Below are 57,671 nucleotides of genomic sequence, written 5' to 3' on the forward strand. Positions count from 1 at the left end.
CAGAATGGTTGGAAATCATTCGTAGAGTGTAAAGGCAGAAGGGAGCTTGACTGCGAGACCTACAAGTCGAGCAGGGACGAAAGTCGGGCTTAGTGATCCGGTGGTTCCGCATGGAAGGGCCATCGCTCAACGGATAAAAGCTACCCTGGGGATAACAGGCTTATCTCCCCCAAGAGTTCACATCGACGGGGAGGTTTGGCACCTCGATGTCGGCTCATCGCATCCTGGGGCTGTAGTCGGTCCCAAGGGTTGGGCTGTTCGCCCATTAAAGCGGTACGCGAGCTGGGTTCAGAACGTCGTGAGACAGTTCGGTCCCTATCCGTCGCGGGCGTTGGAAATTTGAGAGGAGCTGTCCTTAGTACGAGAGGACCGGGATGGACACACCGCTGGTGTACCAGTTGTTCTGCCAAGAGCATCGCTGGGTAGCTATGTGTGGAAGGGATAAACGCTGAAAGCATCTAAGCGTGAAGCCCCCCTCAAGATGAGATTTCCCATCACTTTAAGTGAGTAAGACCCCTGAGAGATGATCAGGTAGATAGGTTGGGAGTGGAAGTACAGCGATGTATGGAGCGGACCAATACTAATCGGTCGAGGACTTAACCAATTTTTAAAAAGAAGAAAACTCAAGCGGTGTTTTCGGAATCCCTTTACTTTTGTAGATTCAGTTTTGAGAGAACAATGTTCTCTAATTAAAAATGTGCGGTGACGATGGCAAGAAGGTCACACCTGTTCCCATCTCGAACACAGAAGTTAAGCTTCTTAGCGCCGATTGTAGTGAAGGGTTTCCCTTTGTGAGACTAGGACGTTGCCGCGCTTTTTAATTTTCCGCAATAGCTCAGTTGGTAGTAGCGCATGACTGTTAATCATGATGTCGTAGGTTCGAGTCCTACTTGCGGAGTTTTTCGGTTAAGTCTCATGCATTTGATATGAATTAGATTTTATCGGAACTTGGAGAGTTGTCCGAGCGGCCGAAGGAGCACGATTGGAAATCGTGTAGGCGGGTTAAACTGTCTCAAGGGTTCGAATCCCTTACTCTCCGTTTTTCCATTATAATAAATATCATGGTCCGTTGGTCAAGCGGTTAAGACACCGCCCTTTCACGGCGGTAACACGGGTTCGATTCCCGTACGGATCATTGTTCTGGCTGTTATACAAAAAGAACAAGTTGAGCCTAGGCTCATAATTTACAATCCCTGGAGGTTTAGCTCAGCTGGGAGAGCGTCTGCCTTACAAGCAGGATGTCGGCGGTTCGATCCCGTCAACCTCCATTGGTTCCGTGGTGTAGGGGTCAACATGCCTGCCTGTCACGCAGGAGATCGCGGGTTCAAATCCCGTCGGAGCCGTTTTTACAATTTTATTCTGGTCTGATAGCTCAGTTGGTAGAGCACTTGATTGAAGCTCAAGGTGTCGGCGGTTCGAATCCGTCTCGGACCATTTTTATATGATGGAGGGATAGCGAAGTGGCTAAACGCGGCGGACTGTAAATCCGCTCTTTCGGGTTCGGCAGTTCGAATCTGCCTCCCTCCATTTTTTTGGATTAAATTTTTAATATAGGGGTATAGTTTAAAGGTAGAACTACGGTCTCCAAAACCGTCAGTGTGGGTTCAATTCCTACTACCCCTGTTTTTAAATTAATATAATGGCGATCGTGGCGAAGTGGTTAACGCACCGGTTTGTGGATCCGGCATTCGTGGGTTCAATTCCCATCGGTCGCCCTCTTTATTGGGCTATCGCCAAGCGGTAAGGCAACAGACTTTGACTCTGTCATTCGTTGGTTCGAATCCAGCTAGCCCAGTTTTTAAATAGCAACATTTCGGCGGTATAGCCAAGTGGTAAGGCACAGGTCTGCAAAACCTCTATCACCGGTTCAAATCCGGTTACCGCCTTTCCGATAGGTGATCTATCGTAATAAACTTTTTATCATGCCGGCGTGGCGGAATTGGCAGACGCGCTGGACTCAAAATCCAGTGCCCGCGAGGGCGTGCCGGTTCGACCCCGGCCGCCGGTATCAGACAAATAATCTTGCGACGATGATTTCATCGTTGCAAGATTATTTTTTTGTATAGAGAATCGTAGTTTGGGTTATAATATAGCCAGTGAATTTATATCGAAAGTGGGTAGGTAGGTTGATGGCTATCGTTATCAGGAAATTTCGCGAAAATGATTTGGAGGCAATGGCAAGTATATGGAATCATATCGTAAATGAAGGCCAGTACTTCCCCCAAGAAAACAGTTTATCAGACAAGGAAGCAGCAGCCTTCTTCACGGAACAGACGTTTACCGGAGTGGCGGAAGAAGATGGCGCGATAGTTGGTTTGTATATTCTTCATCCCAACAATATTGGACGTTGCGGTCATATTGCGAATGCTTCTTATGCTGTCATAGCTGATCAAAGAGGGAAGCACATCGGCAAAAAACTTGTGGTGCATTCGCTGGAGATGGCTAAGCAGTCAGGATTCCGCATCATGCAGTTCAATGCTGTTGTTGCCAACAATAAGGGTGCGATCAGCCTTTATAAAAAGCTGGGTTTCAAAGAATTGGGGACTATTCCGGGTGGTTTTAAAATGGATGATGGCACCTTTGTGGATATCATTCCGTTTTATTTGGAACTTAGTTGATTCATTAGTTGTATGCGCTCAACTAGAGAAGGGAATGATTGAATTATGAATATATCTGAAGCAGCAAAAATTACTGGGCTCACAGCTGCAACGCTGCGTTATTATGAAAGCGAAGGGTTGATTCCTCCCGTCACCCGAAAAAATGGTGGAGTCCGTGATTACCAAAAAGACGATCTTGGTTGGATCGATTTCATTAAATGCATGCGCAGTGCCGGGATGTCGGTCGAGTCTCTGATCGAATATACGACCTTGTTCAGAAATGGTACGGAGTCGGACGAAGCGCGCAAAAACATTCTCATCAGAGAAAGAGAACAACTGCTTGTCAAACAAAAGGAAATTAATGAGACAATCGATAGATTGAATCATAAAATTCAGAGTTTTGGGAGTAAATTGAAAGAGTCCGAAAAGAGTCTGCCCCATTGAGTTGATTGTTAAGGTGGTTGTAGACCCGGTAACAGAAAAGATTAATTTCCGATAAATGAAAACCATCCAAGCGGGCAGTTCGTTGCCCGCTTGGATGGTTTTCTCATTATGTCAGTAAAATTATCCTACAACAATGTACCCAGAGCGCGAACTGATCACGGTGATGTCCTCATCGACTTTTTTGATTAGCTATGGTCCTGCTCATAGTTTTCAATCTTCTTGTTCAGTGTTTGCAACGTTTTTCCTAGTTCATTGTAACGTTCTTGCATTTTTTTCTGTTCTTCGATCAGGATTTCTTTCCTGGCGGTAACGGTTTCCTTGCCCTTTTCGAACAGCGTTGTGTATTCAATCAAGGATTCGATCGACAAACCGGCATTGCGCATGCACTTGATGAAATCGATCCAACCAAGATCAGATTGTTTATATAACCGGACACCACCGTTTCCTCTTGTAACCGGAGGGATCAAACCAATCCGTTCGTAATAGCACAGGGTTACAGCTGTTAGTCCTGATTTTTCTGCTGCTTCTAAAATATTCATTTTTCTCACCTCTGCTTAGCATAATTTAATTTTATAGGCCAAGCTTACAACTTAAAGTTAAGGTTAAGTCAAGAAAAATTTTCAGATGGATAAAAAGTAAATGGTTCTCAGCTCCGGTGAAGGGCTGCACACCGGAGTACGAGGGTAACTTTTAGCCGCAACTCCGGCGAAGGTCTCCTCATCGGAGTTGGCAACTCAGAATATTAGCTGAACTTCGGCGAAGCCGCTGTTCACCGGAGCTGGCGCAACAGCAGCGTCCGCCGTGCTGCACGCACCCGGAAAAGGACAAAGAAAACACGCACAGCCTATACCGGTGTGCGTGTTTTGGCATTCATAGAGTTTTTAAGCAGTTTGGGTTTCCATAGAGGCTGATTTTTCGTCGATCTTGAAATCTTGCTTCCGCAACTGTTTCCGTTTGATCGCGTAGAAAACGATGATTAGCAGATTGAAGGCAACTAGGATCCCCAACAGGATGAATAGATCCATGGAGATGCTGCCGCCGATGCCGAACAGCTGGCGGTAGGCATCGATCGAATACGTCATCGGCAGGTAGGGATGGATCGCCTCGAAGAAGCTGTTGGACAGCTGAATCGGATAAGTGCCGCCGGATCCTGATAGCTGCAGGATGAGGAAAATCAGCATCAGGAAGGAGCCGACTTTATCAAACAACAGATTGAAGAGCATGACGATCGATATCGAGACGAACGCAGTCAAAAGGGTGACCAACAGCGTCTTATCGATCGACGACGGCGCCAAACCGTTCACCTTCACCAGTAGTGTGACCATGATGAGGGATTGGCAGATGCCGACAGCAGAAAGGACTGAGATTTTGCTGGCCCACCAACTGCGGCCATTTTTCGGATAATTCCGAGGAGTGAAGATGTCGTACATTAAGTTCAGACTGATGGCGCCGACGAAGAGCGCAACGGACATCATATAGGGTGCCATCGCGGTGCCATTGTTGGCGACCGGAGCCGTTTCGATCTGGTTCGTGATGACCGGTTCAGCCATCATGGCATAGGTGCTTTCCGTGGCATCGACTTCATTCAGAGCAGCGCTGCCTTCCGACAGTTTGGCGCCGAGTTCATTCGTACCGCTGAGCAAACTGATCAGGCCGGTATTCAGCTGGCTTGATCCATCCGCCAATTGGCCGGAGCCGTCACTGATTTTTTCAGCGCCGGCTGCAAGTTGACTGATACCATCGGTCAGTAGACTGCCTTTTTCGACAAGCTCCGTCGTACCGTTGGCAAGTGCCTCTGTTCCGTCCTTGAGTTTTTCAGCGCCTGCTGCCAGGGGGCCGGTCTGCTCATTCAGAGTCTGCAAGCCTGCACTTACTTGGGTATTGCCTTCGCTCAGGCTCTTTCCACCTTGAGCCAATTGTTCGGAACCGTTGCTGAGTTGGGACAGGCCGTCAGCAAGTTTTTGGGAGCCGCTTTGAGCGCTTCCGATGGCAGCCTGGAGCGATTTGCCACCGGTAAGCAGGGCTTGGGTGGTTGCACCAATCTGGCCGTATCCGGAAACGAGGGTTGTCGCGCCGCCGTAAACAGTGGCATAGCCTGCCGACAGGCCGCTGATGTTGTTTTGGAGTGCTGTCACTTGTTGCGTGATCGCTGAAGCATCAATACCGTTCAAACTGGAAAGTGCGGAGAGATCATTTGTGATCGTCTGTATGGAACTGGATTGTTCATTCGCAATGATCGCCATTTGCGCTGAGACAGCTTGGTTGACAGCCGCTTCCTGCTCGGCTGTCAATTCGGTTCCGCTTTGGTCGATTGCAGCCATGATGGCAGCTGTGTTGCTGGCGGGATCCGCGGCAGCGATGATGGTGTTCAATTCTGATTGAGACGACGAAAGGGTGGTGCTGAGACCGTTCAGCTGGGACAATACGGCAGTCAAGTCCGCTGACAGGGCGGATTGCTGAAGCTGGCTGTCGAGTGTTTCGATGCCGGTTTTTATTTGGTCGAGTCCGCCCTGCAGCGCAGCAAGTTTGGCTTGTTGTTCAGCACTCGTGAGATTCGAGTTCAGTGCGGTCAAGCCGTCGGTCAAGGCGGCGCTGCCAGCTGCCAATTGGTTCATGCCGTTGTTCAAATTGTTCATGCCTGTCGATAATGTGAGGCTGTTTGTGGCCAAGCTGGAAAGACCGTTGCTCAGTGATGTGCTGCCGGCAGCCGCAGCAGCCGCGCCGGCATTCAGTCGGCTGACGCCGGCTTCCAGATCCGGCATAGCGGCAGTCAAGGTACCCACGCCTTCGTTCAATGCCAAGGCGCCCGCATCCAGTTGGCCGACACCATCGAGATAGGTCTGTAGGCCGACAGCCAATGTATCGACACCATCCCTGAAAGTTAGGGAACTGTCCGCAAGCACGTGGAGATTTTCGCTCAAACTTTCGTTGCCTTGCTTAATCTGGGTGGTGCCGTCACTGAGCTGTGCGCTACCATCCGCTGCCGTTTGCATGCCGTCTGCGACCGTCTGAAGTTTATCAAAGATGGTTTCCGCGTAGATGGCCGTCACCTCATCTGAGATGGTATCCTTGATTTCTTTGGCGGCAGAAGCCGTCAGTTTTGAAGCGATATAGCTTCTGCCTGCACTGGTCCGATAAGTTAATTCCATTTGTTTCGGCGATTCATCCAACAAGGTAGTCGCATTTTTAGAAAAATCATCCGGGATAGTGAGTACCATGTAGTAGCTGCCGTCAGCCAGTCCGGCTTCCGCTTCTTCCTGAGAGACGAAATCGAAATCCAAGGAATCGGATTCCTCTAAGCCGGCGACAAGCGAGTCGCCCACAGCCAATGTTTCTTCATTATAATTGACTGCCTTATCCTGGTTCACGACAGCGACCGGCAGTTCGGCCAGTTTACCGTAAGGATCCCACATGGAACTGAGGAAGAGTACGGTGTAAAGGGAAGGGATTAGGCTGATCCCGAACAGGATGATTAATATTTTTTTCGATTTTAAAACAGATTTCCATTCTTGCTTCAACAAGATCGTGCACTTCCTTCATTTAAATTTCTGCAGACAGGATGATGGCTTCCCAATCTACGTTTTCGACACTGTCCGATCCTTCGACCAAGAGGGAATCAAGTGTGTATTTCTGCAAGCGGGCTTTGAATTGCTGCTCTGCATCGAAGAATACTAAGAGGACTTCCTTCTTTTTGTTCTTGATTTTATCCGCTCGCAAGAACACCTTTTCGGCCAGATTGGTGGGGCGGACAAAGCTGTGGGTTCCTTCGATTGCTTCATAGATATGCAGCATTGTGATTTCTTCCGGCATCCGGTTCAATCGGAATCCGCCATCTTTGCCTGACTCTGAATCGACTAAGCCTGAAACGACAAGGGAGCGCATCACTTTCTTGAGATAGGAATCGGAAACTGACAGACGCCTGCTTAGGATAGCGCTCTTGATCGGGCGTCTATCGATTTGAGTCGCTAACATGATCAGTATGCAAATGGCTTGTTCCACGCCGCCTTTCATTTTCATTATTTTCGCCTTCTTTCGTAGATATATTTTATCCATGGATGTATTTTATCGCTCAATAAAGAATTGTTCAAGAAAAAGTTTATGATTGTGATGCAAAAAAATAACCGAGCAAGCCAAAAAGGCGGTTTGCTCGGTCTTTTCCTTAATTATCAGAATATTTCAATTTTGCGTTTAGTTGGAGGAGTAGGCTCTTTTTTAGGAAGCACCAAGTTCAAGACGCCCTCCGTCAAAGTAGCTGTAATATCTTCGTCGTTGATGCCTTTCAAATAAATTTCCCTGTGTACGGAACCCGAAGAACGTTCTTGGCGGATGATTTGCCCTTTATCGTCTTGTTCGACTTTTTCCGATTTGCGGACGGCTGAAATGGAGAGAATGTCGTTGTCATAATCCACAGTGATATCCTCTTTGGCGTAGCCCGGCAGATCGGCTGTCACTTGATAGTTGTCCTCGGTTTCATGTACGTCCAATTTTATTTCCTGGAAAAAACGATTTTGGAACATCGATCCGGTGTCCGACAGCAGGTCGAAGAAACTGTTGCTTTTGCGTAACTCATTTGACATTTGAAAAATCTCCTTTCTTTTAATTGAAGCTTTTATTCACCCTCAGTATAAACTTACGTGCATCGGAATTCCACTGAAATGATTCCGGTTCCAAACAGCGGAAATGAAGCAAAAGCTGATTCCAAACGGGTTCTATGGTAAACTGTTAAAGGAGTTTTGAGACAGTGAACGCCTCACACCGCGTGAACGGGAGAGGCCGAGAAAGGGTAGTATTTATGAAAAAAATTGAAGCGGGCAGTCTTTATCTGAAACAGCATCGGAATCTTTTCCAGTGTCCTATCTGCAAAGGGAAATTTGAGACGGTGGAGGGGCATAGCCTCGTCTGCGCAAATGGACATCATTTTGATGTATCAAAAAAGGGAACACTGCATCTGTTGATGAAGGGCGGCCAGAATGAATACGGCAAAGAGATGCTGTCGAGCCGGAAAAATTTGGCGGACACCGGCTTTTTCCATCCGTTGCTGGATGCCGTCTATGCCCATATCGACAAGCCGGAGACGGCGGCGGTTCTGGATGTCGGTTGCGGGGAAGGATCGCATCTGCATTATTTGACCGAAAAAGGCTTGAAGGGGACAAAAATTGGCTTTGATATTTCGAAGGATGCGATCCAGTTGGCGGCCAGCAACTTTTTCCCGGATGCCTTCTGGTGCGTGGCCGATCTGGCGCATTCACCTTTTGCAGAAAGTGCCTTTGATGTCATCTTGAACATCTTCTCACCATCGCAGTACCAGGAATTCGACCGTGTTTTGAAACCAGACGGTAAGGTCATCAAAGTTGTGCCGAATGCACAGTATTTGATCGAGTTGCGGGAGCAGTTGTATGCCTTGGATACGACAAAAAGAGAGTACGACAATCAACAAGTGGTTGACCGATTCTACGATATTTATCCGGATGCTGTCAGTGAAGAAGTCATCTATACCGTGGATCTTGATGCTAAAAGCTATGGCTGGTTGATGGAGATGACGCCACTATCATGGGGCGCATCTGAAGAATCACTAGCAAATGCATCGGCAAATCCGTTGAATTCTGTCACTGTGGCAGTCACACTTTTGGTCGCCAGCAAAGCTGTCTGATTTTGGCGTAACCGGAACATAGCCCAAGTTTCCGAAAAATATTGACACAGCGGTGTGATATGCTATAATACGTATATCATTTTGTAGCCATTATTATCGTTTTGTTCCACAAAATGACCTTGACCAACGTATCGCATTCGCCGTGCCTGACACCGAAACGATACGTTTTTTTGTGCGTATTTTCGCAATCTTTTTCGGACCGAACGAAGGCGCCGAACGGTAAAAAAATACTGACTGTCAGGAGCATGAAAAAATGAATTTTGCCGCATTGAAGGCTGAAATAATAGAAGAAAGCAAAAAGTTGGGTATCGATAAACTGGGTTTCACGACTGCCGAACCTTTTGAATATATGTTGGAAAGTCTGAAGGAACAACATTCAAAGGGCCACACTGTCGGTTTTGAGCACCCGGTTCTGGAGGAACGGATCTATCCGGACCGGATATTCGATAACCCGCAAGCAATCCTTTCGATTGCGCTGGCTTATCCGAGCAAAATGACCGAAAAGGCTGAGCGGGTGCGCGGAGAACGCCGCGGCAATTTCTCACGGGCTTCCTGGGGGACAGATTACCATGTCATCCTCCGCGATAGAATGGACCGATTGATTGCTTTCATCCAGGAAAAAATTCCGGATGCCCGCTTCAAGCCGATGGTGGACACGGGGGAGCTGATTGATACAGTGGTGGCGCAACGAGCCGGAATGGGCTTCATCGGCCGTAACGGGCTGTTGATCACGCGCGAATTCGGTTCCTATGTCTACTTGGGGGAAATCATCACCGACATTCCTTTCCCAGCGGATGAGCCGGGTGTCTTCGGTTGCGGGGAATGCACGCGCTGTGTGGACTTCTGTCCGACCGGAGCGATCCTCGGTAATGGCCAACTGAACCCGAACATTTGCCTTTCCTACCAGACGCAGACAAAAGGGTACATGCCGGAAGAATACCGCCAAAAAATTGGCCATGTCATTTACGGATGTGATATCTGCCAGCAAGTCTGCCCGTATAACCGCGGTATGGATCATCATTTACATCCCGAAATGGAGCCTGAACCAGCAAGCGTCACGCCCGTGTTGCAACCGATGTTGACGATTTCGAATCGGGAATTCAAGGAGCAGTTCGGTCATCTGGCAGGCTCATGGCGCGGCAAAAAACCGCTGCAGCGCAACGCTGTCATCGCCTTGGCGAATTACCGCGACCGGACGGCGATTCCGGAACTGCTGCGGATGATCGAGCAAGATCCCCGTCCAGTGCTGCGCGGAACGGCTGCTTGGGCTATCGCGGAGATTGTACGCGAGCCTAATCCGGAAATGTTGGCTTTTTTCTCCGAACGGCTTATAATCGAAACGGATGAAGAAACCAAAGCTGAAATGGAGAAAGCTTATCTGAAAATGCTTGAAATCCAGAAAACAGATTAATCTAACAGAATAAAGGAGTCTCATTTATGACCAACCATATCGTACTATTTGAACCGCAGATCCCTGCGAATACAGGCAATATCGCGCGCACTTGTGCTGCAACCAATACAACTTTACATCTGATCGAACCTTTGGGCTTTTCGACCGATGATAAGCAGCTGAAACGTGCCGGGCTTGATTATTGGCATGACGTGAACATCATCCATCATGCGGATCTGGCGGCTTTTCTCGACTATTTGGGCGATCGCCAGCTCTATCTGATCACCAAGTTCGCCGACCGCATCTACAGCGAGGCCGACTTCACGAAGGACGAGGACATCTTCTTCATCTTCGGCAAAGAGACGACGGGCCTACCTGAATCTTTCATGCAGGAAAACGCTGAAAAATGCCTGCGCATTCCGATGAACGATGAGCATGTACGCTCCCTGAACCTTTCGAACACAGCCTGCATGGTGGTCTACGAGGCGTTGCGTCAGCAAGGATTCCCGAATCTGGAATTGACTCACACGTATGAGAACGATAAATTGAAGGGCTAAAGCCTCACCCAGTTGATAATTTCACAAGTAGAATGGCCAAAAGCGAAAAAGCTTCGGCCGTTCTTTTTTTATTTCCAGTGAATAGGTATAATGGATGTAACGTAAAATTGAAAAGGGGATGGAATAATGGATAAAGCTGCATTATTGGCCTTACAGAATGGGTCGGATGTCCGCGGGATTGCGATTTCGACGGAAAAACATGAAGCGACGCTTACGGCGGACAAAGTGACGCGTATCGGATACGGTTTCGTGGAGTGGTTGCAAAAAGATAAAAATATCAATCTGAACAGCGAAAAGAAAGTCAAAATTGCGATCGGACAGGATAGCCGCTTATCCGGAGGAGACATCAAAACTGCACTGATGGCTGGGATGGCGCCTTTTGCCATCGAAATCGTCGATGTGGGCCTTTCCACTACACCGGCGATGTTCATGTCGACGCAGTACAAAGATTACGCGACGGATGCAGCGATCATGATCACCGCCAGCCATCTTCCTTTTGAATACAATGGACTGAAATTCTTCACTAAAACAGGTGGAGCGGAGCACGAGGACATCGAGGCAATTTTGGAATACGCCTACGAAACACCGGAAGCATTCGCTGAAGAAGAACAAACCGCAGTTGTGACCGAGATGGATCTACTTTCGACTTATGCAGCCGATCTCCAGGAAAAAATCCGCAAAGGCATCGCTTCAGCGGAAAATCCTGAGAAACCATTGACTGGACGCCACATCATCGTGGACGCCGGTAACGGAGCGGGCGGATTCTTTGTGGAACGGGTGCTGCAGCCTTTGGGGGCCGACACTTCCGGTAGCCAATTCCTGGATCCGGACGGCACTTTCCCGAATCACGTCCCGAATCCGGACAACAAAGCGGCAATGAAGAGCATCCAGGATGCAGTGATCGCAAACAAGGCCGATCTTGGGATCATCTTCGACACGGATGTGGACCGTTCCGCGATCGTCGACAGCGACGGAAAAGCGTTCAACCGCAACAATCTGATTGCGTTGATTTCGGCGGTGTTGTTGAATGCAGAGCCAAGTGCGACAATCGTAACAAATTCCGCGACTTCTTCCCATCTTGATACATTCATCACGGGACTTGGCGGGGTTCAGGACCGTTATCTGACCGGCTACCGGAATGTCATCAATCGCGGCATCGAATTGAATGAAGCGGGCATCAATGCAGTGTTGGCGATTGAAACGAGCGGACATGCGGCGCTGAAAGAAAATTATTTCCTGGATGACGGTGCCTACCTGATCGCAAAGCTGCTGATCGCAGATGCGCAGTTGTCAACGGAAGGAAAACGCTTGGGTGATTTGATCGCGACACTGGGTCAACCGGCGGAAACGATGGAGTATCGCTTTACGATCATCGAAGAACCGATTTTTGAAGTGGGTAATGCCATCATTAAGGATTTTGCGGCTTTCATCGCTGCGACCGAGGACATGGCATTGGTTGCAGATCATCTTGAGGGCGTGCGCGTGAATCTGAGTGGCCAGTACGGGGAAGGCTGGTTCATCCTGCGGTTGAGCCTTCATGAACCGTTGTTGGTATGGACAATCGAAAGCGATGCAGTCGGCAAACTGCCGTTGATCGCACAGACCGTGCTGCCTTTCTTCAAAGGGCGTCCGGAGTTGGATACAGGGCATCTTCATTAAGAAATCTCATCAAAAAAAACTTTGCGACAGGCGTTCAAAAGCCTGGTCACAAAGTTTTTTTTGCTTATTCGGTTACTTCGGGTTCTTCATTTTCTTCCGAATCTGCAGATTCGACTTGGTTCTTCATTTTCTTTGTCGTGAAAATATCGATGACGATGATTGAATTTTTTTCTTTTTGGATCGCCTTGAAGCGGTAGCCGTGGTATTCGATTTCTTCGCCTTCCTTGACGTCATACTTTTGGTCGAGCAACCAGCCGCCCATCGTATCCACGTTTTCGTTGTCGATGTCCAAGCCGAAGAGGTCGTTGACATCGTCGATCAACATGCGGGCGCTGATGCGATAATGGTTTTCGCCAAGCATGATGAATTCAGGTTGATCTTTCGTCTCGAAATCATCGCTGATGTCGCCGACAATTTCCTCCACGATGTCCTCCATCGAAACGAGGCCGCTTGTGCCGCCGTACTCGTCGATCAGAATGGCGACTTGGTTGTGTTCCTTCTGCATCTTCACCAAAAGTTCCTTGATCGGAATCGTTTCGATGACCGTGATGACCGGGCGAACGAAATCGGTGACGGTGAATTTGCTTTCGTCCTTGTTTTGGACTGCTTCGACAAAGGCGGCAAATACTTCTTTAGTGTTGATGACGCCTACGATCGAGTCTTTGTCCTCGCGCATGACCGGATAGCGGGTATACTTTTCCTGCTGGACGACATTTGCGATATCGCTCAGTGACATGTCGAAGTCGACCGCTACGATTTCTGTACGCGGAACCATGATTTCGCGCGCCATCCGCTCATCGAAGTTGAAAACATTTTCCACGAATTGATACTCTTCACGATTGATTTCACCGCTCTTCAAGCTTTGACTCATGATCAAGCGCAGTTCTTCTTCGGACACATTGTCGTCCGATTCGCCGATCGTTTTCATCCCGATCGCTTTGGAAATGCCGTTGGCCGTCTTGTTCAGCACAAAAATCAAGGGAAACATCAAGCGGTACCAAATATTCAACGGTCTTGCGATACGCAATCCCATTTTCTCCGTGCGGCTCAAGGCAACGTTTTTGGGAACGAGTTCACCGATGATGACTTGGATGGAAGTCAAAACAGCGAAGGAAACAACGAAGGACAGGATGGTCGCGATTGCATCGGGAATCGGCAAGTTACCGAAAAGCGTATCGAACAGGCGCTTAAAGGTAGGGTCCCCTAACCAACCAAGGGCAAGAGATGTAATCGTAACCCCCAGTTGCGTCGCTGAAAGATAGCTGTCGAGTTTAACGGTCATATTTTTTAATAATTTTGCTTGCGGATTTCCTTCTTCAACCAGGAAATCCAGCCGGGAAGGACGGATCCTCACGAGCACATATTCGGACACAACGAAAAAAGAAGCAATGAAAAGAATGAGGAAAAATAATAGTAAACCGGTTGTAATTGACATAATTGATTGCCTGCTTCCTTTATAGAGAGCAGACTTCACCTCCTGTGAAATAATGATCCTGAATAGGAAATTTCTTCACGAGATCTCTGGTTTCACGCTGAAACAAATGAAAGCGACCAAAAGAATCCCTGAAAATACGCGTTTTCGAAAATTCTTTTGGTCTACAGATGGTTGTCATCTGATGCGTTCTGTCCCACTGGTGCCACCTACCTTAATAATTATTTAAGCAAAATTCGGTTAATTCAAAACGATACTTATGCTAAAATTATAAATCAAAATAGAGAAATTGCAATACGGGAGCATTTCTGCGACTTAAGTCGGTTTCTTATTTGAGCGATTCCTGTTACTATGATACGGAATCTGTTATTGCAATGTGCTTTCATGTGAAAAGCTTAGGTTGTGTCTCCACTGCCACGCGCACCGCAAAGGCATTGCAGCAAGCTGGGGGATGTATTAAATGAAGAAGGATCAAAAAATGCAAAATAAACCATTTAAAGAAATCTTGAAAGCCGGATGGGCCCGTTTCAATGAGAAACGCAAGAACCTCTGGCGGAAATACCGGATCAACAAGTTTATCATCTTGTTTTTGTTGATCGGGACATTGATCAGCAGCACTTATCTAGTATTTTTGGCTAAGACCGCCAATGTCGAAAATCTCAAGGCAGGTCTGGAACAGACAACTGTCATCTACGATCGCTATGGCAATGAAGCCGGGGAACTCTATTCGCAGAAAGGGACATTCGTGACGATCGATCAGATTTCTCCGAATATCCAGACTGCCGTCGTTTCAACTGAGGATAAACGCTTCTATAAGCACACCGGTGTTGACCCGATCGGAATCGGCCGTGCCGCTGTAGGTTTCGTGCTGAACGGCGGAAATATTGTCGGTGGGGGTTCGACGCTTACCCAACAGTTGGCAAAAAATGCCTACTTGACATTGGATCAGACATTGATCCGCAAAGCCAAAGAGCTGTTTTTGGCATTCGAAATCGAAAGTAAATACACGAAGGATGAAATCCTTGAGATGTACCTGAATAACGCTTACTTTGGTTCCGGGGTGTGGGGTGTCGAGGATGCCTCGCAGAAATACTTCGGAAAACCGGCGAGCGAAGTCAGCTTGTCGGAAGCAGCGATTCTGGCTGGAATCCTGAAGTCGCCGAGTTACTACAATCCAATCGACAATAAAGAAGCGAGCATTGCTAGAAGGAACACGGTTCTGCAACTGTTGGCGGACAACGCGTTCATCGATCAAGCTACCGCTGATACGGCAATGGCTGAAGACATCAATGTGGTGGGTACCTATTACGCAAACAGCAGTTACAACTATCCCTACTATTTCGATGCGGTCATCGACGAGGCCGTCAATACCTACGGCTTGGATGAAGAGGATCTGCTGAACCGGGGCTACAAAATCTACACCGGTCTGGATCAGGATTATCAGATTCAGATGGATAATGCCTATGCGAATGCCTATCTGCCGACCGCGGAAGATGGGACTCTTGTACAGAGTGCCTCTGTGGCTATGGAACCGGCAACCGGGGATGTACTCGCGGTTGTCGGAGCGACAAAATATGAAGGTTTCCGGACCTATAACCGTGCAACGCAGATGCCAATGGCGCCTGGTTCGACCATCAAACCATTGTCCGTCTATACACCGGCTCTTGAGGCCGGATACGCAGTCGATGCGGAAGTGATGGACGATGATTCCTTGACTTACGGTGATGATGCTTATTCTGTTTCGAACTATGACCGGAACAGCTTGTATGACACTTTACCGATGTACCAGGCGATTGCCGAGAGCAAGAACACCTCTGCAGTATGGCTGTTGGATAAACTGGGTATCCAAAGAGGAATCTCCAAACTGGAAGATTTCGGAATCTCGATCGGCGAAGCGGATGAGAATTTGGGCGCTATTGCGCTCGGTGGGATGAGCAAGGGCGTGACACCGTTGCAACTGGCCAGTGCCTATACGACTTTCGTGAATGAAGGGGTGCGCACGCAAGCACGTTTCATCACGAAGATTGTCGATGCGACCGGAGCGGTGATCGTTGACAATACCAAGCCGAAGTCGAACCGGGTTACGACCGCCGCGGTTGCGGAAGAAATGACAAGCATGCTGATGGGCGTGTATGCAGATGGCGGTACTGGGGCATCGGCGCAACCATCGAACGGCATGGTGATCGCCGGCAAGACCGGAACGACGGAGCTTGATCGGGAAACAGGCTACATCAAGTCACAATGGATGGTAGGATACACACCGGATCTTGTTGTTACTACCTGGTTGGGATATGATAAAACCAATGAAATGTATAATCTTAACAATGCCGGCAAGACGATGGCAAATTTATACAGTGCCGAGATGGGGGCTTTGCTGTCGATCAGCCCGCAGACAGAATTTGCCGTCGCTGCTGCCGAAGAAACCTATGATAGTGGCATCATTAATGGGCTGAAAAATGGCTTGGATGAGTTCATGAATGACATGGGTTCGTTCGGTCAAAGCCTAGGTGAGGGTTCAAAAAAATTGTTCGATTGGGCCAACGAGGCTTTCGGGCAGTAAGAATTGATTTAAGGGGAAGACAGGCTGTGACGGCTTGTCTTTTTTTTACATGCTTGTTGAAAGAGAGTCCGATAATTGTAGGGAATCGGACAAGTGGAGAGCGAATGACCTGCGTGTTGTCCGACAAGGCGGAAGAATCGGACAAAGAGCGGTCGTTCTCGTAATAGTCCTCTTAGTGCTCGATTTCTATCCGGGATTCATCACGCTCTGCGAAAACGACTTTTCTCACGCTCTCCGTAAACGCGATCTGATTCGCAGATACCACTAAAGTTTCACACCCAGCTGTCGTCCACAAAAGAGGTGAACGGCAGCTGGATGCTCCAACGCACGGGTATCTAAGCGCGAATCATCACGCTCTATTTTCCGAACATATTTTCGTGTTTTTTGATGGCTTTATTGTTCGGATAATGTTATAGTTTATGTAATATGCGAATGGAAGGAATGAGATAATGAGTAATATTTATGATACAGCTTATGAGTTGGAAAAAAATCTGCGTGAGGCTTCTGTTTTTACGGAGTTGTCTGCAGCTTATACTGCAATGAGAGAAGATCAAGTTGCGTTTGAATTGTTTGAGGAGTTCCGTAATGTGCAAATAGGACTGCAACAAAAACAAATGACTGGCGAAGCGATCACTGATGACGATGTGGCTTCTGCTCAGACCATCGCTGAAAGAGCATCCGGCAACGAAGTTATCCAATCTTTGATGGCTAAAGAGCAACAGTTGAGCCAATTGATGGAAGAAATCAATGCTATCATCACAAAACCGTTGCAAGAACTATACGCGCCTGCACAAGATTAAGACTTAATTTTTGACGACAAGCTGTGACCATTTCCGAAAGAATGGCCGGATGATAGACAAGGACAGGATTCAACGCATTGCCGATCAATGCCATCCAACGTTCTTCATCCGCTATTTGGAAGAAATGGCGCAGCTTTTTTGATGCTTCTAGGATCATATAAAAATTTTTAGAATCAAAAGTGCGTCACCGTAGGTTTTTCACAGGATTGCAAAATATTTCATGCATCCAATATAGATGGCTAGCTTCACGGGTAAGCCCTTCGGAAATTAGATAAATCTGTCCTATTGCGCTCTTCGATGCTCAGTCGGACAGATTTCCTAAATTTCTTTCCGGGCTGAACGAACCCGTTCAGCTTTTCTTATTTCACAGATTTAGCATAGAATGCAGAGAGAAGGACAGCTTGTGATTACATTTATCCATACAGCGGATCTCCATCTGGATAGCCCTTTTAAAGGAATCAAACAGCTGGAACCGCAACTTTTTGATGCGATTTACCAGTCCACTTTTGCTTCTTTTCGGGAATTGGTGACGCAAGCCATCTCGGCAGAAGTCGATTTTTTCCTGATCAGCGGGGATATCTACGATGAGGAGAATCAGAGTGTGAAGGCGCAGGCTTTTCTGAGGGATGAATTGGGACGGCTGGATCGGGCGGGTATCCCGGTTTATTTGTCGCATGGGAACCACGATTACCTCGGAAGGGAGTCGCTTAAACTGCAGCTTCCCGGAAACGTAACTGTCTTCGAAAAAGAGGTCACCACCGAAATTTTGACTACGAAAGCAGGTGAGCGGGTGGCTATCACTGGCTTCAGTTACCCGTCCAGATGGGTTGAAGATCGGATGATTATCGATTATCCGAACCGGAATCATACAGTGGATTACCACATCGGGATGCTGCACGGCTACCTTGAAGGACTGAACTCTTCCGAAGGTGTCTATGCGCCGTTTTCTTTAGGCGAATTGAACGCGAAAAACTATGATTATTGGGCTTTGGGACATATCCACAAAAGACAGCAGCTTCAGGAGGCTCCTCCTGTCGTCTATTGCGGAAATACGCAAGGGCGTAATCCGAACGAGACAGAAGCAAAAGGTGCGTATTTGGTGACACTCCGGAAAGGAATGTTACCGACATTGACTTTTCTCCCAACGGCGCCGATTGTTTGGGAAAAAGAAATGATGTCGTTGCGTGGCTGTAAAACTTTGAATGATGTGCTTGCGCGCATTGAGGAACGTATGGAGCAGCATCGTGCTATGAGTGAATCGAGCGTACTGTTTTCGTTACAGTTTACAGACATCCAAGGGCTACATCCCGATGTTGTCAAAAAAATCGAGGACGAAGAAATACTGGACGGTGTCCGGCAAAGGTTGGAACAGCCTTTCATTTACCTGTACCAGTTGAAAATAGCAGTCGATACGGAAAAAGAACTGTTTTCGTTCGATCAGGTCATGAAGGAAAGTTTTTCGAAAAGTTGGACGGAAATCAGCGGAGATGACGTATTCTATCAACAGCTGGACAACTTTTTCCAGCATCCGCTCATCAGGACTACTTTCCCTGATTTAAAAAAAGACCGAAGCTTCAAAGAGGAAGCGTTGGCGGCTGCCAAAAAGAGGATCGTGCAGGCCGTCGCGTTTGAGGAGGAAGACAGTGAAGATACGGAAGATTGAAATATACGGCTACGGAAAATGGGTGAACCGAACCTTTGATGATGTGCAGGATCTGCAGGTCTTCCACGGCAAAAACGAAGCCGGCAAAAGTACCTTGTCATCCTTCATCAACAGTATCCTCTTCGGGTTCCCCAATGCCCGCAAGAAAGATCAGAATCTGTACGTTCCGAAGCAAGCGCAAGCATACGGTGGTCGCTTGTTTTTGGCGGACACGCGGTTCGGTGATGTCATCGTGGAGCGGGTGAAAGATCGCAATAAGGGGCAAGCAGTCGTTACGCTGGCAGATGGCGTGCAGCAGACGACAAAAAATCTCGGGCGGTTTTTATTGGGGATGGACAGGGAGACTTTCGAGTCCCTTTATACATTCAAAATAGACAGCTTGCTTTCCTTGAAAAAAACTCAAAAAGAAGATCTCAATCATTATCTGCTGAGCATCGGCACCAGTGGGAGTGAACGCTTGCTGCAATTAGCGAAAGAATACCGGGACGAAGCGGCGAAACGTTTCAAACCGACAGGCAGCGTCCCGCCATTGAACAAGAAAATACAGGCTGCTGAAAAACTGCAAAGGAAGCTTCAGCAAGCAAAAGCGAAAAATGCGACTTATGAAACGTCGCTGCTGCATTTGTCGGATAGTCAAAAACAGCAGGCCGAACTATTAGCCCGTCAACAGGAACTGGAGCAGGAACAAACTGCAATCGCAGAGAGCTTACGATTGGCGGACAGTTATCAGGAGTGGAAACGGCTGAACAAGGAAATCACGGCAGTCGATTACAGCGAAGTGCCGGAAGATGCCCGCTACCAATGGCAGAGCCAGCAGGAAAGAATGGCCACTTCGATCCAAGCGCAGACGCAGCTTCAGGAAAAATTAGCGCAAATGCAGAAACAGTTGGGCGAATTTGTCCATGTGGAATGGTACAAAGAGCACCAATCCGATTTTGCTGCTTTGCAGCACAGTGTCGCCAAAACGCAAGCGGATCTGAATAAGATCACGTATCTGGAAAATGAAGTCAGCAACAACAAAGCCGATTTGGCCAAACAAAAAATGGCCTTTGGGTTGAATCTGGCCCTTCCCACACCGGAGCCGCTTAAGGAAGAAGAACGCGTCCGACTGCAGCGGCTTGCCCAGGACTTCAAACAGATCGAAGAACAACTACTGCGTTTGGATCACAACATCGGCTTCCATGAAGACCAGCTGGAAACGCTCCAGAAAGAAGAGAAGCGTCTTCAAAACGAGAAGTTGGCTGATGATGCTTATGCAGTGCTGCAAAGCGATGTGCAACAGCCGAGCCAAAGGAGGCCTACGCCTGCAGTTACGAAAAAAAGTCCGCTCGGCCTGTTGTTTGTGGCTGCAGCTGTGTTTCTGGTCCTGTCCTTTGTGCTGGCGGATTTCAGGGTAATTGCTTGGGCGTTGTCTGCTGTGCTTGCTGTCGGTGGTGCTATCCTGACCAGAAGGAAGCACCAGACACAAACGAGGGACGCTGTTTCCCAAGAAGGCTCCCCCGAAAATGCGATGGAGCAATTTCTGAAGCAGGCTGCCGTCCGCGAAAGGATCTCGGCAATAACAAGGGAGCTCGAAGAGTTGCAGGATAAATTCCTGGAGCTTTTGAACGACCGTGAAGAGCTGGAAGAGCGAGGAAAGATGCTCAAAACCGAATTGGAGACCTTCCTGCAGCAGAAAGGCTATCCGGCCCGAATTAGGGCAACGGAACTCCTGCAATTGGATCCCGGTGCCGTGTTGGCGGAGAAGTCCGCCCTGATCATCAAACAGGAAGCCGAAATGGGCAATCTGAGTTTAGCTGTGGACAAATGGAATGAGCAGACTGCGTTCATCCGCAGCCGTTTCCATTTTGAACATCTGACAGTCACTGAAATGGCCGCACGCTTCCCCGAGATACTGAATGCCGTCGTTTTGGAAGAAAGCATGGCTGCAAATGTTCAGGATAAAATCAACGAACTGAAGCAAGAGTTGGAACTGATCCAACGCGACCTTGCTGAGTCCCATCGACAGCGGCAGCAGCTCTTGGATCAGGCCAACGCAAAGACCGAAGCCGAGTTCTACCAGTTGCTGGCGCTGAAGGAGAAGCAAGAACAAAATCTCAAGCGCAAGGAATTTCTGGACGAACAGGTCAATGGCCGCGAGCAACTTCTGGATCGATACGGCGATGCGAAGAAAAGTACGGGCCTTTACGAAAAGAATGAACTGGAAATGCAGCAGCTGAAGGCAGAATTGTCTAGACTGCAAAGAACGGAAGTAGAACTGAAGCATCAGCTGGAACAATTGGAAGAAGGCGGGACATACAGCGCCTTGCTGCAGGAATTTGCTTTGGCCGAAACCGAGCTGAGGGATCTTGCCGTCGAGTGGGCCGGCTTGGTCACTGCCGGAGAATGGATAGAACGGGCACTGCGGTATGGAAAAGAGGATCGCCTGCCGCTGATGCTCGACGATACGATAACCTTCTTCAGTCGTTTGACGGAGGGTGCATACACCGGCATCGCGTTCCAAAAGAACGGTATGAAGGTGCAGCGTAAGGATGGAACAACCTTTTTCCCGAATGAATTGTCGCAGGGGACGGTGGAACAGTTGTACATTGCGCTGCGGCTGGCGTTTGTGAAGAACACTGCCGATATCGTCAGCATGCCGATCTTGATTGATGATGGTTTTGTGAACTTCGACGAGGACAGGAAGAACATCATGTTTACTTTGCTGGAGGAGCTGAGCGAAGACGTGCAGGTACTCTTTTTCACATTCGATGACGCTTGCGTTCAACGTTTTTCACAGAAACAAGTATACATGTTAAAATAGGAGTGAAAGGGGCTGACAGGGGTGGCCAAAAAAATATACGAACATGAAATCGATGATAATTTTGAAATTTATGTACTGATCAAAAGTGCGGATATCCGCCTGGCGAAAAACGGCAAGAAATTCATTGCCTTTACTTTCCAGGACCGCAGCGGTCAGATCGATGGGAAATACTGGGACGCAAAAGAGGAGGACATCCAGCAATTCCAAGCTGGTCAAGTCGTTGCCGTAACCGGCAAACGGGAACTGTATCAGAACAATCCCCAACTGCGCATCACAAAGCTAAGGCTCGCTAGGGAAGGGGAACCAAGCCGACCTGAACTTTATATGGAACGTGCTCCGTTGAAATCGGAAGAAATGGTGGAAGAAGTCAGCCAAATCTTGTTTGAGATCACGAGCGCGCCGATCAACCGGATTGTCCGGCATATACTCAAAAAATATCAACGGGAATTTTTCGAGTATCCCGCTGCGAAGCGTCATCATCATGCCATCGTGGGCGGACTGGGTTTCCATACGGTATCGATTTTGCGGATGGCGAAAACGGTCATTCAACACTATCCATCAGTCAATAAGTCTTTGTTGTACGGTGGCGTGATTCTCCATGACATCGGAAAAACGATTGAGTTGAGTGGTAGTATGTCGACGGAGTATACCCTGAAAGGGAATCTGATCGGGCACATCGTCCTGATTGATGAAGAAATCACCAAAGCCTGCCTGTCTTTGAACATCGATGAGGACAGTGAAGAAGTCATCCTGTTGAAACACATTGTTCTGGCGCATCACGGCAAACAGGAATTCGGCTCGCCGGTAACGCCGCATCTCCTGGAAGCCGAAATTATCCATCACCTGGACAATTTGGATGCTTCCATCAATATGATCGATACGGCTTTGTTGCGCACGACGCCAGGAACGTTCAGCGAGCGCATTTTCGGGTTGGAGAACCGCAGCTTCTATAAGCCGCTCTTTGTCCAACCTTCTGAAGAAGGGCAATAACAAAAACACGCAAGTTACCGGAATCAAGAGCCGGTAACTTGCGTGTTTTACATTATAGTTATTAGTTTGCAGATTCGGATGTAGCTGATTCCGCTTCTTCAGTTGCAGAAGTTGCTTCTGAGCTAGCTTCTTCTGAAGTTGCAGATTCGGATGTTGCGTCTGATGAGCTTGTTTCTTCAGCAGGCAAGAATTGATCGATCGCTGCTGCCAGGTCTTCGTCTTTGATTTCAACGTTCGCGGCTTGGACGATTGTGGACATTACGGATGTCAGGTAATCATTGTCGGCAAGTTTTTCGTCCATCATCACTGTTTCGATGTTTTCGCGTTCTTCTTCCAATGTTCCTTTTTCTGTCTTCTCGATCATCTTGATGATGTGGTAGCCGTATTCGGTAGCGACTGGTGTTTGTGTCACTTCACCGACTTCAAGCGCATAAGCGGCTTCTTCGAATGCTGCGACCATTTCGCCTGCTCCGAACAATCCTGTTTCTCCGCCGTTTTCAGCAGTTGCTGTGTCGGTGGAGTTAGCTTTTGCCAATTCCGCGAAATCCGCACCTGCGTTGATTTGGCTGATAAGATCTACAGCAGTTGCTTCATCTGCAACCAAGATATGCTGTACGTTGATTTGTGGTTGGTAAGCTTCGTAATAGGCTTCCACTTCTTCATCCGTGAAAGTCGTTTCAGCTCTGACAGCTGCTTCGATCAGTTTATTCAAATACAATACATCTTGGTATTCATCTTTATTTGCGAATCCTGATTGTGACAAGATGTAGTTGAATGTTTCTTCTCCGCCGTATTGTTCGATGGTCGTCAACAGTTCAGCTTCTGTTTCAGCTTCCAATTCATTGTCGCCGATTTTGTCATTCAATACGTCGATCAAAATCAGACGTTGCAAAACGGTTTCGCCGATTGATGCTTTCATTGCGTCGTATAATTCATCTTTAGTGATATCGCCTGCTGGAGTCGTTGCGACTGTTTCGCTAGTCGCGCAGCCTGCTAATGTGATGGCCGTCAAGAAAGCAACGGACGTCAATGCAAATTTCTTTTTCATGAATGTGGCACTTCCAATCTATTTCTATTTATCTATCCCATGAATAACCATTTATAAATATATCATAAACGCCGTGATTATGGAAAATATTCCTTAAAAACGCTAGCAAATTTCTCAGAAAATTCATATCTGCAGATAAAACCGAAAGTATACAAAGTATCCGCGTCGAGTCGCGGCAGATTGCTCAAAATGCCAATATTTGGTATCATAAGTTGATAATTCGAAAGGGATGGAGGGGACTTTGTGAAATGTGAAATGAGTTCTGCGTTTTGCCAATGGCTGGAGATCAATAATTTTCATCTGAAAGTCGAGAGCGCATTGGAAAAAAGTTTGCAGATGAACCATAATCTTTCTCTGAAAGAGTTCTATGTCCTTTATTTCTTATCACAGGAACCGGAGCAAAAACTGAAACTCCAGGATTTGGAGGGAAAGGTTGGCTTAAGCCAAAGTGCGGTATCGAGACTGGTCAGCAAGTTTGAGGCTAAGGGCTGTGGTGCGTTGGAGCGAAATGTCTGCGAGCATGATCGGCGGAGCATCTATACGTCCTTAACGGAAACGGGTGCGGCAAAACTGAAGGCAGCGGCTGCGACGGTGGAACAGTTACTCACGGAGTCTTTTTCGGAAATGCCAATCCAAATACTGTTTAAACAAGATGATATTCAAAATAAGTAGAGCTTCTTGATTGGAGTCTTTTTGATAGGAAGTAAAAAAAATACGACTTGCCAAATGACCGATGATCCGGTGTGCATTTGGCAAGTCGTATTTTTAATGTATATTATTGTGATGGGGCATCTGTCGTTGCAGGCATTTGCGATTCCATGCTTGCTGCGACTTTTTCCATATCATCAGTCAAAACGGCAAGTTTATCGTTGATGCGGTTGATTCTTGGTTGGGCCTGTTGCGTAAAGCTCTCAATCGATTTGGTGACTTCCTCCGAAACGGCATTGACGGAAGCCAATCCGTCGTTGGTCAAGGATTGGATCGCTTTGCGCAAACCTTGAACGCTCTCATTGAGATCCTCTACCGCAAGTGTGTTGTCCTCAAGGTAAGCTTTCGCTTTCGCGCGGTTTTCTTTTCCGCTGCGCGGGGTGTTCAGCAACCCCAGCAGACCGCCGACTACCGTACCGAATACTATTCCTTCCATAAATGAGCGCATATCTATTCCTCCAGACTCTCTTTGATGGATGCTACTACTTTTGCCAATTCTTCCTGTGAGTATTTTCCTTCATGCGTTTTCCATTTCAAACCGAAACCATCCGAGTCCGAATCTTCATAACGCGGTAAGAAATGGATATGCGAATGAAAAACGGATTGATAAGCTATCGAACGGTTATTGTTCAGAATATTCAGCCCTAAAATGTCATCGCTGGAACGTTCGATTGCGCGTGCGATTTTAGGGACGCGCGAAAAGACTTCCTTCGCCAATTCTTCATCATATTCAAAAATATCAGCGACATGCCTCTTGGGTACCAGCAGTGTATGACCTTTCGTCACTTGGGATAAATCCAGAAACGCAATGACGACATCATCTTCATAGACAATGCTGCTCGGGATTTCGTGGTTCGCGATTTTGCAAAAAATACAATCTGTCATAGGCTCGACCTCTTTCTGTCCATTATCTACTTTATTCTATAGCATAACTTTATCATATTTGCGTTTTTTTTGATATCCTGAGGGCAAAATGGCGCTTCGCTCAGCAAGATATTTGGGTTGGGGCGAGGCTGTGTTATAATATAAGGCACAAACGCATGTGAAAGGGACGGTTAAATGTCACTATTATTGGAGAATGTCACGGGCGGCTATACACAATTGCCCGTCATAAAAAATATAAATTTTGAGGTCAAAGCTGGTGAACTGACTGGATTGATCGGATTGAACGGAGCAGGCAAGAGTACGACCATCAAACACATCATCGGTCTGATGATGCCTTTCAGCGGAAAGGTTGCGATCGATGGCCGGACATTGCGCGAGGATACAGAACGATATCGTCAGTCCTTCGCTTTTATTCCGGAGACGCCGGTGCTCTATGAAGAGCTCACCTTAAGGGAACATCTGGAAATAACGGCGATGGCCTACGGAATCACGGAAGCAGTCGCCATGGAAAAGGCGATGCGCTACATCCGAGATTTTCGTCTGGAGGACAAGCTGGACTGGTTTCCGGCTTATTTTTCAAAAGGCATGAAGCAAAAAGTGATGATCGTTTGCGCGTTCATGTTGGATGTGCCGGTATACGTCATCGATGAACCATTCCTGGGTCTGGATCCGCTTGGCATCCACTCGTTCCTGGAGATGGTCAGGGAGAAAAAAGCGCAAGGTGCAGCTATTCTGATGTCCACGCATGTATTGGCGTCTGCCGAGAAAGAATGTGATAATTTCGTCCTGCTGCACCATGGTGAGGTCAAAGTGACAGGCACGATGGTAGACCTGCAGCATGAAATGGGTATGCCGGGAGCAAGTCTCGATGAGCTTTACATCAGCTTGACGAAAGAAGTGGCGCAACCATGAACTTGGACAGTATCTGGAAAAGAAGGCAGCAACTGCACCTGAAAAAATTCAGCCGCTACAGCAAATATATCTTCAATGATCATTTCGTCCTCGTGCTCCTCTTTCTGTTGGGCGCTTTGGCTTATCAATATTCCGAATTCGTGAAAACCGTGACACCGGATTTCCTTTGGGGAAAGCTTCTGATAGTAGCTATTTTTTCCGGCAGCATTTTTATCGGTAAGCTGGCGACCTTTTTGGAGCCGGCCGACCAAGTATTCCTTTTGGCTAAGGAAAAGGAATGGGGGAGCTATTTCAGCAAAGCGAAAAAATACAGCTTGATCCTTCCGGTGATTCTCTTGTTCTTTGTGGCAGCCGCGGCAATGCCGATGCTTTTTGCGGGAAGAACAATCGGAGCAAATGATTTCCTGCCGATTTATGCAACTTTGTTCCTCTTAAAAATCGTCGATTTGGACCTCCAGGAGTTGGGTCTGAAGATAGGCGATAAGAAGATCCGGCGAAAAAACAAACTGTATCTGGCATGCGCGGCGATATTATCGGTCACTATCGCGATATTTTTCAATCCATGGGTTGCGTCGGTACTTGTAACGCTGTATACTATGTTTCTGCGTAAAAAAGTACAAGTGGCGTATGAGGCGCGCTATCCGCTCTATCAATGGGAGCAGATGATCGCCTCGGAAGAACAACGAAAAGCACGCGTAAACCGAATCATCAATCTTTTCACAGATGTTCCTCAAGTGAAGAGCAAAGCAAAAAGAAGAAAATATTTCGACGGCTTGTTGCGTCAGATTGAAGGCAATAGTAATTCCTATCAGTATTTATATGCGCGGGCATTTTTGCGTGGGACAGATTACAGCGGCTTGTTTTTCCGCTTATTGGTAATCGGAGCGCTGCTGCTTCTGTTTACGCCATCAGCCGGATTTTCTCTAGGCCTCAGTCTGTTGTTCCTTTACTTGACAGGCTTTCAGCTGTTGCCGCTGTATTTCCATTTCAATGAGAATATGCTGTATCGGCTATATCCGACGCAGCACGAAGATAAATTCGCCGGATTCAAGCATTTTCTGGCTTACCTATTGGGAGTGGAAGGCTTTCTCTTTGCGGGAATCATCTTCATCAACAACAGTTGGCAGATGGGCTTGGCTGCAGTCGGCTTGAACGCCGGTTTCGTGTGGCTATTCATCCAGTTTTATACAGGCGGCCGTACTCGAAAAAGAGAAACGACAAATTACTGATCTGCAGATTATAATAGATTCAGTTCCGAAACCCTATGGAATATTCTTGACTGAATATGTAAAGAAATCTAAAATAAGAATTGTATGCGAGCGAGGACCGTTGCGCTTTCAGAGCTAAACGAGCTACGTCGCCAAATGAACAAGTAGCGTATGAACAGAAGAGCAGACCGAGATAGCTGGGGCTTTCGTCCCGGCTCCTTCTTTTCATAGGCATAGAAAAATTAATGACAGAGTAAGGAATGAGCTCGATGGATTATAAAATGGACTCAGGGTGGCGGCTACATCCCATCGGAGGAGACACAGGGCAAGCTTATATGGGCACCAGAGCCGAGGAAAGAGTCTTTTTGAAAAGAAACTCTTCACCTTTCTTAGCCGCGCTTTCTGTTGAGGGGATCACGCCGCGGTTGATCTGGACCAAACGGGTCGGCAATGGGGACGTCCTGACAGCTCAAGAATGGCTCAACGGCAGGGAGTTGAATCCGGATGAAATGAGAGGGCAGAGCGTTCGGGATATCCTGCATCGCATCCATCATTCCGAAAACCTCCTGAAGATGCTTCAGAAGGTAAAAGGCGAAATTTTCAACCCGATCAATTTCTACAACCTGTATGTGGCGGATCTGCCGGATGACCTTAAATCCAATTCAGTACTGCAACAAGCTGCTGAATATGTGAAGAACAGCATCACCAGCATCGACGACTCGCAAAAAACGGTCTGCCACGGAGACGTGAATCGGAAAAATTTCCTGCTGGATGAGGAAGACCGGTTGTATCTGGTGGATTGGGAAATGGTCAAAATTGCCGATCCGTTCTCTGACATCAGTACCTTGCTGGTACAATACGTTCCCCATGAAGAATGGAGAGTATGGTTGGAGCAGTATGGCTTGCAGATGAATGACAATATGGAACGCCGTTTGGAGTGGTACAGCATGATGGTGTGCCTCTGCCTGATCAAAAAGAGCCATTCCCAGGAACGCAATGTGGAAATGAATCAACTGATTCTGTTGCTGAAACAGCTCTATCAGAATCGCTTGAACAGTTACTTATGAAATCCTCTTCGTCATCATACGAACGGAAAGGATTTCTTTTTTTGAAAAAAACAGATAAGAAAGAGGAGAATTATGCGCGTAAGAAATAAACCATGGGCTGCCGAAAAATTGGCTGAAAGTACCCAATATGTTGTGATGGAACCAGCGGATTGGAAAGGGAAATGGCAGGAACGTTTCGGCAATAGCCAACCAATCCACGTGGAAATCGGCTCAGGCAAGGGACAGTTCATTGTCGAGATGGCCCGCATGCACCCGGAAGTGAATTATATCGGAATCGAACGCCAGACTAGCGTGGCGGTCATGACACTCGATAAAATGATTGAATCAGGTCTGAAAAATGTCCAATTGCTGAATACGGATGGAGAGAATGTAGCAGATTTCTTTGAGGCGGGCGAAGTGGATCGCGTTTACCTGAACTTTTCCGATCCGTGGCCAAAGTCCAAACATGACAAACGCCGCTTGACCTACAAAAAATTCCTGCAGAACTATGAACAGATCCTGGTTTCCGGTGGTGAGATCCATTTCAAGACGGATAACCAAGGCTTATTCGAATATTCGTTGGCGAGCTTCTCGCAATATGGAATGACTTTGAAGCAAGTGTGGTTGGATCTGCACAAGAGCGACTTTGAGGGAAACATCATGACGGAGTACGAAGCGAAGTTCTCTTCCCGAGGAGACCGCATTTACCGCGTCGAAGCAGCGTTCCCGAAAAAAGCAACGGCTGATTCTGAAAATTAGAACCCAGACAAAAAGGAAGGAACGAAGCACTCGCAGCTTTGTTCCTTCCTTTTTCTGTTTTTTTACAATTTATAAAGATCCAAGATAGTTCCCGTGTAGGCGTCAGCAATGAATTCATATTGCACCAACACGCCGTCCTCTTTGCGGGATATGCCACCGTAATACACATCCGTCTTTGAAGAATAACGACTGAGCGGGACGGGGTGCAGTTCAATCCAAGATCCTTCGATCGGAGCTTCAGCCAAGAACATCTTTTTGACGTTTTCCAGGATTTTATCGCCGTTGACGGTCCGTTTCTGCTCATAGCAAAGGGCTGTCACGACTGAACCGAGTACGAGTCCGGCACCGAACAGAATACCGCCCAAGATTTCTTCTTTGTGTTTTTTACACATGCATTTTTCCAAAAAGTTCATCTTATGTTCCTCCTCAAAGTAATGCGCTTACTCATATTCTCCTTCAGTATAGCAATAATACGAAAAAAATAATAGGGAAATGTCAGAAGCGCCAGGATGCGCAAAGGAAACGTTTCCTGTACTGGGCAAGCTTTCTTAACAAATGGAATCGTTGCTATGACAAGGATGCTGCGCTATAATGGATAGGATAATCAGACACTTAAGGGGGATCGGGAGCGGCATAAGGCTAAATTTATGCCCTGCTCCATTCAAATATGGATGATAAAACATTTGCTATGATCAAAGAATTGACGGAATTGCAGGGAACAAGCGGAAACGAACGCAACATCCGTAACTATATGCGCGAGAGAATGGCGCCTTTGGTGGATCGCATCGAAACGGATGGCTTGGGCGGGATTTTCGGAATCAGAGAGCATGAAGATGAAACGGCACCGCGCATCATGGTCGCGGCACACATGGATGAAGTGGGTTTCATGGTGTCCGGCATCACGGAGCGCGGATTGTTCCGGGTCGTGCCGCTCGGCGGTTGGAATGCTTATGTCGTTTCGGCACAGCGCTATACCCTGCAGACGTCCAAAGGCGATATTCCTGTGATTTCCTCTTCGGTTCCGCCGCACTTATTGCGCGGGGAGGGTGAAGGCAAAAAAGTCAAAGTGACGGACATCCTGTTCGATGCGGGGTTCGATACAAAAGAAGAGGCGCTGGCATTCGGAGTCCGTCCCGGAGATACGATTGTTCCCCAGGTGGAAACAATTTGGACCGCCAACAAGAAGAAAATCATTTCAAAAGCGTGGGACAACCGCTACGGGAATACGGTCGTTTTGGAGACGCTGGAAGCATTGAAAAATGAAAAGTTGCCGAACACTTTGATAGCCGGCTCCAACGTGCAAGAAGAGGTCGGACTGCGTGGAACAAAAGGGGCCGTGCACAAGTTCAAGCCGGATCTGTTCTTCGCGGTGGATTGCTCGGCTGCGGATGATTTGACGACGACCAAGGATACGTTCGGCCATCTGGGGGAAGGTTTCCTTTTGCGGATCCAGGATCCAGGCATGATCACCTTGAAAGGGATGCGCGAATTTCTGTTGGATACAGCGGAAACGCATGATATCCCTTATCAGTATTTTGTTTCCAAAGGCGGAACGGATGCGGGTGCCGCCCATGTCATGAATGACGGGGTGCCTAGCGCGGTCATCGGCGTCTGCGCCCGCTATATTCACACACATCAGACAATGTTCCACATCGACGATTACGCGGCAGCCAAGGAAATGGTTGCGCAAGTCATCAAAGCATTGGACAAGAGCACTTATGAAACGATCATGGCCATGAACTAAGGAGGAACTTGATTATGGACAAACTGAAAGATCTGGATCAATTAAAAGAACTGCGTGATTCGGGAAAAACGGTCTTCGTCTTCATGACCGGTTGGTGCCCGGATTGCCATTACATCCGCCCATTCATGCCTGAGGTGGAAAATAAATTTACGGATTTTCGTTTCGTCGAGATAGACCGCGATGATTTCGGCACGCTGGGTGAAGCGTTACAGATCTCCGGAATCCCGAGCTTCGTCGTCTATGCTGAGGGAGAACTATTGGGTCGCTTCGTCTCACGCAACCGGAAGACGCAAAAAGAGATTGAAGCCTTTTTGGAACAATTGTGATACTATTTCGTTTGGGAAAAATAAATGAAGAAGCATAAAGGAGCAAATACAAAATGTGGTTAAGTTTTTATAATCGTGAAGCAGTCGGGGATACATTAATGTTGACGAAAGGGGATATCGCTGCCCGCCAAGAACAAGCATGCGAATCAAAAGGCAATGTGACGCGCATTTTCAACAACCGTACAAATGAAACGATGGGCTACAATCTATTTTCGATTTCAGACACGCTGGCGTTGGATGCAAACGGACAAGTGCTGTTATCCGATGAAGAAGCGGCAAAAGTGAATGCTTTGATCCAAGCGGCAGGTTTCAGTGACGCCATCGTCGTCGATCGTTCGCCTAAATTTGTTGTGGGTTACGTCAAGGAATGCGTGCCGCATGAAGACTCCGACCACCTGTCCGTTACGCAAACGGAAGTGGACAACGGTGAAGTGCTGCAGATCGTCTGCGGTGCAGCTAACATCAAAAAAGGCCAACGCGTCGTCGTGGCCAAACCAGGCGCTGTCATGCCTAGTGGTTTGATCATCTGGCCGGGTGAATTGCGCGGCGTAGCCAGCCACGGTATGATCTGTTCCGCCAAAGAATTGCAACTGGAGAACGCCAGCCCTAAAAAAGGCATCCTCGTATTGGATGACAGCTATGCAACAGGCGCAGCGTTTTCCAAATAACCCTATGGAATTTTGTCGGAAAAAGAAGTACTATAATAAAGGAATTCCATTGAAACCAGGCAGCGCATTGCCTGAAGCAAAACAAGAGAGGAGTTGACTGGATGAGTCGCTATGATGGACCCAGTTTTTTTCGGCATGACCATCGTTCAGGGATGGATGGAAGTCATCCTGCAACAAATAAGTTTGATTTTCCGAATTACCTGAAAAAAGAGGATGAAGAGCATGGCATGTTGGAAGAAAAAGGCGATTCTGCACAACCGTCCTCCTATATCTCACAAGATTTGCTGCATCCGATGGATACTGTACCTTACATCCGCCACAACAAAGAGGCATTCGTTTCCTTCAGGGATAAAGTTGTGAAACCTGCCGAAGATGTTTTTGCAGTCGAGAAAAAAAGACTAAAGGAAGAAAAGCAGAAGGAACGCCGCACGGAATTGGGCATGCATCCTTTCGCATCCTATAAAAGCAGAAGACCTTTCCAACTGACCGAAGTGCCGGAACCGTTGAAAGGTTGGGGAAACCTGCATGAAAAGAGAATCGACTATCGCGCGATCGCAGCCTTATTGAGAAAAAATAGCTCAGATTTGCTTCTTTTCGAATTGGGTGCACCTGTTGAAGACGATGCGGTTTTGAAAGAGGACAACGTGGGAGAAAGTGAGTTGCAGCCCTTGGAAGGCAAATCCAAACGGGCGATGAACCGATCGTTGTTGGGTATCATGGAGCAGGAACGCTCTTACGATGCAGCCGGGAAATTTGTCCATGAGGCAGCTGATTCGGCAAGTCATTCTTATTTTTAGTCATGGCGTTGTAACATTAACTTGATTTGTATGCTGCGGTTGGTGGCATAATGAAATTATTGACATGTTTGACATCAAATTTTAAATAATTTCATGCATTTTCTTAATTCGTGCGTGCTATACTGGTTCCGGTTCAATAAATGGACAGCAAGTCATCATGTCCTAAGAGAGTGTTTTGAGGCACAAACATCAGAAGGTAGCCGAAAGACTAACCTTCCTTATTCATTTGGAGGTAATTATGGAAACGGAAACGATTTATCATTTTGTCGGCATCAAAGGTTCCGGGATGAGTGCGTTGGCATTGATCCTGCATGGAAAAGGCTATAGAGTCCAAGGTTCCGATGTCGAAACTTATTTCTTTACGCAAAAAGGTTTGGATGATGCAAGCATCACAATCATGCCATTCAACGAAGCGAATATCACACCGGGTCTGACGGTCATCGCAGGGAATGCTTTCCCTGATTCCCATGAGGAAATCGCTAAAGCGAAAGAACTTGGTTTGACGGTTATACGCTACCATGATTTCATAGGCGAATTGATCAAAAACTATACGAGCGTCGCCATAACCGGTTCTCACGGAAAAACAAGCACAACCGGTTTGTTGTCCCATGTGTTGGACGGGATTGCTCCGACTAGCTATTTGATCGGCGATGGCACTGGCTTCGGCCGGGAAGATGCGGAGTACTTTGTGTTGGAAGCTTGCGAGTACAGACGTCATTTCTTGGCCTATTCACCGGACTACGCCATCATCACGAACATCGATTTCGATCACCCGGATTACTACCAGGATATCAATGATGTTTACAGCGCGTTTGCTGCGTTTGCATCCCAAGTGAAAAAAGGCATCATCGCGTGTGGGGAGGATGCCTATGTCCGTGAACTGAAAGGCAAATATCCGGTAACGTTTTACGGGTTCGCTGAAGACAATGATGTTGTCGCCAAAAATGTCACGAAAAACACAAACGGCAGTCAGTTCGATGTGGAAATAAATGGCGAGTTGTTCGGTCATTTTGAAATCCCATCATTCGGCACGCACAACATCCTCAACTCATTGGCCATCATCACATTCTGTTGGTTGGAAGGCTTGGACAAAGACAAGGTCGCTGCTCAGCTGAAGACTTTCTCAGGCGTAAAACGTCGCTTCAGCGAAAAATATATTTCGGATATGGTCGTCATCGATGATTATGCCCATCATCCATCCGAAATCCGCGCTACACTCGATGCAGCTAGACAAAAATACCCTGAAAAGGAAATCATTGCGATTTTCCAACCGCATACCTTCACGCGCACGGTTGCTCTGCTTAGTGAGTTCGCCGAGGCGCTGGAATTGGCCGACAAGGTCTTCCTTTGCGATATCTTCGGCTCCGCTCGTGAAAAGGACGGACAGGTTTCGATCGGCGATTTGGCCGAAAAAATCGAAAAAGGCGCAACGGTGTTGAACGTCAACAACATGTCTCCGCTTTTGCAGTTTCATGATGCTGTCGCCATTTTCATGGGTGCAGGGGATGTTCAGAAGTTTGAATTGGCTTACGAAGAGCTGTTGAGCCACAGTGTGCCGACAAAAAATTAATTCAATGCATCAAAAAAGTCCAGGAAGCAATTCTTGGGCTTTTTTTGATGCAAGACAGAGCGGGCTTGGTCCGGTTATCTGAATAAATAGGCCCAAACGGTTAAACGGCTTTTATCGGAACGGGGTTTTTGATATGATAGACATATATGTGTTCAAAGAAAGGAAAAGTGAAAATGGGTCTGAAAGATATAAAGCTTGGGAAATCGATTGATGAAATTCAAGAGGGGGATTCGTTGACTGTCACCGAAATCATCGAAGACAAAGATATTTTGCTGTATCTTGGGTTGACGAATGACGGGAACCCGCTCTATATTCAACATGATTATTCGCAGACGACTCGGTTTCATAAACCGATCGTGCCAACCGTATTGTTGGTGGGGATTTTGACGAGCAACGTTTCCAAACATTTACCGGGTCCGGGTTCACATATTGTGGACGTTTCTTTGAATGTGATCGAACCGATCTACCATAACAACATGATAACCTTCAACTTTGAAGTGGAGCGCGTGGACGAGCGCCGTGAACAAGTCACAATCAGCGTTGTCGGAACGAATATGGATAATGAACGAGTATTGGATGCTGAATTGATCGTAGAGACACCCCGCAAATTGATTTTTGATGAGGCAGAGAACGTGATCATGAACGAGCGAACTGAAGTCGAGGAGAATGCCGATAAGGTAGTTTATCCTACAACGATGGCAGATGACGATTCAGAATAAGCAGAGTTAGGATGTTAACAGATGACTGATAAAAAGAAAAAATTACTATTGGTGGATGGCAGCAGTGTGGCTTTCAGATCCTTTTTTGGATTGCCGAATCTGGATGGGTTCCGCAACAAAAACGGCTTGCATACGAACGCGCTCTACGCCTTCAATAATATATTGGAACGCATCTTCCAGACAGAAGAGCCGACGCATCTGTTGGTAGCATTCGATTCAGGAAAAACGACTTTCCGCAATGCCCTTTATGGCGACTACAAAGGCGGGCGTGCAAGCATGCCGTCGGAGTTATCCGAACAGTGGCCCTATTTTGGCGTCCTTGTCCATGCCTTTGGTGGCAAGACGTATGAATTGGTCAATTATGAAGCTGACGATATCATTGGGACTTACTCGCGGATGGCCGATCAAGCCGGCTATGATGTCGTCATCATTTCAGGCGATAAGGATATGATCCAATTGACGACGGATAATATCCGGGTCGATATCACCGTCAAAGGCGTGTCGGAATTGAAATCCTACACCCCGGACGTCATCCGTGAAGAATACGGCATCGAACCGAGACAGATCATCGACATGAAAGGTCTGATGGGCGACTCGTCGGATAATTATCCGGGCGTCACTAAAGTAGGCGAGAAGACTGCTTTGAAACTCTTGACCGAATATGGTTCCATCGAAAATCTATACGAGCATATCGATGAACTGAAGAAAAGCAAGATGAAAGAGAACCTTATCAATGATAAAGAGAATGCGTTCATGAGCAAAACTTTGGCTGCAATCGATCTGGACTCGCCGGTGACATTGAAGCTTGATGAACTGGCGGTTGAAGGCAAACAGATCGACAAACTGACCGACTTTTACCGCGAAATGGATTTCAATGGCTTCCTGGACAAACTGGGCGTGGCCTCGGAAGACCGCTCGGAATCCTTCGAGGACATCCATTTCGAAGTCCTGACCGAGATCCGCCCCGAGCATTTTACGGACCGGATGGCACTGTATGTAGAGATGCTTGAAGACAACTACCATGACGGGAAAATCCTCGCAGTCAGCTGGGGAACGGATGAAAAGATTTACACAGCTTCATTAGAAACAGTGCTGGCAAGTGTTGTTTTCAAGGAATGGGCTGAAAATGCCGGAGCCCATAAAATTGTGTACGACGGCAAACGGACGATGGTCATGCTGCATTACGCCGGTATCGCGCTGGCAGGCATCGACTTTGATATCCTGCTGGCTTCCTACATCCTGAATGCGAAGGACAACAGCAAAGATCTTGCGCAAGTCGCCCAGGAATACGGCTACAACGATGTCTCCTTTGATGAGGCCATCTACGGAAAAGGCGCTAAAACGGCGGTTCCCGAGGATGCAATACTGCATGACCATTTAGCGCGCAAAGTGAAAGCGATCCAGGCGCTGTTTGCCCAATTGAACGCTGAACTGGAAAGCAACGTGCAAAAAGATTTGTATTACGAAATGGAGCTGCCGTTGTCGTTTGTCTTGGCGCACATGGAAATTCAAGGGATCAAAGTGGAACCGCAGCGCCTGTTGACCATGAAAGAAGAATTTGCCGGCCGCTTGCTTGAAATCGAAAAAACCATCTATGCCGAGGCGGGTGAGGAGTTCAACATCAACTCACCGAAGCAGCTGGGTGTCATCCTGTTCGAGAAGATGGGCTTGCCCGCCATCAAAAAGACGAAAACGGGCTATTCGACAGCGGTCGATGTCTTGGAAAAACTGCAGGCGCAAGCGCCGATCGTGGAGCACATCCTGAATTACCGACAGTTGGCCAAGCTGCAATCCACCTACGTGGAGGGACTCCTGAAATTCATCAAACCGGAAACAGGCAAGATCCATACGCGCTATCAACAGACGTTGACGCAGACCGGCCGTTTGAGTTCCGTCGATCCGAACCTGCAGAATATCCCGATCCGGATGGAGGAAGGCCGGAAAATCAGACAAGCTTTCGTTCCGCAACAAGCAGGTTGGAAGCTGTTCGCCTCCGACTATTCACAAATCGAATTGCGTGTGCTGGCGCATATTTCCGGGGATGAGCATCTGCGCGAAGCCTTCCTGGAAGGCCAGGATATCCATACTTCGACAGCGATGCGTGTATTCGGCATCGAGAAACCGGAAGACGTCACTGCCAATCTGCGCCGACAAGCGAAAGCCGTCAATTTTGGTGTTGTTTATGGCATCAGTGACTACGGTTTGTCCCAAAACCTGAACATCACCCGAAAAGCTGCTCAAGAATTCATTGACCGTTATTTCGACAAATATCCGGGTGTGAAGCAATTCATGGAGGATATCGTCAAGGAAGCGAAAGAGACTGGTTATGTCGAAACGCTGTTCCACAGACGCCGTTACCTGCCTGACATCCATAACCGCAATTTCAATCTGCGCTCCTTTGCCGAACGCACCGCCATCAATTCGCCGATCCAAGGCACTGCCGCCGACATCATCAAAGTGGCGATGGTCCGGATGGATAAAGTCCTTAAGGAAAAAGGGCTTCAAGCGAATATGTTGTTGCAGGTGCATGATGAATTGATCTTCGAATGCCCGGAAGAAGAGATTCCGGTCTTGGAAAAATTGGTGCCGGAAATCATGGAGCATGCAGTCGACTTGGCTGTGCCGCTCAAAGTGGACAGCAACTCCGGAGATAGCTGGTATGATGCAAAATAAACAAGGAACAAACCGATAAATGAAAGGGGCCTGCTTATGCCGGAATTACCAGAAGTAGAAACCATCCGCAAAGGACTCATCAACCTTGTCGGAGGAGCCGTCATCATAGATGTAGCCGTCTTTTGGGATCGTATGATCACGCCGCCTTTCTCCACGGAACGTTTCAAGACGGTTCTGCGGGGGGAGCAGATCCACACCATCGAACGCCGCGGCAAGTATCTGATCTTTTTGTTGGACCACTGGGCGATGATTTCCCATCAGCGGATGGAAGGCAAATATGAGGTCAGCGAAGCCGGTGAACCGATCAAGAAGCATACGCATGTCATTTTTTATCTCGCCGATGGCCGCCAATTGCGTTACCTTGATGTGCGCAAGTTCGGTAAATTTACGTTGTTGCCGATCGAAAAGCGGGATGAGTATGAACCTTTCAAAAAAATGGGGCCGGAACCGACCGCGGATTTCTTCAAATTGAGCAAATTCAAAAAGGATCTTTCCAAGTCGCATCGCGCAATCAAAGCGGTCATCCTGGACCAGAATATTGTGGCCGGCGTCGGGAACATTTATGCGGATGAATCACTTTTCCAAGCTAAAATCCATCCCCTGCAAGCCGCCGATACAATCGGCCCGGCTGCAGCCAAAAGGCTGCATGAAGCCGTCATGGATGTGATCAGTAGATCAGTGGAGGCCGGAGGGTCGACGATCCGGACCTACAAAAATACGTTAGGAGAGGCCGGTAAATTCCAAGTCTCTCTTGCCGTTTACGGTCAAATCGGGCAACCTTGTCCGAACTGTGGTCATCCGATCGAAAAGATAAGGGTTGCACAGCGAGGAACGCATTATTGTCCGCATTGTCAACAACTGCCGAAGACGCGTTCAAAGGCACCAGACATCACTGATATTGCCTACAAAGGGGCGAAATAAACGAACATGAGCTATATATTAGGACTTACAGGAAGCATCGCTACAGGGAAATCGACTGTAGCGAAGCTGTTTTTGTCTGCGGGCATTCCGGTTGTCGATGCAGACTTAGGAGCAAGGGCTGTCGTTCTTCCGGGTGCACCAGGGTTAGCGGACATCATCGAACATTTTGGGGAAGCCTATCTGCTGTCTGATGGTACGTTGGATCGCAAACGTTTGGGAGCGCTGATCTTTTCGGATAGGGAGAAGCGTAAAGAACTGGATGTGTTGCTGAAGGAGCGCATCAATGATTGGATACAGGCAGAAAAAGAGCGTTATATTTCGGAAGGGCACAAACTGATTGTGCTGGATATCCCATTGCTGTACGAAGGCGGGTATGAGGACAGTTGCGATGCTGTGATGGTCGTCTATGTTCCAGAAGAACTTCAAGTGCAAAGGCTGATGAGCCGCAACCATTTGGATGCGGATGAAGCTACCCGGAGGATGCAAAGTCAGCTATCGATCGAGAAGAAAAAAGAACTGGCTGACTTTGTCATCGACAATTCCGGAACAATTGAAGAAACAAAAAAACAAGTCAACGATTGGCTGCTCAAACATAGAACTGTGTAGCCTGAAAGTGCCATAAAGACCATCTTTTCAAGTTTTTTGAGCCACAAGTATGTTATAATGAAGCGATAATAAACGAAAGAAAAGGGGGAAAGCCGATGCAATGCCCAAAATGTCACTATCACGGATCGCGTGTTGTCGATAGTCGTCCGGCTGATGACGGGAAAGCCATCCGCCGCCGTCGCGAATGCGAACAATGCCATTTCCGCTTCACTACATTCGAAAGGATCGAGCAAACGCCGCTGCTTGTCATAAAAAAAAATGGCGCACGCGAAGAGTTCAGCCGTGAAAAGTTGTTGCGGGGATTGATCCGCTCCTGCGAAAAACGGCCGATCGCCCTCGAACAACTGGAGACTGTCGTCAATGAGGTGGAAGCCGAAATCCGAGCGCTTGGAGAAAATGAAGTATCCAGCATCGTCATCGGGGAATACGTCATGGACAAGTTGGCCAAAATTGATGATGTCGCCTACATCCGTTTCGCAAGTGTTTACCGCCAATTTTCGGACCGGAAAACCTTCCTTGATGAATTGAAGAATATGGAGAAGAAAAAAGCCGAACAAGCGGCTGCTGAAGCTTCAGACATCCAACCATCCGATGCTCCTCCCCACGAGGCAGCCTCCGGAAAGGAAGACAATGAACAATGAGTTATCCATGGCAAAATATAAGTCCTAAGGATGCTTTCAGAGCAAGCCAGACGAACTTGATTTCCGATGTGGACCGCAAAATCCTGACGCAATTGTATCAGCCTATCATCGGGCCGCAAGCGTTCAGCCTTTATTCGACGTTGCTTGCGGAGATTCCGCAGGAGAGCTATTGGAGCAAGGAGTTGCTTCACACCGAATTATTTGCTCTATCAAACAGCGGAATCCAAGAGTTCTATCAAGCGCGCGTGAAATTGGAAGGGATCGGTTTGCTGAAGACATTTCTGGTAAACGAGCCTGAGAAGCAATACCTATACGAATTGCAGCAGCCGCTGTCCAGTCATGCTTTTTTCAGTGATGACCTGATGGGGTTGCTGTTGTACGAAAAAGTCGGCGAACGGAAATACCGCGAGTTGCAGCAACGGTTCAGTCGGCAAGTCCGTGACCTAAAAAATGCAGAAAATATCACAAAGTCCTTTTTGGATGTTTTTTCTTTCTCGGAAAGCGCCTTTACGGAGCAAGCGCGGCTGCGGCAGAACGATAATACGTTGTTGGGTGATAATGCGGCAAGTCTGCCCGTTATCGAGAACGATGGGTTTGACTTCTCGTTTTTCCGGCAGTTGTTGAACAAACAATTCGTCAAACGTGATTCCATCACAAAGGAATTGGAGCACACAATCACTATCCTCTACACGCTGTATGGTTGCGACGAACTGCAGATGGCTCAATTCATTCTGGAGGCCGCCGATATCGAATCGGGAAAAGTAGACGGAGAAGCGCTCAAAAAAATTGTATCCGATGCCTATGAACAGAGACACAGCACCCGTTTGGAAGTTAAGGACAAAGTCACCCAGAGTATCCAACTGGCTAAAGATACTGAGAAAGGCCGGGAACAAAAATTGATCCAGGCACGCTTTTCCAGTGAGGAGATCTCGTTCATCAAGGCGTGTGAACAATTGACGCCGCATCAATTTTTGACGAGCATCAAAAAGCAGAAAGGCGGCATCGTGACCGCTTCGGAGACGCAATTGCTGCGCACGCTGATGGAGAAAGCCGATTTCAAGCCGGGTGTGCTCAATGTACTGACGCACTATGTGTTGGTCATCCTCAACAATCCGCATCTTTCCAAGGCCTATGTGGAAGCCATCGCAAACGATTGGCTGCAGGATGGTGTCGATTCGCCGGAAAAAGCGTTGGCGAAAGCAAAACAATTCGCCGGCGAGATGAAAGCGAAAGCTGAGAAGCGGGCAGCCAGCCGAACAACCGCGAAGAATTACGGGAAAACGGTGGCGCGCAAGAAAGAAAACTTGCCGGATTGGGCTAAAGATGAGCAAAAAGCGGTTGTGGAAACACCGCTGACGCCGGAAGCGCAACAAAAATTGAATGAACGCATCAAAAAATTAAAAAGTAGCGGAAAGGCAGGGGATGAGTGATGGATCATATCGGAAGAGCATTTTACAAATATATGAATAATCCCGAAATCAGCCAACGCTACAAAGGCATGATCGACACAATCATGAAGGATGCCGATGTGCAGGCGTTCTTCCAGAAACACGAAGAGCGACTGTCGCGGGAAATCGTCGAGAGAAGCTATTCGAAATTGCACGAATATGTGCAGGAAAAAGAGAAAATCAAGCTGGGGAAAGAATCGCAGAATCCCGGTTATGAGCCGAACCTCGTCTTGAATGCCGGTTACATAGATGTCGTCTATACACCGACGGACGAGACAATGGCGAGGGAAAAAGAAAAGGAATTGCGGAGCCGGGTCCATTCCATGTCGATGCCGAAGGATGTCCGCACGGCGACGTTGGAGCGGTTTGTCCAATCAAACGAGCGGATGCCGGCCATTCTGGAATCGTTGAATTTTATTGATTCATTCAATGGGGATCCGAAAGTGCATCACCAAGCGCTTTATTTCTATGGTCCATTCGGGGTAGGGAAATCCTATCTGCTGGGTGCGATTGCGCATGAATTGGCGATGGGGGGCCATCTGACGACATTGATGCATTATCCGACCTTCACGATGGAGATGAAGCAGGCGATCCAGAGCAACACGGTCAACGAAAAGATTGATGCCGTGAAGAAAGCTGAGATTCTGATGTTGGACGACATCGGAGCGGAAGCCAATTCCACCTGGATCCGTGATGAAGTGCTCGGTGTCATCCTTCAGTACCGGATGCAGGAAGACTTGCCGACCTTCTTCAGTTCCAACTTTACGATGCAGCAGTTGGAGGAACATTTGCGCATGGGCAACCGAGGCGACGATGAACCGATGAAGGCGAAACGTCTGATGGAGCGGATCCGCTTCCTGTCGCGCGAGGTCCCTATGACCGGGAAGAACCGCCGCTTCGAGCAATAGGCTGACGGAGCGCTGTGCTGCAATAAAAAAAGTTGGCTAGCTTCACGGGTAAGCATGTTCAGCTTTTAATATTTTAAACTTGAAAACAATTATTTTTTGTGTTTAAATGGACTACAGATGAAACGAAAGACAAATCGATGAGAAAGACACCGGTGGATGAACTGATTTTTAGCGAGGGATGGCTTGGTGAAACATCCTAATCAATCATGTATCGACCCCTTTCGAGAGATTCCCTGAAACTTCAGTAGGGGGAAACGGTACGCTCGTTATCGCGTTCAAGTAAGGATGAGGCAGAATCTTAAGCGGATGGCTGTCGCACTCTTTGAATTTGGGTGGAACCACGTAGACACGTCCCATTTCCGGTACAAGCTGGGGATGGGCTTTTTTTATTGCCTTTTTTAACATTTAGGCACGTACAGAATTTAATTAACTGGAGGAATCAGCATGTCAGAAATCAAGATCACTTTTCCTGATGGCGCCGTAAAAGTATTCGAAGCCGGCGTAACAGTGGAAGAAGTAGCAAAAAGCATCAGCAACAGCCTGGCCAAAAAGGCTTTGGCAGGGAAATTCAACGGGGAATTGGTGGATTTCACCCGTTCATTGGAGACGAATGGTTCGCTTGAAATCGTGACACCGGATCATGCAGACGGATTGGGTGTCCTGCGGCACTCGACTGCCCACTTGATGGCGCATGCCTTGACGCGTCTTTTCCCTGAAATCCATTTCGGTGTAGGGCCAGCGATCGAAACTGGTTTTTATTATGATACCGATATGGAAGTGCAGCTTGCCGAAGAGGATTTGCCGAAAGTCGAAGCAGAAATGATGAACATCGTGAAGGCGAATTATCCGATTGTCAGACGTGAAGTGAGCCGCGCGGAAGCGTTGGAAATCTTCGCAAACGACCCGTACAAAGTCGAATTGATCACAGCATTGCCTGAAGGTGACATCATCACTGTCTACACGCAAGATGACTTCACTGACCTTTGCCGCGGTGTCCACGTGCCGGCAACAGGCAAAATCCAAGTCTTCAAGTTGTTGTCATTGGCGGGTGCCTACTGGAGAGGGAACTCGAACAACAAAATGATGCAACGTGTGTACGGAACAGCCTTCTTCGATAAAAAAGCCTTGGCTGAATTCATCAAAATGCGCGAAGAAGCAAAAGAACGCGATCACCGCAAATTAGGCAAAGAGCTGGACTTGTTCATGATTTCCCCTGAAGTCGGTTCCGGCCTGCCTTTCTGGTTGCCTAAAGGCGCAACGATCCGTCGCACGCTTGAGCGTTACATTGTCGATAAAGAAGTGAGCCTGGGTTACCAGCACGTCTACACACCAATCATGGCGAATGTGGAATTGTACAAGACTTCCGGCCACTGGGACCACTACCATGAGGACATGTTCCCGCCGATGGATATGGGCGATGGCGAAATGCTGGTGTTGCGTCCGATGAACTGTCCGCATCACATGATGGTCTACAAAAACGACATCCACAGCTACCGCGAATTGCCGATCCGCATCGCGGAATTGGGCATGATGCACCGTTACGAAAAGAGCGGCGCCTTGTCCGGTCTGCAGCGCGTACGCGAAATGACATTGAATGATGCCCATGTATTTGTCCGCCCTGATCAGATCAAGGATGAGTTCAAACGTGTGCTGCAGTTGGTCATGGATGTTTACGCAGACTTCCAGATCAGCGACTACCGGTTCCGTCTGAGCTACCGCGACCCTGAAGACAAAGTGAAATACTTTGACGACGATGATATGTGGAATAAAGCGGAAGCGATGCTGAAGGAAGCGATGGATGAATTCGGTTTGGAATACTTCGAAGCTATCGGTGAAGCTGCTTTCTACGGCCCTAAATTGGATGTGCAGTTCAAAACAGCCTTAGGTATCGAAGAAACGATGTCCACGATTCAATTGGACTTCCTGTTGCCTGAGCGCTTCGACCTGACTTATGTCGGTGAAGACGGCGAAAACAACCATCGTCCGGTCGTTATCCACCGCGGCGTCATTTCAACGATGGAACGTTTCGTCGCTTACCTTATTGAAGAGTATAAAGGTGCATTCCCGGTATGGTTGGCTCCCGTCCAAGCTACTATCATCCCTGTTAATTTGGACTTGCACGCTGATCAAGCTTTTGAAATGAAAGCCGTAATGGAGCAGTTGGGTATGCGCGTCGAAGTCGACGACCGCAACGAGAAGATGGGTTACAAGATCCGTGCTTCCCAGACTCAAAAAATCCCTTACCAACTGGTCATCGGTGATCAGGAATTGCAGAACGGAACCGTCACTGTCCGCCGCTACGGCTCGAAAGAAATGACTACTTTGAACATGGATGATTTCTTGGCTGACGTTCAATCTGAAATCAAAAACTTCAAATAATCTTATCAAATCCACATCTTTCTGAGCAAATCATGATACAATAAGTTTCAGTGATGTAGCTTTGATTCTGTTAGCTTGACGAAGGCCCGGAACATGGCAGTTTGTGTTCCGGGCCTTTATTTTCTTATATATTTTGCTGGATAGGGGATGAAGGGTTTATGTTAAGAGAAGAATTGATGAAAATGCTGGATGGCCGTGAAGACGACATGATTGCTTTGCGCCGTCATTTCCACGAGCATCCTGAATTGTCATTCGACGAGAAAGAAACGGCTGCGTTCATCGCCCGGTTCTATGAAAATAAATCGGTTGATGTACAAACGCACGTCGGGAACGGCTATGGCATCATCGTCACGATCAAAGGAAATCAACCCGGCCGGACCATCGCGCTTCGGGCAGATTTCGATGCGCTCCAGATCGAGGAGCAGACCGGTCTGCCGTTCGCATCGAAAAATCACGGTGTCATGCATGCTTGTGGACACGACGGGCATACCGCTTACCTGATGATCTTGGCGGATTGTCTGATCCGCTTGCGGGACCAATGGGAAGGAACCGTCAAAATTGTGCAACAACATGCCGAAGAGATGGCTCCGGCCGGTGCCAAGAGCATCATGGACTCCGGCTTATTAGATGATGTCGATGAAATCTATGGCATCCATTTCTATCCGGACTATGAAGTGGGTACCGTCTTTTATACGAGCGGATTCGCCTACGCTGGCTGCAGTGACATCAAAGTCACGATCCAGGGGACAGGCGGGCATGGTTCGCAACCGCATCGCTCCAATGATACGATCGTGGCGGCCTCCAGTTTCGTGATGAACCTGCAGACCATCGTTTCCCGGCGCATCAATCCTTATGACATGGCTGTCGTGACGATCGGCTCTTTCGAGGCGGTCGGCAGCAGTAATGTCATCAAGGATAGTCTGATTCTGCGCGGGGATGCCCGCTATATGGATCTTGAGGTGGGAAAAGTCATCGAGGAACACTTCCACCGGATCGGTTGCGGTCTTGAGGAGATGTATGACGTGAAGGTAGAAATCGACTACAACTCCGATTACCCGCCTTTATACAACCATCCAAAAGAGACGGCCAAAGCAGTAGGTGTTCTGGAACAAAACGGTATCGGTTCTTATCTGAACCAAGTCATCGCAACTTCTGCCAACACTGGAGCGGAGGATTTCGGACAGTATCTGTTGAAAATCCCCGGCGCTTTCCTGAATGTCGGTGCCCGTCCGAACCAGGCAGAAGTGTTCAATAATCATCACCCAAAATTCGACATCAATGAAAAAGCTCTATTGGTCGCAGCTAAAGCAGTCGCTGACATCACCCTTGCGGCGTTATCTGCAAAATGAGCGTTTAGGAGGATAAATATGGATTTAGAGAAGATAGAAGTCGCTGTCCAAATGATTTTGGAGGCGATTGGGGAAGACCCGAAGCGCTCAGGGTTGCAGGATACACCGAAGCGCGTGGCGCGCATGTATGCAGAAATTTTTTCCGGTCTCGAAAAAGATCCAGCCGATCACGCCAAAGTGATCTTTCATGAAGATACAGACGAAATCGTGTTAGTGAAGGATATTCCTTTCTATTCAACTTGCGAACATCATCTGGTTCCGTTTTTTGGTGTGGGGCATATCGCTTATATGCCGAAAGATGGACAGGTGATCGGTTTGAGCAAACTTGCCCGCATCCTGGATGAAGTCAGCAAAAAACCGCAGATACAGGAGCGCATCACGACGACGGTTGCGGATATTCTGATGGAGCATCTGGAACCGAAGGGAGTCATGGTCGTTTTGGAAGCCGAGCATATGTGCATGACCATGCGCGGCGTGAAAAAACCGGGCAGCAAGACTGTGACATCCGCAGTCCGTGGTGGATTCAAACAATCCTTCAAATCCAGAAGTGAAGTACTGGAATTGATCAAACTTTAAACGAAGTACACGCTGATGAGGAGAATGGACCTTGAAATTAACGACAAAGACGAAAGTATATGAACTGTCACAGCGCAGTTACATTATGGGAATCCTAAACGTGACGCCGGATTCATTTTCCGATGGCGGAGAGTGGAACACGGTCGAAAAAGCTGTCGCCCACGCGCTGGAAATGGTTGCTGATGGCGCCGATATCATCGACATCGGCGGGGAATCCACCCGTCCTGGTCACACGCAGATATCTGATGAAGAGGAGATTGCGCGGATTGTGCCCGTCATTGAAGCGCTAAAGAAAGCGGTCGATGTGCCGCTTTCAATCGACACTTACAAGTCGGCGGTCGCTCGAGCGGCTTGCGAAGCCGGCATTGATATCATCAATGACATTTGGGGCTGCAGGTACGATCCTCAGATTGCAGCTGTGGCGGCGTCATTTGATGTGCCGATCATTTTGATGCACAATCGGGAAAAGCCGGATTATGCCTTTTTGATCGAAGATATGTTGACTGATTTGGCGGAGAGTGTGCGGATCGCAGTGTCCGCAGGCGTCAAAAGGGAAAACATCATTCTCGATCCCGGCTGCGGATTCGGAAAAACCTATGAAGACAATCTGAATGTGGTCCATCATCTGAAGCGGTTTGCGGATCTCGGCTACCCGTTGCTGCTGGGAACGTCCCGCAAACGGTTCATCGGAACGGCATTGGGGGATATCCCCTTCAAGGAGCGCGATCTGGGGACAGCCGCCACGACTGCATTAGGCATCGTAAACGGTGCGCAAATATTCCGCGTGCATAATGTAAAGGCCAATGCAGAAATGGCAAGGATGATGGATATCATGTTAAAAAAAGGAGAGAGCCCGATTGGATAAAATCTATTTGAATAATCTACAGTTCTATGCTTTCCATGGATTGAATGCGGAAGAAAAAGTGTTGGGACAACGTTTTAACGTAGATGTTGTGCTGCATACTGATACAAAAAAAGCCGGTTACAGCGACAAGATGGAGGATTCCATCCATTACGGACATGCCTACAAGGCGGTCAAAGCAGTAGTGGAGGGCGAAAACTTCAACCTGATCGAAGCTTTGGCTGAGCATATTGCCATCGCTTTGTTTGCGCGTTTTGATGGGTTGCAAGCCTGCCAAGTGAAAGTGATCAAGCCGGATCCACCGATCGTCGGCCATTACGATTCCGTTGCGGTGGAGATCTACCGCGAAAGGGAAGGGAGCTAAGCGCATGCCTATCGCGTACATTGCATTAGGCACGAATCTGGAGCCGCGTGCAGCCCATCTTGATAAAGCCTTGGAGCTTTTCCACTCCTTGTCGGGTGTCGAAGTGAAGCGCGTATCTTCTATTTATGAATCGAAACCGGTAGGCTATCTCGATCAGCCTGATTTTCTGAACCTAGTGTTTGAAGCAGAAACGGAATTGTTACCTTTGGATTTGCTGGACAGCTGCCAAACTATCGAACAGGAGCTCGGTAGAGTACGGACGATTCGATTCGGACCGCGTACCTTGGATGTCGACATTGTTTTGTACGGAGTGGCGAGTATCGATGAAGAACGGCTTACTGTGCCGCATCCGAGAATGCAGGAGCGCTCCTTCGTACTGTTGCCGCTGCAGGAACTGAATCCGGAGTATGTCGTTCCGGAATGGAACAAGACAGTCAATGAATTAGTGGCGGAATTGCCAGCGAAGGATCTCGAAGAAATCTGGAAATACGCACCGGAATCCTGAATGTCTGAACGTATATTGAAAATGAAGATTTTTGTTGAAATGCTCTTGACGTTTTTATTTTAACAAGGTATACTGTAAAAGTTGAGAAATTAAGCAGAGGCACCCGCTTCTCGCCTAAGTGGACAATTGCGTCCCTGGGCCAGATATGTACAAGTAACTTGCAGCAATGCGAGTATTGTCGGCGGGGTTAGTATGACCCGCCGACTTTTTTCTGCGTTCTTTCTCTCAAATATCATGGAGGTGAACGACCATAGCAAAAGATATGATGGTTAACGACGGCATCCGTGCCCGCGAACTACGCATCATCGGTAGTGACGGCGAGCAACTAGGAGTCAAATCGAAAAGTGATGCATTGCAGATTGCAGAAGCAGCTAATTTAGATTTAGTTTTGGTATCGCCAAATGCAAACCCGCCCGTTGCCCGTATTATGGATTACGGTAAGTTCCGTTTCGATCAACAAAAACGTGAACGTGAAGCCCGTAAAAACCAAAAAGTGGTAAGCCTTAAAGAAGTACGCTTGAGTCCTTCCATCGACGAAAATGATTTTCAAACGAAATTGCGGAATGCACGCAAATTCTTGGAAAAAGGTGACAAAGTGAAAGCATCGATTCGATTCAAAGGACGTGCGATCACCCACAAAGAAATCGGACAAAGGGTCCTTGATCGCCTTGCTTCTGAGCTTACTGACGTTGCGACGATTGAATCTCATCCTAAAATGGACGGAAGAAGCATGTTCTTGATGTTGGCACCCAAAGCCGATAAATAAATTTGTAACTTAATTTAGGAGGAAAGACAAATGCCAAAACAAAAAACTCACCGTGGTTCAGCTAAACGTTTCAAAAGAACTGGTAACGGCGGACTAAAACGTTGGAGCGCTTTTACAAGCCATAGATTCCACGGAAAAACGAAGAAACAAAGACGTCAATTGCGTCAAGCTTCAATGGTTAGCGCATCTGATATCAAACGTATCAGCCAACAATTATCACAAATGAAATAATTCTAAATAACAACAATAAGAGATAGAACCATGGTTCTAATAAGGAGGAAATCACTATGCCACGTGTTAAAGGTGGGACAGTAACCCGTAAACGCCGCAAAAAGATTATTAAATTATCTAAAGGTTATTACGGTTCAAAACATACATTATTCAAAACAGCTAAAGAACAAGTAATGAAATCTTATACTTATGCTTACAGAGACCGTCGTCAAAAGAAACGCGACTTCCGTAGATTATGGATTGCCCGTATCAACGCGGCTGCTCGTATCAACGGCATGAGCTACAGCACTTTGATCCACGGATTGAAACTTGCTGGTATCGAAATGAACCGTAAAATGTTGGCTGATTTGGCTGTTACAGACGCTGCGGCATTCGCTGCAGTAGCTGAGCAAGCTAAAGCTGCTTTGGCTAAATAATTTTTGAATCGCTGCCTCCCCGGTCATTGACTGGGAGTGCGGCGATTTTTTGTTTTTCTTGTAGTAAATGCTATACTTATTTTATGTCACTAAATCAATGGGGGTATCATTTTGGAAGAGAAAGAATTACAAATGCTGATCGATTTGACGGATGCGAGAGGCGTTCCAGGCAATGAAGGGGAGGTCCGAGAAGTTTTTAGACGCTACGCGGAACCTTTCGCTGAAAGTTTTTCGCAGGACGGATTGGGCGGGCTCTTTGCCAAACATACAGGGGCGGAAGAAGGGCCAACTATTTTATTGGCGGGGCACTTGGATGAAGTCGGCTTCATGGTCACAAGTATCACCGAGAAGGGATTCGTCAAATTCCAAACATTAGGTGGATGGTGGAATCAGGTCATGCTGGCCCAACAAGTGGAAATCACCAACTCTAAAGGCGAACGTTGCCACGGAGTCATCGGTTGTAAACCGCCACATGTACTGACGCCGGAAGCGCGCAAAAAACCTTATGAAATTAAAGATATGTTCATCGATATCGGTGCTTCTTCGAAGGAGCAAGTAGCAGAATGGGGCATCAAACCTGGCGATATGATCACGCCATACATTTCTTTCAAACGCATGAACAATTCCAAATTTCTTTTAGCGAAAGCTTGGGATAACCGCATCGGACTTGCCGTTGCACTGAAAGTATTGGAAAATCTTGCAAATACTGCGCATCCGAATATAATTTTCAGTGGCGGCAATACTCAGGAGGAAGTGGGGCTGCGTGGTGCAAAGACAGCCACACATATGATCCGTCCGGACATCGCCTTTGCTTTGGATACAGGAACTGCTGGAGATACACCGGGAATGACGCCTCAAGAAGCGGATTCCGAATTAGGCAAAGGGCCGCAATTATTGATTTATGATGCATCGATGATCCCGCATCGTGGTTTACGCGATTTTATTGTTGGTGTTGCCGAAGAATGTGAAATTCCGTTCCAGTACACGGTCATCACAGGTGGCGGAACAGATGCTGGTGCTCAGCATCAGAGCCTGGATGGTATTCCATCTTTTGCTATTACTGTTCCGGTACGATACCTGCATTCACACACTTCCATGATCCATGAGGATGACTATTTGAACGCAGTCAAATTAGTCACTGAAATAGTCAAACGTTTGGATGCGGAAACAGTCAGACAGATCCGCGAAAACGTCTGACAATATGCAAAACATGGACATCTGTCAAAAAATATCCACATATTTTTGCGGAGTGATAGAGTAAGATATAGATAGTGATAAAGTAGGTGTCAAGAAAGCAAGAGGAGGGGATGGAAGGATGGAGAAGTTGAAGCGACGTATCGTAATCATCGGCGGTGGACTTAGAGGATTGACAGCTGCTTATGAAATCGATAAAGCCATCCGGAAACAAAACCTTCCTTTTGAGTATGTCGTTCTGGAGGATCGATCCGCAGTGGGCGGTATGATCCATACGATTGAGATGGACGGGTATGCGTTTGATGTAGGCGCATCAGCTTTCGATTCAAGGCGAGCGGATATTTCCGGGTTTTTTCGGGAATTAGGCTTGGAAAGCGAAATTCAATTCAGCAAAGGTGGGAAACTGGTGTTGTTCGATGGGAATGCAGTCATCGATGACGTTATGTCTACCTACCACGGCATACCACTTTTTCCGAATGGTATTTGGCAAGCCAATGGATTGACCTTTGATGCAAAGTTCCGAGCGTTCATGAATAGTCTGTTTTTGTCCAAAAACTTGCATGAGAACCCTGAGTATTCAACTGACAACTTTTTGGAATTTCGTTTGGGACGGGAAGTGGTCGACTATATGGCTGAGCCCTATTATCCTGATAGCGTCTACGGCTCTATGGAATTAATGCCGGTAAAATTGTTCGATGACAATTTGGTGACCATTTTCGGAAGGGCACATATCGGAAAAAATAAAAAAGAACAGTTGTTGCGTTTTGCGGATGGATCCGGTCAGGAGTATACCTTCAAAGGCGGACTGACAACCTTAATCAAATCTTTGGCCCAGCACTCGGAAGGCCATCTGTATGTGAATCAGAAAGTGAAATCATTGAGCAGTGTTGCGGAAGACTTGCTGCTGATTGAATTGAATGGACGTGAATCCATGCGTGCCGGAAGTGTTCTCGTCACAACAAACCCTCAGGAATCCTTAAGTTTTTTGGAAGGTCTTACCAGTGAGGTTGCTATCCCGAAAGCCGAAAGTACCAGTGTCGGAACCGTTTTTTTCAAAATAAACAAAACAGCAGTCAAAAATCCGCCTGAGGGACAAGGATTTGTGATTCCGCGAAAAAGTTCCTATCATACTACCAAGGTTGTTGTCCTGAACAACAAATGGCCGTTGCTTGAGCAGGCTGAACACTATTATATACTTGTGGAATTCGGCAGACGTTTGGAAGAAACCTTGATAGAATTAGCTGATGCTCTCGTGATGGAGATCATCAAGAATGAAGTGAAGGAAATTTTGACTTTGGCTGAAGAACCTCTACAGGTCATTTTTTATCGCTGGGAAAAAGCCGTACCGCATTTCAGTCTGCAGCAAAGACAAGAGATGCTGGATGATGATTATCCAGTCGATAGAGAGTATGCAAAAAGAGGCGTTTTTGTCGGAGGGAACGGAATGACGGGTTATGGAATGGAAAATGCCATCATAGAGGGAAAACGCTTGGCTGATGAGGCGATCCGCTACATGAAAGAAATGGAAAAGAACAACAGTCCGAATTAAAAATGAAACAGTTCGCCTATCTGTATGATTACAAAGGAGGGTGGACTGTTTTTTAAATTCATATAGTGTTTATTTTTGTTTGGTGCTATAATAAATCTAATGATGTTTAACTGTTACCTATTTACCGGAAAACTGTTTCTTTCTACAGGGGTGAAATGATTTTCGATTGTCGAAAGCTGAAGGCATGTTATAATCTGAATAAGATTCTTTGCTTATCAGATATTGGATTGGAGGATGTTTAATGGAATTGACTATTTTGGGCTGCATGGGTGGCTATCCTACAAAAGATGTCGGTACGACAGCTTATCTGCTGACATCCGATGACTTTAAACTATTGATCGATGTCGGCAGCAATGCTTTATTGTCTCTGGAACATCATCTGGATCCGTTGGATTTGGATGCGGTCATTTTGACCCATTATCACGCGGATCACATTGCGGATTTGGGTGTTCTGCAGTACACTTTCCAGCTGAAAGAGCCTGCAGTCGGTAAATCTAAAAAAATATTGCCGATATACGGTCATGTCGAATCGGAATTTTTCCGCTTGTTGGAGATGCCGGGGGTGAGCGAAGGGATTGCCTATGCTCCGGAAGAAACGTTGGAGTTGGGACCTTTCCGGATCCGTTTTTTGAAAACCGTCCATCCGGTTCCGTGCTATGCGTTGCGGATCGAGGAAATCGCAACCGGAAAAGTCTTCGTTTTCGGGGCGGATTCAGCCTATTTACCGGCATTTGTGCCTTTCGTGAAGGATGCTGACCTGTTCTTGGCTGATGCCAATCTGTTCAACGGAAACGAGCGTCACCATGCACATATGACTGCAGGCGAAGTCGGGACGTTAGCTGAAGAAGCCGCGGTCAAACAATTGATCCTGACTCATTTGCCGCAAAAAGGTACGCTGTCTGTGCTCCTGGACCAAGCGAAAGAGGCTGCTCCATCAGTGTCCGTGACGTTGGCTGAAAAAGATCGGATCATCACCATCTGACCGGATTCAGAATCCGGAATGAAACAACAAATCATAATGAAGAATGGGAGAGGAACAGGCATATGTATTTTGTAGATAATCAAGGACAGTTGGATCCAAGCGTTAATATTGCGTTGGAGACATTTTTATTGAAGGAAAAGATCTTGGACGAGCCGATTCTGTTGTTCTATATAAATGAACCGTCGATCATCATCGGACGCAATCAGAATACGATCGAAGAAATCAATGCTGACTATGTCGAAGCAAATAAAATCCATATCGTCCGCCGCATGTCCGGAGGGGGCGCAGTATACCACGACCTAGGTAACTTTTCATTCTGCTTCATCACGAAAGATGATGGCGATTCTTTCCGCGATTTCGGAAAATTCACTAAGCCGGTCATTTCCTTTTTGCACAGCGTAGGCGTCAAGGAAGCTGAATTAAAAGGAAGAAACGACTTGGTTATCGGAGAAAAAAAATTCTCAGGGAATGCCATGTACGCGACAAACGGAAGAATGACGGCCCATGGGACGATCCTATTCGACTCTGATTTGGATGCCGTAACGAGTGCGTTGAAACCGCGCAAAGAGAAAATCGAATCGAAAGGGATCAAGTCGATCCGCAGCCGCGTGACCAACATCAAACCATTTGTTGATGAGGCTTATCAAAATCTGACTACGGGACAATTCCGTGACTTGATGCTGCTGTCGATTTTTGATGTCGAAACGCGTGAAGAAGTAAAAGAGTACCACTTGACCGATGAAGATTGGAAACGCGTATATGAAATCCGGGAAGAGTACTTTGGCAACTGGGATTGGAATTACGGTAAATCGCCTAAATTCGAAATCCAAAAACATCATCGCTTCCCCATCGGCTCCATTGAAGTCCGCTTGAATGTTGAAGAGGGGCATATCCAACAGTTGAAGATTTTTGGTGATTTCTTCGGATTGGGTGAAATCAAAGATGTTGAAGAAGCGTTTATTGGCGTCAAATATGCCAAACAGGACATCCTGGACAAACTGAATGAACTTGACATCAAGAAATACTTCGGCAATGTGACCGCCGAAGAGTTGTTAGAAGAGTTGTACTGATAAAGAAAGAGAGGCCCCGCAATGTTTGCGGAGCTTCTCTTTTAGATCTTTATGGCTAAACGGACTCGTTCAGCATTTCTTGTCCAGCTTCACGAGTTAGCCCTTCGGAAATTAGATAAATCTTACCTATTGTGCTCTACGATGCTCATACGGTATGATTTCCTAAATTTCTTTCAGGGCTAAACGAACTCGTTCAGCATTTCTGTTCTATCTGTGGAGGCCGATTGCTGTTTCCATGCGTCTCAGTGTTTCCGAAGCAACTGCATTCGCTTGTTTAGCTCCTGCATCCAAAATGTCATCCAGTTCTTTGGAACTCAATAGCTCATAATAACGAATCTGCATTGGTTCCAATTCAGCGATGATGGCATCCGCCAATTTTTCTTTGAAATTACCGTAACCTGAACCGGCAAATTCTTTGACCAATTCCTCAATCGATTTATCGGTGAAGGCCGAGAAAATCGTCAACAAATTCGAGATGCCAGGCTTGTTTTCTTTATCGTATTCGATGATGCCGCTTGAGTCGGTGACGGCACTCTTGATTTTTTTGCGGATGACTTTTGGCTCATCCAGTAAGGAAATGTATCCTTTGGTATTCTTGTCGGATTTGCTCATTTTGCTGGTAGGGTCTTGGATGCTCATGATCCGTCCGCCGTCTTCTGGAATCATCGGTTCCGGCATCGACAGGATTTTGTTGCCTTTTCCATACTTGTTGTTGAAACGTTGCACAAAGTCCCTTGTCAATTCCATGTGCTGCTTCTGGTCTTCGCCAACAGGGACGAAATCCGTATTGTAAAGGATGATATCAGCTACCATCAATGGAGGGTAAGTCAGTAATCCGGCCGAAACGGTCTCTTGTTTGGAAGATTTATCTTTGAATTGGGTCATTCTCTCCAATTCGCCCAAGTAAGTGTTGCATTGGACGATCCAAGCTGCTTGAGCATGCGCAGGGACTTCCGATTGGATGAAAATAGTCGATTTGTTCGGATCGATTCCAAGCGCCAGATAAAGAGCTGCCAACCCACGTGTCCTTTCTGTAAGGGTCGCTGGATCTTGTGGAACGGTAATCGCATGCTGGTTTACGATGCAGTAGGTGCAGTCATAATCTTCTTGACGCTGCACAAATTGCTTCATCGCTCCGATATAGTTCCCGATTGTCGGGATGCCGCTGGGCTGAACGCCGGAAAATATTTTCTTTTTCATAAATGCCTCCTAGGTTAAGTACGTCACTTTTTATTATAACGCAAATCCGGCTTGTATTCACGATTTTATTCGAATGCACAAAGTTGAGCGATTGCGGAACGAGTGGAAGCGTTTTTATTAATTAGGCTGAATTCGGAAAAAAATAATTATCAAACGATATTTATTATAAATTATAAAGTTTCAAAAGAAAGTTGCCCGATGTAAAAAAGCCTTTAAATAAAGGTTTCACAATGTTTTTGCTGACTTTAAAAAAGTGTAAATGTGTCTGAAATGTGTCTGAAATTTGTAGAGTCCTTAAAAAAAGGATAGCTATTGTGCTTAGATTGGTTTATAATAAGTCTTGTAAGTGATTCACAAACAAAACTTACGAATAAAGGAGAGATCAGAGATGGTAACATTATATACTTCCCCAAGTTGTACCTCATGTCGCAAGGCACGTGCATGGCTAGAAGAAAATAACATCCCTTATACTGAAAGGAATATATTCTCCGAACCTTTGACAGAAATTGAAATCAAGAGCATCCTAAAAATGACTGAAGAAGGCACTGAGGAGATTATTTCCACTCGATCCAAAGCATTCCAAGAACTTAACATCGACTTAGACGAATTACCTTTAAATACATTATTCACTTTGATCGAGGATAATCCCGGTCTGTTGCGTCGTCCGATCATTTTGGACGAAAAACGTTTGCAAGTGGGATACAACGAAGATGAAATCCGTCGTTTCTTGCCAAGGGAAGTCCGCGCGCTGGAATTACAAAAAGCGCAAAGATTGGCAAACTTCTAGTCAAAAGCAATCAAAAAAGAATCAACAGACAAGTGCACCGGAAAAACGGTTGTACTTGTCTTTTTTACGGAAAGAAACGAATAGATGAGAAAGTAAATGAGAAGTTGAAAGATTTTGTGCTTTTGTCTTTACATTTTTGCGATTTGATTTACAATGGGTATAAGAAAAATAGGGAAAGAAAAGTGGGGTGAAGCATGATGGAAATGGAAAACATCAACGAAAACACAATTCGCGTTTTGATTGAGAATTCTGATTTGGAGGAAAGAGGTATCACCTTTCTGGATTTATTAGGAAATCAAAAGCAAATCGAGAGCTTTTTTTACAGCATCCTCGAGGAAGTAGATGTCGATAATCAATTTCATGAATCAGATGCAATTACTTTCCAAGTGCTGCCTAATGGAAATGGGTTAGAGTTATTCATCAGTAAAGGGATGAATAACGAAGACGACTTCGATATGGCGAATGGCTCCAATCAATTGGAGCATGTAGTGGATTACATCAAAAAACAGACGAAGAGTTTCAATGAACGTGACAAAACGGCTGCTGCTACTGAAGAAGAGGATATGGCACCTTTGGAAGTCGTATTCAAATTCCAGAGTTTTGACGACTTTTTGGAGCTGGCGAAACGGATGTTTTTGGAGAGCGGCGTCTCTTCGCTTTACTACTATGATAATCAGTATTATTTGGCGGTTGTCTATTTCATAGATGAGATGACGGAAACGAATATCGACAACGAAATCTTGAAGGCGCTGGAATTTTCTGAGGAATCTGATATCGCTGTTGAGATACTTGGCGAATACGGCAAGCTGGTTATCCAAGACAACGCATTGGAATCAGCCAGACATTACTTCAAATAAATAAAAAAATCTGATCCGACCCTCGACTGGGTCGGATTTTTTCTTGTCCATTCGCGGATATTATGGGAAACAGAAAGAAAGGGCGGTTGTTTATGTTGATCGCTAGAAATGCAAGTGGGGAATTGATTCCAGCTTATCAAGCCTCAAAACAAAAAGGCAAAACTATCGGGGAGTATTATTGCCCGGCCTGTAAGGGGAGGTTGGTGCTGAAAAAAGGGGATGTCATGATCGCTCATTTTGCCCATCACCAACAATCGGATTGCGCCGTTTTTTCGGAAGGTGAAACACTTCCTCACCTGATGGGAAAACAAATGCTTCTGGAGAAATTTCGGCGTGAAGGGGTTGCTGTCACTTTGGAGTGTTGGCTTCCGGAATTGCAGCAGCGTCCGGATCTCCTGCTGGTTCTGGAAAATGGAAAGAAAATTGCTGTGGAGTACCAATGCAGTCCGATT

Annotated in this window: 54 protein-coding genes, 12 tRNA genes, 2 rRNA genes and 1 other annotated feature (1 of these 69 running past the window's edge); of the genes, 58 read left to right on the forward strand and 10 right to left on the reverse strand. The window is 47.1% G+C overall.

The features are described from left to right. From TES5_RS03465 to TES5_RS03540, 16 genes are all read left to right on the forward strand, one after another. Positions 1-604: ribosomal RNA gene (locus tag TES5_RS03465) — 23S ribosomal RNA — on the forward strand; the annotation flags it as partial. 94 nt (positions 605-698) lie between these two features. Beyond that, positions 699-814 (forward strand): 5S ribosomal RNA (gene rrf, locus TES5_RS03470). 10 nt (positions 815-824) lie between these two features. After that, positions 825-898: transfer RNA gene (locus TES5_RS03475), tRNA-Asn, on the forward strand. A gap of 52 nt (positions 899-950) precedes the next feature. Further along, positions 951-1,039: transfer RNA gene (locus TES5_RS03480), tRNA-Ser, on the forward strand. Positions 1,040-1,063: 24 nt separating this feature from the next. Beyond that, positions 1,064-1,135 (forward strand) — tRNA-Glu (locus tag TES5_RS03485). Between the two features lie 60 nt (positions 1,136-1,195). Beyond that, a tRNA-Val gene (locus tag TES5_RS03490) sits at positions 1,196-1,268 on the forward strand. Positions 1,269-1,270: 2 nt separating this feature from the next. Beyond that, positions 1,271-1,343 (forward strand) — tRNA-Asp (locus tag TES5_RS03495). A gap of 18 nt (positions 1,344-1,361) precedes the next feature. Next, positions 1,362-1,434, forward strand: a tRNA-Phe gene (locus TES5_RS03500). A 12-nt stretch (positions 1,435-1,446) separates the two neighbouring features. After that, positions 1,447-1,527 (forward strand) — tRNA-Tyr (locus TES5_RS03505). Positions 1,528-1,552: 25 nt separating this feature from the next. Next, positions 1,553-1,623 (forward strand) — tRNA-Trp (locus TES5_RS03510). A gap of 19 nt (positions 1,624-1,642) precedes the next feature. Continuing rightward, a tRNA-His gene (locus TES5_RS03515) sits at positions 1,643-1,715 on the forward strand. Positions 1,716-1,723: 8 nt separating this feature from the next. After that, positions 1,724-1,795 (forward strand) — tRNA-Gln (locus TES5_RS03520). 20 nt (positions 1,796-1,815) lie between these two features. Beyond that, positions 1,816-1,886: transfer RNA gene (locus TES5_RS03525), tRNA-Cys, on the forward strand. 38 nt (positions 1,887-1,924) lie between these two features. After that, positions 1,925-2,008: transfer RNA gene (locus TES5_RS03530), tRNA-Leu, on the forward strand. A 121-nt stretch (positions 2,009-2,129) separates the two neighbouring features. Then, entirely contained in the window at positions 2,130-2,618 is a 489-nt protein-coding gene (locus tag TES5_RS03535; RefSeq protein WP_068559848.1) for a GNAT family N-acetyltransferase, read from the forward strand. Between the two features lie 45 nt (positions 2,619-2,663). Then, a complete protein-coding gene (locus TES5_RS03540) occupies positions 2,664-3,041 on the forward strand; it encodes a MerR family transcriptional regulator (protein WP_068559850.1) in 378 nt (125 codons plus the stop codon). A 185-nt stretch (positions 3,042-3,226) separates the two neighbouring features. Here TES5_RS03540 and TES5_RS03545 read toward each other — a convergent pair whose 3' ends face one another. The 4 genes from TES5_RS03545 to TES5_RS03560 form a co-directional block, all read right to left on the reverse strand. Then, complete coding sequence (locus TES5_RS03545) at positions 3,227-3,580, reverse strand: MerR family transcriptional regulator (protein WP_068559852.1); 354 nt, start codon at positions 3,578-3,580, stop codon at positions 3,227-3,229. Positions 3,581-3,922: 342 nt separating this feature from the next. Next, positions 3,923-6,562, reverse strand: coding sequence for a YhgE/Pip domain-containing protein (locus tag TES5_RS03550; RefSeq protein ID WP_068559854.1), 2,640 nt, complete (start codon positions 6,560-6,562; stop codon positions 3,923-3,925). A gap of 19 nt (positions 6,563-6,581) precedes the next feature. Further along, on the reverse strand, positions 6,582-7,058 hold the full coding sequence (locus TES5_RS03555; RefSeq protein ID WP_068559856.1) for an RrF2 family transcriptional regulator: 477 nt from the start codon (positions 7,056-7,058) through the stop codon (positions 6,582-6,584). A 149-nt stretch (positions 7,059-7,207) separates the two neighbouring features. Next, positions 7,208-7,618, reverse strand: a complete 411-nt coding sequence (locus tag TES5_RS03560; protein ID WP_068559858.1) for an Hsp20/alpha crystallin family protein — start codon at positions 7,616-7,618, stop codon at positions 7,208-7,210. A 215-nt stretch (positions 7,619-7,833) separates the two neighbouring features. Here TES5_RS03560 and TES5_RS03565 point away from each other — a divergent pair, with 215 nt between their 5' ends. From TES5_RS03565 to TES5_RS03580, 4 genes are all read left to right on the forward strand, one after another. Next, positions 7,834-8,691 carry a methyltransferase domain-containing protein gene (locus TES5_RS03565; protein ID WP_068559860.1) on the forward strand — a complete coding sequence of 286 codons (858 nt, stop codon included), beginning with the start codon at positions 7,834-7,836 and terminating at the stop codon, positions 8,689-8,691. Positions 8,692-8,944: 253 nt separating this feature from the next. Next, entirely contained in the window at positions 8,945-10,102 is a 1,158-nt protein-coding gene (gene queG, locus TES5_RS03570) for a tRNA epoxyqueuosine(34) reductase QueG (RefSeq protein WP_068559862.1), read from the forward strand. Positions 10,103-10,128: 26 nt separating this feature from the next. Further along, positions 10,129-10,638 (forward strand): tRNA (uridine(34)/cytosine(34)/5-carboxymethylaminomethyluridine(34)-2'-O)-methyltransferase TrmL, encoded by a 510-nt coding sequence (gene trmL / locus TES5_RS03575; RefSeq protein ID WP_068559865.1) that lies wholly within the window; start codon positions 10,129-10,131, stop codon positions 10,636-10,638. 126 nt (positions 10,639-10,764) lie between these two features. Next, the gene (locus TES5_RS03580) at positions 10,765-12,297 is read left to right on the forward strand and encodes a phosphohexomutase domain-containing protein (RefSeq protein ID WP_068559867.1); all 1,533 of its coding nucleotides are present in this window, start codon (positions 10,765-10,767) and stop codon (positions 12,295-12,297) included. A 64-nt stretch (positions 12,298-12,361) separates the two neighbouring features. On the opposite strand, the gene TES5_RS03585 is transcribed toward TES5_RS03580, so the two are convergent. After that, positions 12,362-13,732, reverse strand: a complete 1,371-nt coding sequence (locus TES5_RS03585; protein ID WP_068559869.1) for a hemolysin family protein — start codon at positions 13,730-13,732, stop codon at positions 12,362-12,364. Positions 13,733-14,207: 475 nt separating this feature from the next. Between TES5_RS03585 and TES5_RS03590 the strand changes: the two genes are divergently transcribed. From TES5_RS03590 to TES5_RS03610, 5 genes are all read left to right on the forward strand, one after another. After that, a complete protein-coding gene (locus TES5_RS03590; RefSeq protein ID WP_232309277.1) occupies positions 14,208-16,289 on the forward strand; it encodes a PBP1A family penicillin-binding protein in 2,082 nt (693 codons plus the stop codon). Positions 16,290-16,738: 449 nt separating this feature from the next. Beyond that, a complete protein-coding gene (locus TES5_RS03595; protein WP_068559877.1) occupies positions 16,739-17,089 on the forward strand; it encodes a YlbF/YmcA family competence regulator in 351 nt (116 codons plus the stop codon). 403 nt (positions 17,090-17,492) lie between these two features. Further along, positions 17,493-18,752 carry a metallophosphoesterase family protein gene (locus tag TES5_RS03600; RefSeq protein ID WP_068559879.1) on the forward strand — a complete coding sequence of 420 codons (1,260 nt, stop codon included), beginning with the start codon at positions 17,493-17,495 and terminating at the stop codon, positions 18,750-18,752. Then, positions 18,733-21,555, forward strand: a complete 2,823-nt coding sequence (locus tag TES5_RS03605; RefSeq protein ID WP_068559881.1) for an ATP-binding protein — start codon at positions 18,733-18,735, stop codon at positions 21,553-21,555. Before TES5_RS03600 ends, TES5_RS03605 begins: the two co-directional genes overlap by 20 nt. A 21-nt stretch (positions 21,556-21,576) precedes the next feature. Then, complete coding sequence (locus TES5_RS03610) at positions 21,577-22,545, forward strand: 3'-5' exoribonuclease YhaM family protein (protein WP_068559883.1); 969 nt, start codon at positions 21,577-21,579, stop codon at positions 22,543-22,545. Between the two features lie 61 nt (positions 22,546-22,606). Here TES5_RS03610 and TES5_RS03615 read toward each other — a convergent pair whose 3' ends face one another. Continuing rightward, positions 22,607-23,593, reverse strand: a complete 987-nt coding sequence (locus tag TES5_RS03615; RefSeq protein WP_068559885.1) for a peptidylprolyl isomerase — start codon at positions 23,591-23,593, stop codon at positions 22,607-22,609. Between the two features lie 243 nt (positions 23,594-23,836). On the opposite strand from TES5_RS03615, the gene TES5_RS03620 reads away from it, so the two are divergent. Then, positions 23,837-24,265 (forward strand): MarR family winged helix-turn-helix transcriptional regulator, encoded by a 429-nt coding sequence (locus TES5_RS03620; RefSeq protein WP_198143291.1) that lies wholly within the window; start codon positions 23,837-23,839, stop codon positions 24,263-24,265. A 103-nt stretch (positions 24,266-24,368) separates the two neighbouring features. On the opposite strand, the gene TES5_RS03625 is transcribed toward TES5_RS03620, so the two are convergent. Together TES5_RS03625 and TES5_RS03630 are read right to left on the reverse strand one after the other, a co-directional pair. Further along, complete coding sequence (locus TES5_RS03625) at positions 24,369-24,749, reverse strand: YtxH domain-containing protein (RefSeq protein ID WP_068559887.1); 381 nt, start codon at positions 24,747-24,749, stop codon at positions 24,369-24,371. Positions 24,750-24,751: 2 nt separating this feature from the next. Further along, positions 24,752-25,186, reverse strand: a complete 435-nt coding sequence (locus TES5_RS03630) for an HIT family protein (protein ID WP_068559889.1) — start codon at positions 25,184-25,186, stop codon at positions 24,752-24,754. Positions 25,187-25,360: 174 nt separating this feature from the next. Between TES5_RS03630 and TES5_RS03635 the strand changes: the two genes are divergently transcribed. From TES5_RS03635 to trmB, 4 genes are all read left to right on the forward strand, one after another. Further along, the gene (locus TES5_RS03635; protein ID WP_068559893.1) at positions 25,361-26,098 is read left to right on the forward strand and encodes an ABC transporter ATP-binding protein; all 738 of its coding nucleotides are present in this window, start codon (positions 25,361-25,363) and stop codon (positions 26,096-26,098) included. After that, entirely contained in the window at positions 26,095-27,327 is a 1,233-nt protein-coding gene (locus TES5_RS03640; RefSeq protein WP_068559894.1) for an ABC transporter permease, read from the forward strand. The genes TES5_RS03635 and TES5_RS03640 overlap by 4 nt, the downstream gene beginning before the upstream one ends. A gap of 248 nt (positions 27,328-27,575) precedes the next feature. Continuing rightward, complete coding sequence (locus TES5_RS03645; RefSeq protein WP_068559895.1) at positions 27,576-28,373, forward strand: phosphotransferase family protein; 798 nt, start codon at positions 27,576-27,578, stop codon at positions 28,371-28,373. Between the two features lie 72 nt (positions 28,374-28,445). Then, the gene (trmB, locus tag TES5_RS03650; protein WP_068559896.1) at positions 28,446-29,111 is read left to right on the forward strand and encodes a tRNA (guanosine(46)-N7)-methyltransferase TrmB; all 666 of its coding nucleotides are present in this window, start codon (positions 28,446-28,448) and stop codon (positions 29,109-29,111) included. Between the two features lie 62 nt (positions 29,112-29,173). On the opposite strand, the gene TES5_RS03655 is transcribed toward trmB, so the two are convergent. Further along, entirely contained in the window at positions 29,174-29,524 is a 351-nt protein-coding gene (locus TES5_RS03655; protein ID WP_232309280.1) for a PepSY domain-containing protein, read from the reverse strand. A gap of 254 nt (positions 29,525-29,778) precedes the next feature. On the opposite strand from TES5_RS03655, the gene pepA reads away from it, so the two are divergent. The 25 genes from pepA to TES5_RS03780 all read left to right on the forward strand — a co-directional run bounded on the left by pepA (position 29,779) and on the right by TES5_RS03780 (position 54,375). Continuing rightward, positions 29,779-30,855, forward strand: a complete 1,077-nt coding sequence (gene pepA, locus TES5_RS03660) for a glutamyl aminopeptidase (protein WP_068559900.1) — start codon at positions 29,779-29,781, stop codon at positions 30,853-30,855. 14 nt (positions 30,856-30,869) lie between these two features. Beyond that, positions 30,870-31,181 (forward strand): thioredoxin family protein, encoded by a 312-nt coding sequence (locus TES5_RS03665; protein ID WP_068559902.1) that lies wholly within the window; start codon positions 30,870-30,872, stop codon positions 31,179-31,181. Positions 31,182-31,234: 53 nt separating this feature from the next. After that, positions 31,235-31,849, forward strand: coding sequence for a YtpR family tRNA-binding protein (ytpR, locus tag TES5_RS03670; protein WP_068559904.1), 615 nt, complete (start codon positions 31,235-31,237; stop codon positions 31,847-31,849). Positions 31,850-31,950: 101 nt separating this feature from the next. After that, positions 31,951-32,646: a hypothetical protein gene (locus TES5_RS03675; RefSeq protein ID WP_068559905.1), complete on the forward strand. Its 696-nt coding sequence runs from the start codon at positions 31,951-31,953 to the stop codon at positions 32,644-32,646. Between the two features lie 238 nt (positions 32,647-32,884). After that, a complete protein-coding gene (murC, locus tag TES5_RS03680; RefSeq protein ID WP_068559906.1) occupies positions 32,885-34,216 on the forward strand; it encodes a UDP-N-acetylmuramate--L-alanine ligase in 1,332 nt (443 codons plus the stop codon). A 173-nt stretch (positions 34,217-34,389) separates the two neighbouring features. Beyond that, the gene (locus tag TES5_RS03685; RefSeq protein ID WP_068559907.1) at positions 34,390-34,935 is read left to right on the forward strand and encodes a MaoC/PaaZ C-terminal domain-containing protein; all 546 of its coding nucleotides are present in this window, start codon (positions 34,390-34,392) and stop codon (positions 34,933-34,935) included. 21 nt (positions 34,936-34,956) lie between these two features. Continuing rightward, positions 34,957-37,608, forward strand: coding sequence for a DNA polymerase I (gene polA / locus TES5_RS03690; RefSeq protein WP_068559908.1), 2,652 nt, complete (start codon positions 34,957-34,959; stop codon positions 37,606-37,608). Positions 37,609-37,644: 36 nt separating this feature from the next. After that, a complete protein-coding gene (mutM, locus tag TES5_RS03695; protein WP_068559909.1) occupies positions 37,645-38,529 on the forward strand; it encodes a DNA-formamidopyrimidine glycosylase in 885 nt (294 codons plus the stop codon). Positions 38,530-38,535: 6 nt separating this feature from the next. After that, entirely contained in the window at positions 38,536-39,135 is a 600-nt protein-coding gene (coaE, locus tag TES5_RS03700; RefSeq protein WP_068559915.1) for a dephospho-CoA kinase, read from the forward strand. A 95-nt stretch (positions 39,136-39,230) separates the two neighbouring features. Further along, positions 39,231-39,776 carry a transcriptional regulator NrdR gene (nrdR, locus tag TES5_RS03705; protein WP_068559917.1) on the forward strand — a complete coding sequence of 182 codons (546 nt, stop codon included), beginning with the start codon at positions 39,231-39,233 and terminating at the stop codon, positions 39,774-39,776. After that, positions 39,773-41,206 carry a replication initiation and membrane attachment family protein gene (locus TES5_RS03710; RefSeq protein ID WP_068559919.1) on the forward strand — a complete coding sequence of 478 codons (1,434 nt, stop codon included), beginning with the start codon at positions 39,773-39,775 and terminating at the stop codon, positions 41,204-41,206. Before nrdR ends, TES5_RS03710 begins: the two co-directional genes overlap by 4 nt. Beyond that, entirely contained in the window at positions 41,206-42,132 is a 927-nt protein-coding gene (gene dnaI, locus TES5_RS03715; protein WP_068559921.1) for a primosomal protein DnaI, read from the forward strand. The genes TES5_RS03710 and dnaI overlap by 1 nt, the downstream gene beginning before the upstream one ends. A gap of 444 nt (positions 42,133-42,576) precedes the next feature. Further along, positions 42,577-44,511, forward strand: coding sequence for a threonine--tRNA ligase (thrS, locus tag TES5_RS03720; protein WP_068559923.1), 1,935 nt, complete (start codon positions 42,577-42,579; stop codon positions 44,509-44,511). 158 nt (positions 44,512-44,669) lie between these two features. Next, positions 44,670-45,860, forward strand: coding sequence for an amidohydrolase (locus TES5_RS03725; protein WP_068559924.1), 1,191 nt, complete (start codon positions 44,670-44,672; stop codon positions 45,858-45,860). A gap of 18 nt (positions 45,861-45,878) precedes the next feature. After that, on the forward strand, positions 45,879-46,436 hold the full coding sequence (gene folE / locus TES5_RS03730) for a GTP cyclohydrolase I FolE (RefSeq protein WP_068559925.1): 558 nt from the start codon (positions 45,879-45,881) through the stop codon (positions 46,434-46,436). 85 nt (positions 46,437-46,521) lie between these two features. Then, a complete protein-coding gene (folP, locus tag TES5_RS03735) occupies positions 46,522-47,301 on the forward strand; it encodes a dihydropteroate synthase (RefSeq protein WP_083546429.1) in 780 nt (259 codons plus the stop codon). Beyond that, positions 47,294-47,662: a dihydroneopterin aldolase gene (folB, locus tag TES5_RS03740; protein ID WP_068559928.1), complete on the forward strand. Its 369-nt coding sequence runs from the start codon at positions 47,294-47,296 to the stop codon at positions 47,660-47,662. The genes folP and folB overlap by 8 nt, the downstream gene beginning before the upstream one ends. 4 nt (positions 47,663-47,666) lie before the next feature. Continuing rightward, positions 47,667-48,167, forward strand: a complete 501-nt coding sequence (folK, locus tag TES5_RS03745; RefSeq protein ID WP_068559930.1) for a 2-amino-4-hydroxy-6-hydroxymethyldihydropteridine diphosphokinase — start codon at positions 47,667-47,669, stop codon at positions 48,165-48,167. A gap of 85 nt (positions 48,168-48,252) precedes the next feature. Beyond that, positions 48,253-48,386, forward strand: a sequence feature (ribosomal protein L20 leader region). A gap of 43 nt (positions 48,387-48,429) precedes the next feature. Next, positions 48,430-48,933, forward strand: a complete 504-nt coding sequence (gene infC / locus TES5_RS03750) for a translation initiation factor IF-3 (RefSeq protein ID WP_068559932.1) — start codon at positions 48,430-48,432, stop codon at positions 48,931-48,933. 30 nt (positions 48,934-48,963) lie between these two features. Beyond that, complete coding sequence (rpmI, locus tag TES5_RS03755) at positions 48,964-49,164, forward strand: 50S ribosomal protein L35 (protein WP_068559934.1); 201 nt, start codon at positions 48,964-48,966, stop codon at positions 49,162-49,164. Between the two features lie 56 nt (positions 49,165-49,220). Beyond that, a complete protein-coding gene (gene rplT, locus TES5_RS03760; RefSeq protein ID WP_068559936.1) occupies positions 49,221-49,580 on the forward strand; it encodes a 50S ribosomal protein L20 in 360 nt (119 codons plus the stop codon). 111 nt (positions 49,581-49,691) lie between these two features. Further along, positions 49,692-50,777, forward strand: coding sequence for a M42 family metallopeptidase (locus tag TES5_RS03765; RefSeq protein WP_068559938.1), 1,086 nt, complete (start codon positions 49,692-49,694; stop codon positions 50,775-50,777). Between the two features lie 118 nt (positions 50,778-50,895). Continuing rightward, the gene (hemG, locus tag TES5_RS03770; RefSeq protein ID WP_068559940.1) at positions 50,896-52,323 is read left to right on the forward strand and encodes a protoporphyrinogen oxidase; all 1,428 of its coding nucleotides are present in this window, start codon (positions 50,896-50,898) and stop codon (positions 52,321-52,323) included. A 241-nt stretch (positions 52,324-52,564) separates the two neighbouring features. Continuing rightward, positions 52,565-53,305, forward strand: a complete 741-nt coding sequence (locus TES5_RS03775; RefSeq protein ID WP_068559941.1) for an MBL fold metallo-hydrolase — start codon at positions 52,565-52,567, stop codon at positions 53,303-53,305. A gap of 62 nt (positions 53,306-53,367) precedes the next feature. Then, complete coding sequence (locus TES5_RS03780) at positions 53,368-54,375, forward strand: lipoate--protein ligase (protein WP_068559943.1); 1,008 nt, start codon at positions 53,368-53,370, stop codon at positions 54,373-54,375. A gap of 207 nt (positions 54,376-54,582) precedes the next feature. Here the strand turns inward: TES5_RS03780 and trpS are convergent, their stop codons facing one another. Further along, positions 54,583-55,575: a tryptophan--tRNA ligase gene (trpS, locus tag TES5_RS03785; protein ID WP_068559946.1), complete on the reverse strand. Its 993-nt coding sequence runs from the start codon at positions 55,573-55,575 to the stop codon at positions 54,583-54,585. 388 nt (positions 55,576-55,963) lie between these two features. On the opposite strand from trpS, the gene spxA reads away from it, so the two are divergent. From spxA to TES5_RS03800, 3 genes are all read left to right on the forward strand, one after another. After that, positions 55,964-56,362: a transcriptional regulator SpxA gene (gene spxA / locus TES5_RS03790; protein ID WP_068559948.1), complete on the forward strand. Its 399-nt coding sequence runs from the start codon at positions 55,964-55,966 to the stop codon at positions 56,360-56,362. Positions 56,363-56,556: 194 nt separating this feature from the next. Continuing rightward, the gene (locus TES5_RS03795) at positions 56,557-57,219 is read left to right on the forward strand and encodes an adaptor protein MecA (RefSeq protein WP_232309282.1); all 663 of its coding nucleotides are present in this window, start codon (positions 56,557-56,559) and stop codon (positions 57,217-57,219) included. Positions 57,220-57,311: 92 nt separating this feature from the next. Beyond that, positions 57,312-57,671: the 5' end (the start) of a competence protein CoiA family protein gene (locus tag TES5_RS03800; protein WP_068559949.1), read on the forward strand. It continues 807 nt past the right edge of the window; the window shows 360 of its 1,167 coding nt (coding positions 1-360); the start codon lies at positions 57,312-57,314; its stop codon lies off the right edge, out of view.

Source organism: Trichococcus sp. ES5 (genome assembly GCF_900067165.1).
Classification (GTDB): Bacteria; Bacillota; Bacilli; order Lactobacillales; family Aerococcaceae; genus Trichococcus; species Trichococcus flocculiformis.

Coding starts and splice junctions, on each gene's coding strand:
- TES5_RS03655 (WP_232309280.1), bottom strand. CDS start 29,524: ATGAACTTTTTGGAAAAATGCATGTGTAAAAAACACAAAGAAGAAATC.
- coaE (WP_068559915.1), top strand. CDS start 38,536: ATGAGCTATATATTAGGACTTACAGGAAGCATCGCTACAGGGAAATCG.
- polA (WP_068559908.1), top strand. CDS start 34,957: ATGACTGATAAAAAGAAAAAATTACTATTGGTGGATGGCAGCAGTGTG.
- TES5_RS03625 (WP_068559887.1), bottom strand. CDS start 24,749: ATGCGCTCATTTATGGAAGGAATAGTATTCGGTACGGTAGTCGGCGGT.
- nrdR (WP_068559917.1), top strand. CDS start 39,231: ATGCAATGCCCAAAATGTCACTATCACGGATCGCGTGTTGTCGATAGT.
- TES5_RS03685 (WP_068559907.1), top strand. CDS start 34,390: ATGGGTCTGAAAGATATAAAGCTTGGGAAATCGATTGATGAAATTCAA.
- TES5_RS03665 (WP_068559902.1), top strand. CDS start 30,870: ATGGACAAACTGAAAGATCTGGATCAATTAAAAGAACTGCGTGATTCG.
- TES5_RS03640 (WP_068559894.1), top strand. CDS start 26,095: ATGAACTTGGACAGTATCTGGAAAAGAAGGCAGCAACTGCACCTGAAA.
- folK (WP_068559930.1), top strand. CDS start 47,667: ATGCCTATCGCGTACATTGCATTAGGCACGAATCTGGAGCCGCGTGCA.
- folE (WP_068559925.1), top strand. CDS start 45,879: ATGGATTTAGAGAAGATAGAAGTCGCTGTCCAAATGATTTTGGAGGCG.
- TES5_RS03565 (WP_068559860.1), top strand. CDS start 7,834: ATGAAAAAAATTGAAGCGGGCAGTCTTTATCTGAAACAGCATCGGAAT.
- TES5_RS03545 (WP_068559852.1), bottom strand. CDS start 3,580: ATGAATATTTTAGAAGCAGCAGAAAAATCAGGACTAACAGCTGTAACC.
- rpmI (WP_068559934.1), top strand. CDS start 48,964: ATGCCAAAACAAAAAACTCACCGTGGTTCAGCTAAACGTTTCAAAAGA.
- TES5_RS03780 (WP_068559943.1), top strand. CDS start 53,368: ATGTATTTTGTAGATAATCAAGGACAGTTGGATCCAAGCGTTAATATT.
- trmB (WP_068559896.1), top strand. CDS start 28,446: ATGCGCGTAAGAAATAAACCATGGGCTGCCGAAAAATTGGCTGAAAGT.
- TES5_RS03630 (WP_068559889.1), bottom strand. CDS start 25,186: ATGACAGATTGTATTTTTTGCAAAATCGCGAACCACGAAATCCCGAGC.
- TES5_RS03675 (WP_068559905.1), top strand. CDS start 31,951: ATGAGTCGCTATGATGGACCCAGTTTTTTTCGGCATGACCATCGTTCA.
- TES5_RS03555 (WP_068559856.1), bottom strand. CDS start 7,058: ATGAAAATGAAAGGCGGCGTGGAACAAGCCATTTGCATACTGATCATG.
- TES5_RS03580 (WP_068559867.1), top strand. CDS start 10,765: ATGGATAAAGCTGCATTATTGGCCTTACAGAATGGGTCGGATGTCCGC.
- TES5_RS03585 (WP_068559869.1), bottom strand. CDS start 13,732: ATGTCAATTACAACCGGTTTACTATTATTTTTCCTCATTCTTTTCATT.
- mutM (WP_068559909.1), top strand. CDS start 37,645: ATGCCGGAATTACCAGAAGTAGAAACCATCCGCAAAGGACTCATCAAC.
- TES5_RS03795 (WP_232309282.1), top strand. CDS start 56,557: ATGATGGAAATGGAAAACATCAACGAAAACACAATTCGCGTTTTGATT.
- TES5_RS03540 (WP_068559850.1), top strand. CDS start 2,664: ATGAATATATCTGAAGCAGCAAAAATTACTGGGCTCACAGCTGCAACG.
- queG (WP_068559862.1), top strand. CDS start 8,945: ATGAATTTTGCCGCATTGAAGGCTGAAATAATAGAAGAAAGCAAAAAG.
- TES5_RS03535 (WP_068559848.1), top strand. CDS start 2,130: ATGGCTATCGTTATCAGGAAATTTCGCGAAAATGATTTGGAGGCAATG.
- folP (WP_083546429.1), top strand. CDS start 46,522: ATGGGAATCCTAAACGTGACGCCGGATTCATTTTCCGATGGCGGAGAG.
- trpS (WP_068559946.1), bottom strand. CDS start 55,575: ATGAAAAAGAAAATATTTTCCGGCGTTCAGCCCAGCGGCATCCCGACA.
- pepA (WP_068559900.1), top strand. CDS start 29,779: ATGGATGATAAAACATTTGCTATGATCAAAGAATTGACGGAATTGCAG.
- TES5_RS03725 (WP_068559924.1), top strand. CDS start 44,670: ATGTTAAGAGAAGAATTGATGAAAATGCTGGATGGCCGTGAAGACGAC.
- TES5_RS03710 (WP_068559919.1), top strand. CDS start 39,773: ATGAGTTATCCATGGCAAAATATAAGTCCTAAGGATGCTTTCAGAGCA.
- TES5_RS03595 (WP_068559877.1), top strand. CDS start 16,739: ATGAGTAATATTTATGATACAGCTTATGAGTTGGAAAAAAATCTGCGT.
- TES5_RS03645 (WP_068559895.1), top strand. CDS start 27,576: ATGGATTATAAAATGGACTCAGGGTGGCGGCTACATCCCATCGGAGGA.
- murC (WP_068559906.1), top strand. CDS start 32,885: ATGGAAACGGAAACGATTTATCATTTTGTCGGCATCAAAGGTTCCGGG.
- dnaI (WP_068559921.1), top strand. CDS start 41,206: ATGGATCATATCGGAAGAGCATTTTACAAATATATGAATAATCCCGAA.
- TES5_RS03775 (WP_068559941.1), top strand. CDS start 52,565: ATGGAATTGACTATTTTGGGCTGCATGGGTGGCTATCCTACAAAAGAT.
- ytpR (WP_068559904.1), top strand. CDS start 31,235: ATGTGGTTAAGTTTTTATAATCGTGAAGCAGTCGGGGATACATTAATG.
- rplT (WP_068559936.1), top strand. CDS start 49,221: ATGCCACGTGTTAAAGGTGGGACAGTAACCCGTAAACGCCGCAAAAAG.
- trmL (WP_068559865.1), top strand. CDS start 10,129: ATGACCAACCATATCGTACTATTTGAACCGCAGATCCCTGCGAATACA.
- hemG (WP_068559940.1), top strand. CDS start 50,896: ATGGAGAAGTTGAAGCGACGTATCGTAATCATCGGCGGTGGACTTAGA.
- TES5_RS03590 (WP_232309277.1), top strand. CDS start 14,208: ATGCAAAATAAACCATTTAAAGAAATCTTGAAAGCCGGATGGGCCCGT.
- spxA (WP_068559948.1), top strand. CDS start 55,964: ATGGTAACATTATATACTTCCCCAAGTTGTACCTCATGTCGCAAGGCA.
- infC (WP_068559932.1), top strand. CDS start 48,430: ATGATGGTTAACGACGGCATCCGTGCCCGCGAACTACGCATCATCGGT.
- TES5_RS03615 (WP_068559885.1), bottom strand. CDS start 23,593: ATGAAAAAGAAATTTGCATTGACGTCCGTTGCTTTCTTGACGGCCATC.
- TES5_RS03635 (WP_068559893.1), top strand. CDS start 25,361: ATGTCACTATTATTGGAGAATGTCACGGGCGGCTATACACAATTGCCC.
- TES5_RS03560 (WP_068559858.1), bottom strand. CDS start 7,618: ATGTCAAATGAGTTACGCAAAAGCAACAGTTTCTTCGACCTGCTGTCG.
- thrS (WP_068559923.1), top strand. CDS start 42,577: ATGTCAGAAATCAAGATCACTTTTCCTGATGGCGCCGTAAAAGTATTC.